55 protein-coding genes, 1 tRNA gene, 1 other RNA gene and 1 pseudogene (1 of these 58 running past the window's edge) are annotated in these 57,671 nt (G+C 42.8%); 47 read left to right on the forward strand and 11 right to left on the reverse strand.

Features of this window, described 5'->3' with window-relative positions:
* The first annotated feature begins 15 nt into the window (after positions 1-15).
* A tRNA-Pro gene (locus tag ABID27_RS09235) sits at positions 16-89 on the forward strand.
* A 41-nt stretch (positions 90-130) separates the two neighbouring features.
* On the opposite strand, the gene ABID27_RS09240 is transcribed toward ABID27_RS09235, so the two are convergent.
* Positions 131-1,388 (reverse strand): ISL3 family transposase gene (locus tag ABID27_RS09240; protein ID WP_354281723.1). Its coding sequence is split into 2 segments (ribosomal slippage): positions 131-337 and positions 339-1,388, totalling 1,257 coding nucleotides; the frame shifts between segments, so codons are not numbered across the junction.
* A gap of 186 nt (positions 1,389-1,574) precedes the next feature.
* On the opposite strand from ABID27_RS09240, the gene recG reads away from it, so the two are divergent.
* Positions 1,575-3,593: an ATP-dependent DNA helicase RecG gene (recG, locus tag ABID27_RS09245; RefSeq protein WP_354281725.1), complete on the forward strand. Its 2,019-nt coding sequence runs from the start codon at positions 1,575-1,577 to the stop codon at positions 3,591-3,593.
* Positions 3,594-3,783: 190 nt separating this feature from the next.
* On the opposite strand, the gene ABID27_RS09250 is transcribed toward recG, so the two are convergent.
* On the reverse strand, positions 3,784-4,746 hold the full coding sequence (locus ABID27_RS09250; protein WP_253366140.1) for an asparaginase: 963 nt from the start codon (positions 4,744-4,746) through the stop codon (positions 3,784-3,786).
* 66 nt (positions 4,747-4,812) lie between these two features.
* Here ABID27_RS09250 and ABID27_RS09255 point away from each other — a divergent pair.
* Positions 4,813-6,172: pseudogene (locus ABID27_RS09255) on the forward strand (Cof-type HAD-IIB family hydrolase).
* A 207-nt stretch (positions 6,173-6,379) separates the two neighbouring features.
* Here ABID27_RS09255 and ABID27_RS09260 read toward each other — a convergent pair.
* Positions 6,380-6,832 (reverse strand): universal stress protein, encoded by a 453-nt coding sequence (locus ABID27_RS09260; RefSeq protein ID WP_253366132.1) that lies wholly within the window; start codon positions 6,830-6,832, stop codon positions 6,380-6,382.
* A gap of 123 nt (positions 6,833-6,955) precedes the next feature.
* Between ABID27_RS09260 and ABID27_RS09265 the strand changes: the two genes are divergently transcribed.
* The 7 genes from ABID27_RS09265 to gatB all read left to right on the forward strand — a co-directional run bounded on the left by ABID27_RS09265 (position 6,956) and on the right by gatB (position 14,076).
* Positions 6,956-8,170 carry a pyridoxal phosphate-dependent aminotransferase gene (locus ABID27_RS09265; protein ID WP_354281727.1) on the forward strand — a complete coding sequence of 405 codons (1,215 nt, stop codon included), beginning with the start codon at positions 6,956-6,958 and terminating at the stop codon, positions 8,168-8,170.
* Positions 8,171-8,300: 130 nt separating this feature from the next.
* Complete coding sequence (gene codY / locus ABID27_RS09270) at positions 8,301-9,089, forward strand: GTP-sensing pleiotropic transcriptional regulator CodY (RefSeq protein ID WP_253366128.1); 789 nt, start codon at positions 8,301-8,303, stop codon at positions 9,087-9,089.
* Positions 9,090-9,095: 6 nt separating this feature from the next.
* Entirely contained in the window at positions 9,096-9,647 is a 552-nt protein-coding gene (locus ABID27_RS09275; protein WP_354281730.1) for a cysteine hydrolase family protein, read from the forward strand.
* A gap of 114 nt (positions 9,648-9,761) precedes the next feature.
* Entirely contained in the window at positions 9,762-10,838 is a 1,077-nt protein-coding gene (locus ABID27_RS09280; protein ID WP_354281732.1) for an endonuclease/exonuclease/phosphatase family protein, read from the forward strand.
* Positions 10,839-10,868: 30 nt separating this feature from the next.
* On the forward strand, positions 10,869-11,171 hold the full coding sequence (gene gatC / locus ABID27_RS09285; protein WP_253366122.1) for an Asp-tRNA(Asn)/Glu-tRNA(Gln) amidotransferase subunit GatC: 303 nt from the start codon (positions 10,869-10,871) through the stop codon (positions 11,169-11,171).
* On the forward strand, positions 11,171-12,637 hold the full coding sequence (gatA, locus tag ABID27_RS09290; protein WP_354281734.1) for an Asp-tRNA(Asn)/Glu-tRNA(Gln) amidotransferase subunit GatA: 1,467 nt from the start codon (positions 11,171-11,173) through the stop codon (positions 12,635-12,637). Before gatC ends, gatA begins: the two co-directional genes overlap by 1 nt.
* Positions 12,637-14,076, forward strand: coding sequence for an Asp-tRNA(Asn)/Glu-tRNA(Gln) amidotransferase subunit GatB (gatB, locus tag ABID27_RS09295; protein ID WP_354281736.1), 1,440 nt, complete (start codon positions 12,637-12,639; stop codon positions 14,074-14,076). The genes gatA and gatB overlap by 1 nt, the downstream gene beginning before the upstream one ends.
* A gap of 150 nt (positions 14,077-14,226) precedes the next feature.
* Here gatB and ABID27_RS09300 read toward each other — a convergent pair whose 3' ends face one another.
* A complete protein-coding gene (locus ABID27_RS09300; RefSeq protein ID WP_354281738.1) occupies positions 14,227-15,222 on the reverse strand; it encodes a LacI family DNA-binding transcriptional regulator in 996 nt (331 codons plus the stop codon).
* 125 nt (positions 15,223-15,347) lie between these two features.
* On the opposite strand from ABID27_RS09300, the gene ABID27_RS09305 reads away from it, so the two are divergent.
* From ABID27_RS09305 to ABID27_RS09325, 5 genes are all read left to right on the forward strand, one after another.
* Positions 15,348-16,520, forward strand: a complete 1,173-nt coding sequence (locus ABID27_RS09305) for a galactokinase (protein ID WP_354281740.1) — start codon at positions 15,348-15,350, stop codon at positions 16,518-16,520.
* Between the two features lie 12 nt (positions 16,521-16,532).
* Positions 16,533-18,011, forward strand: a complete 1,479-nt coding sequence (galT, locus tag ABID27_RS09310; RefSeq protein WP_354281742.1) for a UDP-glucose--hexose-1-phosphate uridylyltransferase — start codon at positions 16,533-16,535, stop codon at positions 18,009-18,011.
* Positions 18,012-18,231: 220 nt separating this feature from the next.
* Positions 18,232-18,969 carry a trehalose operon repressor gene (gene treR / locus ABID27_RS09315; RefSeq protein ID WP_354281744.1) on the forward strand — a complete coding sequence of 246 codons (738 nt, stop codon included), beginning with the start codon at positions 18,232-18,234 and terminating at the stop codon, positions 18,967-18,969.
* On the forward strand, positions 18,953-19,876 hold the full coding sequence (locus ABID27_RS09320) for a DMT family transporter (RefSeq protein WP_354281746.1): 924 nt from the start codon (positions 18,953-18,955) through the stop codon (positions 19,874-19,876). Before treR ends, ABID27_RS09320 begins: the two co-directional genes overlap by 17 nt.
* Complete coding sequence (locus ABID27_RS09325) at positions 19,869-20,504, forward strand: copper homeostasis protein CutC (RefSeq protein ID WP_253366106.1); 636 nt, start codon at positions 19,869-19,871, stop codon at positions 20,502-20,504. The genes ABID27_RS09320 and ABID27_RS09325 overlap by 8 nt, the downstream gene beginning before the upstream one ends.
* 11 nt (positions 20,505-20,515) lie before the next feature.
* Here the strand turns inward: ABID27_RS09325 and ABID27_RS09330 are convergent, their stop codons facing one another.
* Positions 20,516-21,184, reverse strand: a complete 669-nt coding sequence (locus tag ABID27_RS09330; protein WP_354281748.1) for a trimeric intracellular cation channel family protein — start codon at positions 21,182-21,184, stop codon at positions 20,516-20,518.
* Between the two features lie 232 nt (positions 21,185-21,416).
* Between ABID27_RS09330 and ABID27_RS09335 the strand changes: the two genes are divergently transcribed.
* The 10 genes from ABID27_RS09335 (at position 21,417) to ABID27_RS09380 (ending at position 32,731) form a co-directional block, all read left to right on the forward strand.
* A complete protein-coding gene (locus tag ABID27_RS09335; protein WP_253366102.1) occupies positions 21,417-22,385 on the forward strand; it encodes a thiamine pyrophosphate-dependent dehydrogenase E1 component subunit alpha in 969 nt (322 codons plus the stop codon).
* 319 nt (positions 22,386-22,704) lie between these two features.
* Positions 22,705-23,700, forward strand: coding sequence for an alpha-ketoacid dehydrogenase subunit beta (locus ABID27_RS09340; RefSeq protein WP_253366100.1), 996 nt, complete (start codon positions 22,705-22,707; stop codon positions 23,698-23,700).
* A gap of 132 nt (positions 23,701-23,832) precedes the next feature.
* The gene (locus ABID27_RS09345) at positions 23,833-25,221 is read left to right on the forward strand and encodes a dihydrolipoamide acetyltransferase (RefSeq protein ID WP_354281751.1); all 1,389 of its coding nucleotides are present in this window, start codon (positions 23,833-23,835) and stop codon (positions 25,219-25,221) included.
* 149 nt (positions 25,222-25,370) lie between these two features.
* Positions 25,371-27,125 (forward strand): dihydrolipoyl dehydrogenase, encoded by a 1,755-nt coding sequence (gene lpdA / locus ABID27_RS09350; protein ID WP_253366096.1) that lies wholly within the window; start codon positions 25,371-25,373, stop codon positions 27,123-27,125.
* A 147-nt stretch (positions 27,126-27,272) separates the two neighbouring features.
* The gene (locus ABID27_RS09355) at positions 27,273-28,235 is read left to right on the forward strand and encodes an iron chelate uptake ABC transporter family permease subunit (protein ID WP_354281753.1); all 963 of its coding nucleotides are present in this window, start codon (positions 27,273-27,275) and stop codon (positions 28,233-28,235) included.
* Complete coding sequence (locus ABID27_RS09360) at positions 28,222-29,193, forward strand: iron chelate uptake ABC transporter family permease subunit (RefSeq protein WP_354281755.1); 972 nt, start codon at positions 28,222-28,224, stop codon at positions 29,191-29,193. The genes ABID27_RS09355 and ABID27_RS09360 overlap by 14 nt, the downstream gene beginning before the upstream one ends.
* On the forward strand, positions 29,189-29,941 hold the full coding sequence (locus ABID27_RS09365; RefSeq protein WP_354281800.1) for an iron ABC transporter ATP-binding protein: 753 nt from the start codon (positions 29,189-29,191) through the stop codon (positions 29,939-29,941). Before ABID27_RS09360 ends, ABID27_RS09365 begins: the two co-directional genes overlap by 5 nt.
* Positions 29,942-29,955: 14 nt before the next feature.
* On the forward strand, positions 29,956-30,936 hold the full coding sequence (locus ABID27_RS09370) for a siderophore ABC transporter substrate-binding protein (RefSeq protein WP_354281757.1): 981 nt from the start codon (positions 29,956-29,958) through the stop codon (positions 30,934-30,936).
* 147 nt (positions 30,937-31,083) lie between these two features.
* On the forward strand, positions 31,084-32,073 hold the full coding sequence (lplA, locus tag ABID27_RS09375; protein ID WP_253366085.1) for a lipoate--protein ligase: 990 nt from the start codon (positions 31,084-31,086) through the stop codon (positions 32,071-32,073).
* Positions 32,074-32,182: 109 nt separating this feature from the next.
* On the forward strand, positions 32,183-32,731 hold the full coding sequence (locus ABID27_RS09380) for an ECF-type riboflavin transporter substrate-binding protein (protein ID WP_354281759.1): 549 nt from the start codon (positions 32,183-32,185) through the stop codon (positions 32,729-32,731).
* Between the two features lie 17 nt (positions 32,732-32,748).
* Here ABID27_RS09380 and ABID27_RS09385 read toward each other — a convergent pair whose 3' ends face one another.
* Positions 32,749-33,345 carry a hypothetical protein gene (locus ABID27_RS09385; RefSeq protein ID WP_354281761.1) on the reverse strand — a complete coding sequence of 199 codons (597 nt, stop codon included), beginning with the start codon at positions 33,343-33,345 and terminating at the stop codon, positions 32,749-32,751.
* Positions 33,335-34,663, reverse strand: a complete 1,329-nt coding sequence (locus ABID27_RS09390; protein WP_354281763.1) for a DUF3114 domain-containing protein — start codon at positions 34,661-34,663, stop codon at positions 33,335-33,337. The genes ABID27_RS09385 and ABID27_RS09390 overlap by 11 nt, the downstream gene beginning before the upstream one ends.
* Positions 34,664-34,770: 107 nt before the next feature.
* Between ABID27_RS09390 and trhO the strand changes: the two genes are divergently transcribed.
* From trhO to ABID27_RS09425, 7 genes are all read left to right on the forward strand, one after another.
* A complete protein-coding gene (gene trhO, locus ABID27_RS09395) occupies positions 34,771-35,757 on the forward strand; it encodes an oxygen-dependent tRNA uridine(34) hydroxylase TrhO (RefSeq protein WP_354281765.1) in 987 nt (328 codons plus the stop codon).
* A gap of 52 nt (positions 35,758-35,809) precedes the next feature.
* The gene (locus tag ABID27_RS09400; RefSeq protein ID WP_354281767.1) at positions 35,810-36,460 is read left to right on the forward strand and encodes a uridine kinase family protein; all 651 of its coding nucleotides are present in this window, start codon (positions 35,810-35,812) and stop codon (positions 36,458-36,460) included.
* A gap of 47 nt (positions 36,461-36,507) precedes the next feature.
* Positions 36,508-38,178 (forward strand): ABC transporter ATP-binding protein, encoded by a 1,671-nt coding sequence (locus tag ABID27_RS09405; protein WP_354281769.1) that lies wholly within the window; start codon positions 36,508-36,510, stop codon positions 38,176-38,178.
* Positions 38,175-39,017 (forward strand): energy-coupling factor transporter transmembrane component T family protein, encoded by an 843-nt coding sequence (locus ABID27_RS09410; RefSeq protein ID WP_354281771.1) that lies wholly within the window; start codon positions 38,175-38,177, stop codon positions 39,015-39,017. The genes ABID27_RS09405 and ABID27_RS09410 overlap by 4 nt, the downstream gene beginning before the upstream one ends.
* A 225-nt stretch (positions 39,018-39,242) precedes the next feature.
* Positions 39,243-39,446 (forward strand): YSIRK-type signal peptide-containing protein, encoded by a 204-nt coding sequence (locus tag ABID27_RS09415; RefSeq protein WP_253366068.1) that lies wholly within the window; start codon positions 39,243-39,245, stop codon positions 39,444-39,446.
* Positions 39,447-39,470: 24 nt separating this feature from the next.
* A complete protein-coding gene (locus ABID27_RS09420; protein ID WP_253366066.1) occupies positions 39,471-40,169 on the forward strand; it encodes a hypothetical protein in 699 nt (232 codons plus the stop codon).
* Complete coding sequence (locus ABID27_RS09425) at positions 40,153-40,458, forward strand: hypothetical protein (RefSeq protein ID WP_253366065.1); 306 nt, start codon at positions 40,153-40,155, stop codon at positions 40,456-40,458. The genes ABID27_RS09420 and ABID27_RS09425 overlap by 17 nt, the downstream gene beginning before the upstream one ends.
* A gap of 94 nt (positions 40,459-40,552) precedes the next feature.
* Here ABID27_RS09425 and rsmG read toward each other — a convergent pair whose 3' ends face one another.
* From rsmG to recU, 3 genes are all read right to left on the reverse strand, one after another.
* Positions 40,553-41,266 carry a 16S rRNA (guanine(527)-N(7))-methyltransferase RsmG gene (gene rsmG, locus ABID27_RS09430; protein WP_253366063.1) on the reverse strand — a complete coding sequence of 238 codons (714 nt, stop codon included), beginning with the start codon at positions 41,264-41,266 and terminating at the stop codon, positions 40,553-40,555.
* Between the two features lie 67 nt (positions 41,267-41,333).
* Positions 41,334-43,514 carry a penicillin-binding protein PBP1A gene (pbp1a, locus tag ABID27_RS09435; RefSeq protein WP_253366061.1) on the reverse strand — a complete coding sequence of 727 codons (2,181 nt, stop codon included), beginning with the start codon at positions 43,512-43,514 and terminating at the stop codon, positions 41,334-41,336.
* Entirely contained in the window at positions 43,507-44,115 is a 609-nt protein-coding gene (recU, locus tag ABID27_RS09440) for a Holliday junction resolvase RecU (protein WP_354281776.1), read from the reverse strand. The genes pbp1a and recU overlap by 8 nt, the downstream gene beginning before the upstream one ends.
* A 71-nt stretch (positions 44,116-44,186) precedes the next feature.
* On the opposite strand from recU, the gene ABID27_RS09445 reads away from it, so the two are divergent.
* From ABID27_RS09445 to ABID27_RS09465, 5 genes are all read left to right on the forward strand, one after another.
* On the forward strand, positions 44,187-44,720 hold the full coding sequence (locus ABID27_RS09445; protein WP_253366059.1) for an SLOG family protein: 534 nt from the start codon (positions 44,187-44,189) through the stop codon (positions 44,718-44,720).
* A gap of 73 nt (positions 44,721-44,793) precedes the next feature.
* Positions 44,794-45,123 carry a cell division regulator GpsB gene (gpsB, locus tag ABID27_RS09450; RefSeq protein ID WP_253366058.1) on the forward strand — a complete coding sequence of 110 codons (330 nt, stop codon included), beginning with the start codon at positions 44,794-44,796 and terminating at the stop codon, positions 45,121-45,123.
* 11 nt (positions 45,124-45,134) lie between these two features.
* Positions 45,135-45,508: RNase P RNA component class B (rnpB, locus tag ABID27_RS09455), an RNA gene on the forward strand.
* Positions 45,509-45,644: 136 nt separating this feature from the next.
* Positions 45,645-46,808, forward strand: coding sequence for a THUMP domain-containing class I SAM-dependent RNA methyltransferase (locus tag ABID27_RS09460; protein WP_354281779.1), 1,164 nt, complete (start codon positions 45,645-45,647; stop codon positions 46,806-46,808).
* A gap of 11 nt (positions 46,809-46,819) precedes the next feature.
* Entirely contained in the window at positions 46,820-48,232 is a 1,413-nt protein-coding gene (locus ABID27_RS09465) for a cell division site-positioning protein MapZ family protein (protein WP_253366056.1), read from the forward strand.
* A gap of 79 nt (positions 48,233-48,311) precedes the next feature.
* Here ABID27_RS09465 and ABID27_RS09470 read toward each other — a convergent pair whose 3' ends face one another.
* On the reverse strand, positions 48,312-48,794 hold the full coding sequence (locus ABID27_RS09470; RefSeq protein ID WP_253366054.1) for an S-ribosylhomocysteine lyase: 483 nt from the start codon (positions 48,792-48,794) through the stop codon (positions 48,312-48,314).
* Between the two features lie 161 nt (positions 48,795-48,955).
* Between ABID27_RS09470 and ABID27_RS09475 the strand changes: the two genes are divergently transcribed.
* From ABID27_RS09475 to rsmB, 10 genes are all read left to right on the forward strand, one after another.
* Positions 48,956-50,569: a ribonuclease Y gene (locus ABID27_RS09475; RefSeq protein ID WP_435533077.1), complete on the forward strand. Its 1,614-nt coding sequence runs from the start codon at positions 48,956-48,958 to the stop codon at positions 50,567-50,569.
* 184 nt (positions 50,570-50,753) lie between these two features.
* A complete protein-coding gene (locus ABID27_RS09480; protein ID WP_253366052.1) occupies positions 50,754-50,957 on the forward strand; it encodes a cold-shock protein in 204 nt (67 codons plus the stop codon).
* 174 nt (positions 50,958-51,131) lie between these two features.
* The gene (gene gmk, locus ABID27_RS09485; protein ID WP_354281804.1) at positions 51,132-51,758 is read left to right on the forward strand and encodes a guanylate kinase; all 627 of its coding nucleotides are present in this window, start codon (positions 51,132-51,134) and stop codon (positions 51,756-51,758) included.
* 25 nt (positions 51,759-51,783) lie between these two features.
* Positions 51,784-52,098, forward strand: a complete 315-nt coding sequence (gene rpoZ / locus ABID27_RS09490; protein ID WP_354281782.1) for a DNA-directed RNA polymerase subunit omega — start codon at positions 51,784-51,786, stop codon at positions 52,096-52,098.
* Positions 52,099-52,166: 68 nt separating this feature from the next.
* Positions 52,167-54,548 carry a primosomal protein N' gene (locus ABID27_RS09495; protein ID WP_354281784.1) on the forward strand — a complete coding sequence of 794 codons (2,382 nt, stop codon included), beginning with the start codon at positions 52,167-52,169 and terminating at the stop codon, positions 54,546-54,548.
* A gap of 28 nt (positions 54,549-54,576) precedes the next feature.
* Positions 54,577-54,819, forward strand: coding sequence for a GNAT family acetyltransferase (locus ABID27_RS09500; protein ID WP_354281786.1), 243 nt, complete (start codon positions 54,577-54,579; stop codon positions 54,817-54,819).
* A gap of 23 nt (positions 54,820-54,842) precedes the next feature.
* Positions 54,843-55,082 carry a GNAT family N-acetyltransferase gene (locus ABID27_RS09505; protein WP_354281806.1) on the forward strand — a complete coding sequence of 80 codons (240 nt, stop codon included), beginning with the start codon at positions 54,843-54,845 and terminating at the stop codon, positions 55,080-55,082.
* Positions 55,083-55,103: 21 nt separating this feature from the next.
* Positions 55,104-55,592, forward strand: a complete 489-nt coding sequence (locus ABID27_RS09510) for an AAA family ATPase (protein ID WP_354281788.1) — start codon at positions 55,104-55,106, stop codon at positions 55,590-55,592.
* Between the two features lie 241 nt (positions 55,593-55,833).
* Positions 55,834-56,769 (forward strand): methionyl-tRNA formyltransferase, encoded by a 936-nt coding sequence (gene fmt / locus ABID27_RS09515; protein WP_253366042.1) that lies wholly within the window; start codon positions 55,834-55,836, stop codon positions 56,767-56,769.
* Positions 56,759-57,671, forward strand: partial view of a 16S rRNA (cytosine(967)-C(5))-methyltransferase RsmB gene (gene rsmB / locus ABID27_RS09520; RefSeq protein WP_253366040.1) — the 5' portion only. The gene runs 401 nt beyond the window's last position; only the first 913 of its 1,314 coding nucleotides appear in the window; the start codon lies at positions 56,759-56,761; its stop codon lies beyond the right edge, outside the window. The genes fmt and rsmB overlap by 11 nt, the downstream gene beginning before the upstream one ends.

Consider the following 57,671-nt stretch of genomic DNA (forward strand, 5'->3'; position numbering starts at 1 on the left):
TATTTTTAATCATATCGGGAAGTAGCTCAGCTTGGTAGAGTACTTGGTTTGGGACCAAGGGGTCGCAGGTTCGAATCCTGTCTTCCCGATTTGTAAGGACTCATTGTCAACTGTAGTGGGTGACTACTAATTAACATCTAGAGAGAATCACATTGTTTCTCTCTTTTTTGATGTTTAAAGCGATGATGATTTTAGTTTTAAAGTTCTTAAAATTTCTGAAACCAAAAGCTTTTCGTTTAATATCTTTAATTAACTTATTAGTTGCTTCTAATTTGGCATTTGAATATGGCAATTCCAATGCGTTTTTGATGTAGACTTTATAACGGATGAAGGTTTTTAAATCCCCTGTCAAAGTAAGTATTCGCTAGGGATTTGTTCTCTTCAATTAAATCAAAGAAATGAACCGTATTCTTCTCTTGAAAGTGAAAAAGTAACAGTTGATATAAATTGTAGTAAAAGCGGAGTTCATCTGAAAATTGTAAAGCCTTCTCAACGAATTCTTTAGGTGCCCTAGTTTCCCTAAGAGTCCGCGAGTAGAAAGTTTTATCGGATAGTTTACGACTATCCTTATGCAATATTCTCCAGTGATTGTTCATGATTCGGTAAGGAAGTGATTGCTTGTCAAATTGCTTCATAATAGCGATACGAGTTGCCATCATGGCCCGGTTGAGATGTTGAATGATATGAAAACGATCCAGAACAATCTTTGCATTAGGGAATAGTTGTTTGAGAATTGGGATATAGGAACCGGACATATCAACAGTCACAACTTTAACCCTTTCACATATCTTTCTAGAATACTTGTAGAAATAGTTTTTGATGGTAGTTTGTCTGTTGTTTTCAAGGATAGTCACTATGTTTTTTGTTTGATAATCTTGAGCGATAAAGGCTAATTTCCCTTTGTTTCTAGAGAATTCATCAATGGATAAGATTTTAGGTAGTTTATCAAATGACTCTTTGAAGGTAAACTGTGCTAACTTTCTTTGAACAGTTGAAACAGAAACGTGAGTAAGCTCGGCGATATCGGTATTAGTTAATTTATCAGTATGAGCCTCAGTGATTTTCTTCCAAACAGTCTCAGAAATTTGATGGTTTTTCTGTACAAGAGAGGTTTCGGCTACAGTGATTCTCTTACAAACTTTACATTGGAAACGACGTTTTTTAAGTTTAACAAGTGTTGGTAAACTTCGCATGTCTAGAATAGGAATAGTAGATACTCTTTGAAAGTCATACTTAATTCTCTTCCCCTTACAGTTAGGGCAGGGACTAGGCTTATAACCTAGTGTTGCATTGACACAAATGTGAGTCTTATATTCTATTATTGATTCAATGGCTATATTTTTATCTTTAATTCCAAGCAGTTCTGTGTTATTATGAATATGTTCCATATGACTCTTTCTAATGATAGTTTGGTCGCTTTTCATTATAAGTCATGTGGGATTTTTTGTATATTCAAAAAAGCTCCATAATCTCAATAGTGGATTTGCCCACTACAGAAATTATAGAGCCTTTGTAAGACAACCTAGGATTGTCTTTTTGTTTTGTTAAAATTAGGAATTTGGTATACTATTCTTATGAAAAAATTAAGTGATTCCTTGAGTGTTTTACCTGGAGTTGGGCCTAAATCAGCTGAAAAATTTTTGAAAATTGGTCTTGAGACTGTTGAAGATATACTGATTTATTATCCTTTTCGCTATGAGGATTTTCAGGAAAAGTCTATTTTTGACTTGTCTGATGGGGAAAAGGTTTTGTTAACTGGTGAGGTCGTTACTCCGGCTAACGTGCAATATTATGGATATAAGAGAAATCGTTTGCGATTTTCAATAAAAAAAGATGAAGTAGTCGTCTCCGTTTCTTTTTTTAATCAGCCATATTTAGCAGAGAAGGTTGAAATAGGGACAAGCATCGCTATTTGGGGCAAATGGGATAAGGCTAAAGCGACCTTAACGGGAATGAAAATTCTTTCTCAGTCAGTGGATGATTTGCAACCAGTTTATCATGTGGCTCAGGGTGTGACGCAAAAGAGCGTCGAAAAGTTAGTAAAGTCAGCCTTTGACTTGGGATATTTGGAATTGTTGACGGAGAATTTACCAGTCGCGATTTTAGAAAAGTATCGGTTGATGCCAAGAAAAGAAGCTGTTTATGCTATGCATTTTCCTAAGGATTTATCTGACTATAAACAGGCTTTGCGTCGTGTTAAATTTGAAGAATTGTTCTATTTTCAGATGAATCTTCAAGATGTTAAGTCGAGGAATCGCTTGGCTAGGGATGGTGCTATAATCCAGTATGATGATAAGTTGGTTGAGAATGAGATACAGAGACTTCCTTTTAAATTGACAGAAGCACAGCAATTGGCTTTGTCTGAAATTTTATCAGATATGAATTCGAGTGCGCATATGAATCGTCTTCTGCAAGGAGATGTGGGATCCGGGAAGACGGTTGTAGCGGGACTAGCTATGTTTGCATCTTATACGGCTGGTTTTCAGTCAGCGCTTATGGTTCCTACGGAAATATTGGCGGAGCAGCATTGTGAATCGCTGCGGGAATTGTTCCCAGATTTGTCCATTGTTTTATTGACTGGTGGAATGAAGGCGGCTCCTCGAAAGGCTGCTTTGGCTGCTATTGCTTCGGGGGAAGTAGATTTGATTGTGGGGACTCATGCGCTGATTCAAGATGGGGTGGAATTTCATAATTTGGGGCTGGTTATAACAGATGAACAGCATCGATTTGGGGTCAATCAGAGGAGAGAATTGCGTGAAAAAGGAGAGAATCCAGATGTCTTGATGATGACTGCGACGCCTATCCCTAGGACATTGGCCATTACAGCTTTTGGGGAGATGGATGTGTCGGTCATCAATCAACTTCCTGCGGGGCGCAAGCCGATTGTGACACGTTGGGTTAAGCATGAGCAGATGTCAACTGTTTTAGAGTGGCTGAATAAGGAGGTTGCACGTGGTGCTCAGGTATATGTTATTTCTCCGTTAATTGAGGAATCAGAAAGTTTGGATCTTAAAAATGCGATAGCTTTAGAAGAAGAGTTGGCGACTTATTTTACTGGGCGGTCACAGGTTTCACTTTTGCATGGTAAGATGAAGGCAGACGAAAAAGAAGCGGTTATGCAGGATTTCAAGGAGAAACGAACGGATATCTTGGTTTCTACAACGGTGATTGAAGTTGGGGTCAATGTCCCTAATGCGACGGTGATGATGATTATGGATGCGGATCGATTTGGCTTGAGTCAGCTGCACCAGTTACGCGGTCGTGTCGGTCGGGGCCACAAGCAGTCCTATGCAATTTTGGTAGCTAATCCCAAGACAGAGTCTGGTAAGCAACGTATGAAAATTATGATGGAGACGACAGATGGTTTTGTCTTGGCCGAGGAAGATTTGAAAATGCGAGGTTCTGGAGAGATCTTTGGAACCAAGCAATCTGGTATTCCAGAATTTAAGGTGGCAAATTTAGTAGATGATTTTGCGATTTTGGAAGAGGCTAGAAGGACCGCAGCAGCGATTACATCAGAAAAAAACTGGCGCCACAATCCTGACTGGGCTTTTCTAGTAGAAAACTTGAAGGAAAAAGAAGAATTAGATTAAGTTTTGTTTTAGAAAAAATTTCGTTTTCTTTAAGTTTGAGATTGTAGAATGGTTTCAATCAAAGAAAGGAAGTTTAATTATGAAGATTTCAATCCAATATAGTACACAACTCTCTACTGTAATCGTGAAGGAAAATCAGTATCCTACAAAAATAGAAGAAAACCAGTCCTCAAATGAGACTGGTTCTTTTTTATCCTTGGATATAATCGGCGAGTTCTTGGCCTGCTAGACCCTCATTCAAGGCAATCAAGAGTTTGATTCGGGCTTTAGTAGCATTTAATTCTTTGACAAAAAGGACGCCCTTTTCTTGAAGTTGCACTCCTCCGCCCTGGTAAGCATAGACAGGTTCAGCAATGCCGTTGAAGCAACGGGAGACGAGCACGAGAGGAATACCAGCTTCTAGAAAACGGTCAAGTGATGGCAAAATGGTTAAGGGAAGATTTCCCGCACCTAAGGCTTCAATGACTAGTCCTGAGATGGCTTCGAGGTTTAAGCTGTCGAGTAGGAGTGGTTCCATGTCTGTGTAAGCCTTGATAATTGGGACAGTTCCTTGGACTGTTTGCAAATCAAAACGAACTCTTGGGTCGGTTGTTTTGAAGTAGAGAATTTCTCTTTTGGTTACTAGTCCAAGTGGCCCATGAGTTGGAGTTTGGAAGGTTGAGACATTGGTGGTATGGGTTTTTGTGACATACTTTGCTGCGTGAATTTCATCGTTCATAACGACTAAGACACCTTTGTCTGCAGATTGAGAATCTGATGCGACCCGTAGGGCGCTGAGATAATTGTAAACGCCATCGCTTCCCAATTCATTTGAAGAACGCATGGCTCCAGTGAGAACAATGGGTTTTTGAGGGATAGCCATGGTGTCTAAAAAGTAGGCAGTTTCTTCCAGTGTATCTGTACCATGTGTAATCACAAATCCATCAAAATTTTCCTGCTCGGTCTTGATTTTTTTGTAGAGTTGTAGGATATGCTGGAGAGTCATATGCGGGCTGGGAATATTGAAAAAGTCAAGTGAGGTTACTTCAATATGAGGCAAGGGGCTATTGATTTGCGTCATTGGGTTGATGTGGCTGGAGGTTACTGCACCGGATGCGTCGGCTTGCATGGAGATGGTACCGCCAGTGTGAAGTACGAGTATTTTTTTCATAATTTTTTCAGTTTCTTTCAAAATATGCTATACTAATTGTATCATAAATGGGGAAAGATGGTGGTTTGTTTGGCGATAAAAGCGGTATTTTTTGATATTGATGGTACCTTGCTGACAGACCATCGTGTGGTTCATCAGACGACGATTGCAGCAATTAATCAATTGAAAAAACAAGGGATTTTGGTCGGTCTAGCGACCGGACGAGATCCGCGATTTGTCTTGAAATATATGGCTTCTTTGAGTATTGATTTTGTGGTAGCTTATAACGGGCAATATATTTTTTCTCGTGATGGGGTGATTTTTGCTAAGGAGTTGCAGCGTGTAGATATGGAAAATCTGATTGCTTACGCTCAGCGGCACAAGCAGGATGTTACTTTGGGAACTGCAACGGGATTTGTAGGAAGTAGCATCATGAACATGGGAATGGGAGACCTGTCTTATCGGATTACCCGTTTGATTCCGTCTTGGTTGACACGCATGGTCAATCTTATCTTAAATCGTTGGGTTCGCAAATTGGCGCCTCAAAAATCAGAGAATTTAATGGGGTTATTGCAGCAGCCGATTTATCAAATGGTTGTTTTGGCGACGGAATTTGAAACCAAGAAAATGCAAAAGGCATTTCCGAACTTAGAATTTACACGGTCTAGTCACTATGCTGCAGATATTATTAGCAAATATTCTTCTAAGTTGGCTGGGATTGCGCGTTTGGGAGAAAGCTACGACTTTTCTTTATCGGAAGTGATGGCTTTTGGAGATGCCAACAACGATATTGATATGCTACGTGGGGTTGGTTTTTCGGTTGCCATGGGAAATGCATCGCGAAAGGTCAAGCTGGCAGCAACTTATGTAACAGAAAGTAACAACCGTGATGGGATTTTTCAAGCTTTAGCAGCGGCAGGCTTGGTCAGTGAGGACGAACATGTTTCAGAGTAAGGATGAGAAATTTAATCAAGTCAAGGCTTTTCATGCAGTCATGGACGGTCAGACGCAAGAGGTGGCGCATGCTTTTGATGCACAAACTGCAGCACATCGAGCGGATTTTAAATTGGAAGAACTGGTGGAGTTTTTACGTGCTAGTGTAGACAGCGAGGAGGCATTTGATGAGGCTGTAGCTAATCTGCACTTGGCCTTGGATAAGGCTGTTGAGAAGGTCAAAGGAAAGATTGCCCCGCAGCATTCCTTGGTTGGGCAGGTTGACGCCTTGATAGATATTCTCTATTTTACTTATGGTTCCTTTGCCTTGATGGGAGTGGATCCACAGCCGATTTTTGAGATTGTACATGCGGCTAATATGGGGAAAATCTTTCCAGATGGACAGGCGCATTTTGACCCAGTTACCCATAAAATTTTGAAACCAGCTGATTGGGAAGAAAAATTTGCTCCTGAGCCAGCTATTTTGAAGGAATTAGAAAAGCAACTTTCGAGATGAAAAAAGAACCTAGGACTCTTGTCCTAGGTTCTTTTTTTGTAATTTTAGCAATTTGACGCAGGGGTTGACTGAATGTTCTTATTCCTTGTTGTGCAAGTAATTAGTCAACCGTGCGGTGGTGGGATTAGAAGGTTTGGGAGACCTTTTAATCTGGAAGTCGACAAAATTGATTTCTATGAAATCACGATTGTTGTCCCACTCTCTTTCTTATAAACTTTTATCGCCATCGCGTACAATGAGGATATCAATTGGTGCGTGACGCATGATGTATTCGGATGAGGAACCGATGAGGATGCGTTCGAAGGCGTTGAGTCCTGTTGCCCCAAGTAGCATGAGGTCGGCACCTGTTTGTTGAGGAATGTCTTCGGCTAGTAGCACTTTTGGGTTACCAAATTCGATGATGATAGAGACATCTTCGACCCCAGCTTCAGTAGCAGTTGCTTGGTATTCAGCTAACAATTCCTTGGCTTCGGCTTCTAATGTTTCATAGACAGAGGCATCAAAGGCGGCTACATTATGAAGAGCGCGTGTATCAATAACATGAGCGATAACGAGACGAGCTTGATTGCGCTTTGCGACATGGATGGCTTTGTGGAGGGCAAGTTCTGCACCAACAGATCCATCAACGGCAACTAAAATAGTGTGATAAGATTGGGTCATAAGTCTTCACTCCTTTCACTTATGTCTATATTGTAAGCCTTTTCAGCAAAAAAGTAAACTCTTTCTTGTTATTTTCTGGTAATTAGGCTAAAATAATAGCAATAGAAAGTCGAGGTAATCTCCATGAGAGAAATTAATAAGTCAATGAAATTGGAAGATGTGGCCTACGATATTCGTGGACCAGTTTTGGATGAAGCCAATCGGATGCGAGCCAATGGCGAGAAAATTTTGCGTTTGAATACTGGTAATCCAGCTGAATTCGGTTTTACTGCGCCAGATGAAGTCATCCGTGATTTGATTACCAATGCGCGACATAGTGAAGGGTATTCGGATTCCAAAGGGATTTTTTCTGCTAGAAAAGCCATTATGCAGTATTGTCAACTCAAGGAATTTCCTGATGTAGATGTGGATGATATTTACCTTGGAAATGGTGTTTCAGAGCTAATTTCGATGTCTATGCAAGCCTTGCTTGATAACGGCGATGAAGTCTTGGTGCCTATGCCAGATTATCCCTTGTGGACGGCTTGTATTAGCCTTGGTGGTGGACATGCGGTGCACTATCTCTGTGATGAAGAGGCTAACTGGTATCCAGATATTGATGATATTAAGTCGAAAATTACACCGAATACCAAGGCGATTGTCATTATCAATCCCAATAATCCAACAGGAGCCTTGTATCCAAAGGAAATCTTAGAAGAAATTGTGGAGATTGCCCGTCAAAATGACTTGATTATCTTTGCGGATGAAATCTATGACCGCTTGGTAATGGATGGTGGAGAGCACATTGCCATTGCTAGTTTGGCACCGGATGTCTTCTGTGTGTCTATGAATGGTCTGTCAAAATCACATCGTGTTGCTGGTTTCCGTGTTGGTTGGATGGTCTTGTCTGGTCCTAAAAAACATGTCCAGGGCTATATCGAAGGACTGAATATGTTGTCTAACATGCGACTTTGCTCAAATGTTTTGTCACAGCATATTGTACAAACGTCTTTAGGTGGTGTTCAGTCTATTGATAAATTATTACTACCGGGTGGTCGTATCTACGAGCAACGGAATTTCATTTATGAAGCGATCAATAACATTCCAGGTTTGTCAGCTGTTAAACCGCAGGCTGGATTGTATATTTTCCCAAAAATCGATCGCAATATGTATGCCATAGATGATGATGAGAAATTTGTCTTGAATTTCCTAAAACAGGAAAAAATCATGTTGGTGCACGGTCGTGGATTTAACTGGAAAGACCCAGATCACTTCCGAGTTGTCTATCTTCCACGTGTAGAAGAATTGTCAGAAGTGCAAGAAAAGATGACGCGTTTCTTGCAACAATATCGTCGCTAAAGCAACTCTCCTTTAGGAGAGTTTTTTTAATTGTCTGCATAAATAAAACAATACTTAATTTTCTGATAATTGTTGAAATTCAATTTGTTTTTTGTTATACTGGAAACAATTATAGTATAACGAGGAAATTATGGTTACATTACTTGAAAAAACACGCAACATTACCTCTATTTTGAAACGCTCAGAGGAAAAATTAGCAGAGGAATTACCTTACAATGCGATTGCGAGCCAGTTGGCAGATATCATTGACTGTAATTCCTGTATCGTGAATTCAGCTGGTTTGGTGTTGGGTTATAGTTTGAAATATGAGTTCAACAATGATCGAACAGAGTCTTATTTCCAGAACAAGCATTTTCCAGATGAGTTTGTCAATGCAGCAGCAGCTGTGTATGACACAGAAGCAAATTTGCCGATTGAGAGCGACTTGACAGCCTTTCCGATTGAGGCGCGTGAAGTCTATCCAAACAGTGTGACAACACTTGCTCCTATTCATGTGACAGGAATCCGTTTTGGTTCATTGTTGATTTGGCGCAATGATGGTCAATTTAGCGAAGATGACTTGATTTTGGTGGAAATTGCAGCAACTGTAGTTGGTATTCAATTGTTGAACTTCCAACGGGAAGAAGATGAGAAAAATATTCGTCGTCGTGCAGCTGTTAACATGGCGGTTAATACACTTTCTTATTCTGAAATGAAGGCTGTTTCAGCGATTTTGGGCGAGTTGAATGGCAATGAAGGTCAGTTGACAGCTTCAGTGATTGCAGACCGAATCGGGATTACACGTTCCGTGATTGTCAATGCACTTCGTAAACTTGAAAGTGCAGGGATTATTGAAAGCCGTTCATTGGGGATGAAGGGGACTTATCTTAAGGTCTTGATTCCAGCTATTTTTGATGAGATTAAGAAACGAGATTATTAGAAAAGCATGACAAAAGCACTGATTTCAATTGATTATACTCTTGATTTTGTGGCAGATGATGGGAAGCTGACGGCTGGTTTGCCAGCCCAAGCTATTTCTCAGACTATTGCTCAGGTGACACAGGAAGCTTTTGAGCGAGGGGACTACATCTTTTTTGCCATTGATGGTCATGATGAGGGGGATATTTTTCATCCGGAAACCAAGCTATTTCCACCGCACAACTTGATGGGGACCAGTGGTCGCCAGTTGTACGGGGGCTTGGCAGATTTTTATGCGCAACATGGTCAGGATGAGAAAGTGTTTTGGCTGGACAAACGTCATTATTCTGCTTTTTCAGGAACGGATTTGGATATTCGTTTACGAGAGCGGGGTGTCCGTACAGTTATTTTGACAGGAGTGCTGACAGATATTTGTGTGTTGCATACCGCAATTGATGCCTACAATCTAGGTTATCAGATTGAGGTGGTTGCATCGGCGACGGCGAGTCTGACTGAAGAAAATCATCTCTGGGCTCTGGCCCATTTTCAACATGTCCTAGGAGCTAAGATTATCGAATAGAGAGAACCGAGTCTGTACTCGGTTTTTTACATTTTTTCATCGGATAGTTCTGTCATTCAACTAGCTGATTTTATGGTATAATAATAGAGATTGTATGAAAGGAAGGAGGCTTCTGTGAAAGGAATTGTTAGGTGGCTGAGAAACCTGATTTTTGTACTTTTACTGCTCGTTGGCTCTTACATAGCCTATGTATTTCTAGATTACCATAGAATTCCTGATCATCAAGCCTTGCAAATTGTGCAAAAAGGGAAGGATAGTGAATTAGAGGCGGAGAAAGATTACTCTATCATGACCTACAATGTTGGGTTTGGAGCTTATTTGCCTGATTTTTCTTTTTTTATGGATGGTGGCAAATCTTCCTGGGCTAAAAGTGAGACTAGTGTGCAGCAGACTTTGGATGCGATTGGGGAAATGGTGTCCAAGGAAAATCCTGATTTTTCACTTTTTCAGGAAGTTGATTTAGCTGGTACGCGGTCCTACAATGTCAATCAATACGGTCTTTTGCAAGAACACTTGAAAAAGCAAAGTTCAACTTTTGCAGTAAATTATGATTCCAGTTTTCTCTTTTATCCCCTAGGGCAACCTCATGGTAAAAATCGGTCTGGTTTGGCGACTTTTGCCAAGACAGGTATCAAGTCTGCTCAAAGACGGAGTTTGCCCATTAGCAATGGATTTAGTAAGTTTTTTGACTTGGATCGTGCCTATAGTGTCCAGCGGTTTGCGGTGGAAAATGACAAGGAATTGGTCCTCATCAATGTCCATCTGTCTGCCTATAGTCAGGATAAAAATGTACGAAACGGTCAGATGAAAATGCTGACGGATGAGATGGAATCAGCTTATGCCAAGGGAGATTATATCATCGTAGGTGGTGACTTGAACCATGATTTGGAGGCGGCAGAGGGAGAAAATCCTGGTGGGCGTTCTTGGACGGTTGCCTTTCCTAGAAAGGCCTTGGGAGAACATTTTTCTCTAGCAATGGATGGGCTGACGGACGCGCAGCGCTTGTCACTGGGGCATTCGGCACGTGATGCCAATGAAGCCTATCAAGTCGGCCGGACATTTACAGTAACAGTGGATGGCTTTATCATCTCAGACAATGTGGCGGTAACGGATTACCATTTGTTAAAAACAGGTTATGCCTACTCGGATCATGATCCTGTTGAGATGCGTTTTTATTTGAAAAAAGATTAACCTAGTCAGTAGGATTGAAAGGAATATAAAATGAAAATTTCTGAAGAAGAAGTTCGTCATGTAGCGAACTTATCAAAATTAGCATTTTCAGATCAGGAAACGACTGAATTTGCAACGACCCTATCGAAAATTGTCGACATGGTTGAATTGTTGAATGAAGTGGATACGACTGGAGTTCCTGTGACTTCAACCATGGCAGATCGCAAGACAGTTGTGCGTGCAGATGTGGCGGAAGCAGGAACAAATCGTGAAGAGCTCTTTAAAAATGTGCCTGAAAAAGAAAATAACTTTATCAAGGTACCGGCCATTTTGGAAGATGGAGGAGATGCCTAATGTCTTTAAATCATAAAACTATCTCAGAACTGCACGAACTTTTGGTTTCTAAAGAAATTTCTGCGGTTGAGTTAACCCAAGAAACACTTTCAGATATTAAAAAACGTGAGGAAGCTATTGGTTCTTTCGTTACTATTGCAGAAGAAACTGCCTTAGCGCAAGCTGCGGCTTTGGACGAAAAAGGAATCGATGCCGACAATGTCATGGCAGGAATTCCGCTTGCGGTCAAAGATAATATCTCGACGAAAGGAATTTTGACAACAGCAGCCTCAAAAATGCTCTACAACTACGAGCCAATCTTTGATGCAACAGCCGTTGCCAATGCCTATACAAAGGACATGATTGTCATCGGAAAGACCAACATGGACGAGTTTGCCATGGGTAGTTCTGGTGAAACTTCTTACTTTGGTACTACGAAAAATGCTTGGGATCAAACCAAGGTTCCTGGTGGGTCATCCAGTGGTTCAGCTGCAGCTGTTGCGTCTGGTCAAGTTCGTTTGTCACTGGGTTCAGATACGGGCGGTTCTATCCGTCAACCAGCAGCCTTTAATGGTATCGTTGGTCTCAAACCAACTTACGGCACAGTTTCTCGTTTTGGCTTGATTGCTTTTGGTTCGTCTCTTGACCAGATTGGTCCATTTGCTCCAACGGTTGAAGAAAATGCGCAACTGCTCAATGTGATTGCTGGAAAAGATGCCAAGGATGCGACTTCGGCTCCTCTTGAAATTGCGGATTACACGTCAAAAATTGGTCAAGATATCAAAGGAATGAAAATCGCTCTTCCCAAAGAATATTTGGGAGAGGGTATTGATCCAAAAATCAAGGAAAATATCCTAGCAGCGGCCAAGCATTTTGAAAAACTAGGAGCTGTGGTTGAAGAAGTTAGCCTGCCACATAGCAAGTATGGCGTTGCGGTTTACTACATCATCGCCTCATCTGAAGCTTCCTCTAACTTGCAACGCTTTGACGGTATCCGCTATGGTTTCCGTGCTGAGGATGCGACGAATCTAGAAGAAATCTACGTTAATACGCGTAGCCAAGGTTTTGGTGAAGAGGTCAAACGCCGTATCATGCTTGGAACCTTCAGCTTGTCATCTGGTTACTACGATGCTTACTTCAAGAAAGCTGGTCAGGTGCGTACCCTCATTATTCAAGATTTTGAGAAGATCTTCGCGGACTATGACTTGATTTTGGGACCAACAGCACCGACAGTTGCCTTTGACTTAGATAGCCTGACTCACGATCCTGTTGCCATGTACTTGGCGGATCTCTTGACCATTCCAGTCAATTTGGCGGGTCTTCCCGGTATTTCCTTGCCATCAGGATTTGTGGATGGCTTGCCAGTTGGCTTGCAGTTGATTGGTCCAAAATACTCAGAAGAGATCATTTATCAAGCAGCGGCAGCATTTGAAGCCACAACAGATTACCATAAGCAACAACCGATTATTTTTGGAGGTGCTAACTAATGAACTTTGAAACCATTATTGGACTTGAAGTCCACGTTGAATTAAACACCAATTCGAAAATTTTCTCACCAACGCCAGCTCATTTCAGTGATGACCCAAATAGCAACACAAACGTTGTTGACTGGTCATTCCCGGGTGTTTTGCCTGTGATGAACAAGGGTGTTATTGATGCAGGAATTAAGGCTGCGCTTGCTCTGAATATGGATATTCACAAGCACATGCACTTTGACCGCAAAAACTATTTCTACCCAGATAATCCCAAAGCTTACCAAATTTCTCAATTTGATGAGCCGATTGGTTACGATGGCTGGATTGACATCACGCTTGAAGATGGTTCGACTAAAAAAATCCGCATTGAGCGTGCCCATTTGGAAGAAGATGCGGGTAAAAATACTCACAGTACAGACGGTTATTCCTATGTTGACCTCAACCGTCAAGGTGTGCCATTGATTGAAATTGTATCTGAAGCAGATATGCGTAGTCCAGAAGAGGCCTATGCCTACCTGACGTCTCTTAAAGAAATCATCCAGTACACAGGCATCTCTGATGTGAAGATGGAAGAGGGATCTATGCGTGTGGATGCGAATATTTCTCTTCGTCCTTACGGTCAAGAAGCCTTTGGTACCAAGACAGAGTTGAAAAATCTCAACTCATTTAGCAATGTCCGCAAAGGTCTCGAGTTTGAAGTGGAGCGCCAAGCGAAAATCCTTCGTAGTGGTGGACAAATTCAACAAGAAACGCGTCGTTACGATGAAGCCAATAAGGGAACTATCCTCATGCGTGTCAAAGAAGGGGCAGCTGACTACCGTTACTTCCCAGAGCCTGACCTACCGCTTTATGTGATTGACGATGCTTGGATTGAGGACATGCGTCAGGAATTACCAGAATTTCCAAAAGCACGTCGTGCGCGCTATGTGGCAGACCTCGGCCTGTCAGCCTATGATGCAGGTCAATTGACAGCGACCAAGAACTTGTCAGACTTTTTTGAAAAAGCAGTGGCACTTGGTGGCGATGCCAAACTCGTATCTAACTGGCTCCAAGGTGAGGTTGCTCAGTATCTCAATGCGGAGTCAACTAGTCTTGAAAACATCGCCCTAACACCAGAAAACTTGGTGGAAATGATTGCCATTATCCAAGACGGTACCATCTCTTCTAAGATTGCCAAGAAAGTCTTCGTTCACTTGGCGAAAAACGGTGGTTCTGCGCGTGAGTACGTGGAAAAAGCAGGACTTGTTCAAGTCTCTGACCCAGCGGTCCTTATCCCAATTATCCACCAAGTCTTTGCAGACAATGAGGCAGCTGTTGCCGACTTCAAGTCAGGTAAACGCAACGCCGACAAGGCCTTTACAGGCTTCCTCATGAAAGCCACAAAAGGACAAGCCAACCCTCAAGTCGCACAACAATTGTTGGCACAAGAATTGGCTAAACTATTGGATTAAACAAACAATGATAAAAAGAGTGATTGAGCTAGATTTATGTAACTCGAATCACTCTTTTTAGTTATTTCTAATTATATATTCTTCAAATGACTTGTTCGAAAACCGGACAAGCTATTTTTATGTTTGCCTGACTGTTAGGTTAGGTGCTATTTATTTACTGGTCCCACGCAGCGTTAGTTTGGTTGCTAGCTGGATCATACGAGGAATGGTAGGGCTATCTGCGGATAAGATAGCATCTAGACTGGTTAGGGCGCTAGCACCCATTTCCTCCGTAAAAACGGTCACACAGGACAGAGCAGGATAAACTTGCTTGGCAACGGCTGTATCATTGAAAGCGATGAGGCTAACTTGCTCAGGGACTTGGATACCTGCTTCCTGGAGGGCCCGAAGGGCACCGATGGCCATGGTATCGCTAGCAATGAAAAAGGCTTGTGGAAGTTGGCTTTTTTTTAGGGCTTGGGTCATGAGTTGGTAGCCGCTATCGCTGGTAAATTGCCCGATGAAGACATGTTCGGGCTTGTAGAGTTTTTTGCTGGTCAGGTAGGATTGAAAAGTTTCAAAACGCGGGTCGAGCAGGGGCTGGGACTTGTCCTCTGTCCATTCTTGTCCAATGAGCAGTCCAATCTCTGTCTGTCCCTGTTGGATAAAATAATCAAGGACATTGCGCGTGGTATGCTGAAAGTCAGTCGTAATACAGGTGTGCCCATTGTTCAAGGTATCACTATCGACGAAGACCAGATGCGGTGAGATACTTTCAAAAATAGCAATTTGGTGCGGACTGTATTTTCCGATAGCAATGATGCCGTCGACCCCATGGGCATCGCTCAGCGGATGGTCATGAAAAATTCGGACTAAATCATAGCCCAGTTCCAAAGCACGCCGTTCAATGCCAATCCGAATGGAATAATAATAAAGGTCGTTGAGCTCTTCATTTTGCGTGTACCATTGAATGATGGCAATTTTTTTCCGATGTGGATAGGCGAGGATATTTTTCTTGTGGCGGGTATAGCCAAGCTGGTCGGCTATTTGGAAAATTCGCTCGCGAGTAGGAGCACTGACGGACATGCTTTCGTCCTTATTGAGTACGCGCGATACGGTAGCAATGGAGACGCCGGCTAATGTTGCGATTTCTTTGATAGTGGCCATATTGTTTTCCTTTTTTATCTAGTAAAACTAGTATAGCATAGTTGGTAAAACTTTAGTAAAAATATTGACAAGAATACTAGAAAAAAATACAATGAAATAAAAACGGTTACAAAAAGGAGAAGTCCATGAATACAACAGAATTGAATCAAGTATTTCAAGCAATTTTTGCTGAACAAGCAGATGCAACTTTTTTCTCACCAGGTCGGATCAATCTGATTGGAGAACATACGGACTATAACGGCGGGCATGTTTTTCCAGCGGCCATTACGCTAGGGACCTATGGTGCGGCTCGTAAGCGTGATGATCGGACTCTTCGTTTTTACTCAGGAAATTTTGAAGACCTAGGTGTCATTGACGTTTCTCTAGATGAATTGGTGTATAAGAAGGAAGATAACTGGGCTAACTATGCGAAAGGTGTCTTGAAATTCTTGCAGGAAGCAGGTCATGTGATTGACAAAGGGATGGATATCTATATCTTTGGGAATATTCCAAATGGTTCTGGTCTGTCGTCATCGGCTTCCTTGGAGTTGCTGATTGGGCTTATAGCAGAAGAGTTGTTTGACTTGAAGCTGGACCGTCTGGACTTGGTCAAAATCGGCAAGCAAACGGAAAATCATTTTATCGGAGTAAATTCTGGTATTATGGACCAATTTGCTATCGGGATGGGTGCGGACAAGCAGGCCATTTACCTAGATACCAATACTTTGGAATATGAGCTGGTTCCGCTTGATTTGGGCGACAATGTCATCGTCATCATGAATACAAATAAGCGTCGTGAATTGGCGGATTCCAAGTACAATGAACGCCGTGCGGAATGCGAAAAAGCAGTTGAGGAGTTAAATGCGGTCTTGGATATTGAGACTCTGGGTCAACTAGATGCGCAGGACTTTGACGAATACGCTTATCTCATCAAGGATGAAAATCGTCTCAAACGCGCCCGCCATGCAGTTCTTGAAAACCAACGGACACTTCAAGCCAAAGCAGCCTTGTTGGCTGGAGAGTTAGAGAAATTTGGCCGTTTGGTCAATGCCTCTCATGTTTCCTTGGAGCATGATTATGAAGTGACAGGTTTGGAGCTAGATACCCTAGCTCATACCGCTTGGGAGCAAGAAGGTGTATTGGGAGCTCGCATGACAGGAGCAGGATTTGGCGGTTGTGGCATTGCCATCGTTGCCAAAGACAAGGTGGACAATTTCATCGAGCAAGTTGGTCAGAAGTACAGCCAAGTGGTCGGTTATACTCCAAGTTTTTATATCGCTGAAATCGCAGCAGGTTCACGTGTTCTTTCACGAAACTAGATAGGAAATCAGATGACAGAGACACTTATTGGAAAATTTATTGAGCAGATTATCGAGCATAGTGACTTTACAGAGCTGGATAGTATTTACCTGAAAAATCGAGTCATGGCTCTGGTCGGTGAAGAGGGGGTAGAGTGTCAGACACAGGCTACAAGCCTCATTGACCTCAAGGATGAACTCTTAACTCTTGCTGTTAAAAATGGGAAATCGGGCGAGCTACTAGAAGAACAGGATATCGTCGGAGCTCAGCTCATGGATTTTGTGACACCAAGTCCTAGTCAGGTCAATCAGCGTTTTTGGGATACCTACCAAGCTCATCCTGAGCAGGCCATTGCTGACTTTTATGCCCTCAGCAAACGCAATGACTATGTCAAGGTCAAGGCCATTGAGCGCAATATCTATTTTCCAGCGGAGACAGAGTATGGTGACTTGGAGATTACCATCAACCTATCCAAGCCCGAAAAGGATCCCAAAGCCATTGCAGCAGCCAAGTTGGCCAAGTCGTCTAGCTATCCTGCCTGCCAGCTTTGTATGGAAAATGAAGGCTACCAAGGTCGTATCAATCATCCAGCACGTGCCAATCATCGTGTCATTCGTTATCAGATGGAAGGGGAAACATGGGGCTTTCAATATTCACCCTATGCCTACTTTAATGAGCATTGTATCTTCTTTTACGGTCAGCATGAGCCGATGCAGATTAGTCCAGTGACTTTCAAGCGTCTCTTGGACATCGTTGAGCAGTTTCCAGGTTATTTTGCGGGTTCCAATGCCGACTTGCCGATTGTCGGTGGATCGATTTTGACACATGAGCATTACCAAGGAGGACGGCATACCTTTGCCATGGAAAAGGCAGAGCTGGACAGAGAGTTTACCTTTGCAGGATTTGAGCAAGTGCGAGCAGGGATTGTTAAATGGCCCATGTCTGTCTTACGCCTGACCAGTGTTTCTAAGCAGGACTTGCTGGGCTTGTCAGAAAAAATTCTGACGGCGTGGCAGACTTACTCAGACCCAGCAGTCGGTATTTTAGCGTACTCAAACGGACAAGTACATCATACCATCACCCCGATTGCTCGTCGAAAGGGAGACTTGTTTGAATTAGACTTGGTTTTGAGAGACAATCAAACTTCGGAAGAATTTCCAGATGGTATTTATCATCCCCACCAAGATGTTCAGCACATCAAGAAAGAAAATATCGGGCTGATTGAGGTGATGGGGCTGGCTATTTTACCGCCTCGTCTTAAGGATGAATTGGCTGTTGTGGCAGATTATTTGCTAGGCAAGGTGGATGCTGTGGCAGATTATCATCAAGAATGGGCTGATGATCTCAAAGCAGCTCATCCAGAAGTAACGGAAGCGACGGTTGCTAGTACCGTTCAGACAGCAGTGGGGCAGGTATTTAGTCGTGTGCTAGAGGATGCGGGTGTCTATAAACGAACAGAAGAAGGGCAAGCCGCCTTCATGCGTTTTGTAGATAGCATTGGTCTTGTTTGATGAGGTAGAAAAAGAACCTAGGGCGTCTGTCCTAGGTTCTCTACTGTTGCAATTTAGGTAGAACTGTTGGTTGACTGAAATGCTAACCCGTTCATTTTAGGAAAAACGTAAAAAAGTGAACAAACCGAAATTCATTGTTCGGAAAGTCTGAATAATTCCCTTTTAAGATGGAAAATTTGTTATAATAGAGACTGCAAATAAAGAAAAGTTAGAAGAAAAAATGAGAAAATATCAGGAAATTTTCAATGATTTGAAAGAAAAAATTATCCAACACGTTTATCCAGTAAACAGTTTATTGCCGACGGAAGAACGGTTGCAAGAGCAATACCAAGCCAGTCGGGCAACCATTCGCAAATCCTTGGAGATGCTGACCGAGCAGGGATTTATCCGACGCCAACAAGGACGTGGCACTCTAGTTATCCAAAGTGAACAGTTGAACTTTCCGCTTTCTGGTCTCAACAGTTACCGCGAAGTGAGTACCAGTATGAATCTCAATGTACATACTCAAATGATTTCGTTGGAAAAGAAAAAGGTGACATCTTCCTTGGCCAAGCAGTCTGGTTTTAGAACAGGTCAAGAGGTTTGGAAGATTATTCGTATTCGGTACTTGGAAGGCAAACCTGCTATCGTGGATACGGATTATTTCCGGACGGACTTGGTGCCAGAAATGCCTCGAGAAGCTGTTGAAGACTCGATTTATGCTTATGTTGAAGAAGAATTGGGACTGTCTATTGCTTATGCTCGCAAAGAAATTACAGTTGAGCATACGAGTCTTCAAGAAAAAATTTGGTTGGATACGCGAGATGAGAGTTTGGTCTTGATAAAATCAGAAGTCTTTTTAGAAGATGGACCGCAATTTCAATATACGGAAAGCCGACACCGCTTGGATAAGTTCAAATTTATCGATTATGCCCGTCGGAAGAGGTTAAAGAGGGATGCGAATGAAGGAGACAACTAAAGGAACAATCTATACCTTGATTGCCGGTACGGCTTGGGGGATTTCAGGGGTAAGCGGTCAAGTGCTGATTGCAAATGGGATCAGTGTCATTCAGATTACCAGTCTACGTTTGCTGATTGCGGGTTTGTTTTTGTTAGTATTGGCACAAATGACCGCTCCAGACAATCTAAAACGAACCCTTCGTGACAAGCGTGCCTTGCTTCATATTTTTATCTTTGGTATGCTGGGAATGGCGTTCAACCAACTGGCCTATCTGGTTGCCATCCAGCACACGAATGCAGGAACGGCAACGGTTCTCCAGTACCTTTGTCCAGTCTTGGTACTGGCTTATACCTGTCTTCACAATCGACAACGGCCGACACTGGTGGAGGTACTGGCTATTTTATTAGCAATTGGTGGTACGGTCTTGATTGCGACTCACGGGCAAGTAACGAGTCTGGCGGTAACTCCACTGGGGTTATTCTGGGGAATCTTCTCCGCTCTGACCTATGCCATTTATATTATTTTGCCAGTTCGCTTGATTCGCGAATTTGGCAGTTTGACCGTCATGGGACTTGGAATGTTATCTGGTGGATTGGTGATGACATTTGGCTTTCAAACTTGGAATTACAGCCTGCCTTTGACGACAAGTAATCTTTTGGCCCTAGTAGGGATAGTCGGTATTGGAACCATTTTTGCCTACACAGTTTTCTTGGAAGGTGTGAGTAAGGTTGGCTCTGCAAAAGGAAGTCTACTCGCTTCTATTGAGCCAGTAGCATCGGTTTTCTTTTCAGTCTTACTGGTCCATGAACTGTTTTATCCCATGGATTTAGTGGGAATGTTATTGATTTTACTCGCCGTTATGGGAATATCCACCAAGGATTTTCTCTTGCAAAAACGGCAGGTGAACGGAGAGAGAAATGATTAAAGAATTTTGTGCGGAAAATCATACAGATATAGCTGCAGCCATTGCTGCTGGGGCTAAGCGGATTGAATTGTGTGATAATTTGGCTGTCGGGGGAACGACTCCCAGCCCTGGGGTCGTGTCTTATGTCTGTCGCTTGGGGGAAGCGCATCAGGTGTCGGTTATGACCATGATTCGGCCCAGAGGTGGGAATTTTGTCTATACCAAAGACGAAATAGGCATCATGATGGAAGATATTGCCATGGCGCGTGCTTGTGGTACGGATGGTGTCGTTTTTGGTGCTTTAAGGCCTGATCATCAGCTGGATAAAAGTAGCATGGAAGCCCTGATTGAGGCTTCTGAAGGTCTCGAAATCGTCTGCCACATGGCATTTGATTTGCTGACGCCAGCGGACCAATTGGAGGCCATTGATTGGTTAGCTAGCCGAGGCGTGACCCGGATTTTGACCCATGGCGGTCCGGCGGGTACTCGCATTGAGGACAACTTCCATTGGTTGGCGCAATTGGTCAATCATGCACAAGGGAACATTGCTATTCTAGCTGGCGGCGGAGTGAGTTTAGAAAACTACCAAGAAGTCATGGCAAAAACGGGCGTGGCAGAAGTGCACGGCACAAAGATTTGTAAACTATAAAAGTCTCTAAGTTATTTCTTAGAGACTTTTTCTTTCAATGACATATTAGGTAGGTTAACGTGGTATTTGATGACGAGGAGACGGATGACCAGCGCAATGGTGAAGAGGGCTATGTAGACAGGGATTCGTGGCAAATGAAAGTCCAAAACCAAAATATGATAGGCGATACCAGCAAAGAATGCAAGAACTGCGTAGACATCTTCCTTGAGGACGATAGGTGTTTCATTGACCAAGAGATCGCGTAAAATACCGCCACCGACACCTGTTAAAGTGGCAAGGATGCCGGAAGTCATAAAGTTTAAGTGCAATTCAACGCCTGCGCTTGCACCAATGAGGGCAAAAATGGCTAAGCCGATGGCATCGAAAACCAGATTGGTAATAGCTAGAAAACGATACATCTGCTGATGTTGTAATTTGTCGGTTTTTCTCGTGATGACAAAGAGATACATAATCAAGGCCACGGCAATGGCAAGATAGATAGAAGTTGGATCTGTTAGCGCAGCGGGAATGCGAGCAGTCATCATATCGCGAATGATTCCGCCGCCGACAGCGGTTAAAATTCCTAGAAGTGTAATACCGAAAATATCTAGATTTTTATTGAAGCCCTTGACCACGCCAGAGACGGCGAAGGCGATGGTGCCGATGTAGTTACAAATTAAAAGAAACAATTCAAATTCCATGTCATCCTCCCTGTGACATATTAACATAAAATGAAAGGCTTTTCAAGATGGCGTGAAAGTTTGTGAAGAAGATAACTTAGCACTAATTGATAGGCAAGCTTAATAGAGTGAAAAGTCAGCTGGGGCAAGGTTTTTTAGAATTTTTGGACAAGAAATGTTCAGACCAATTATTTGCTATTTGTGAATCTTTGGTCTATCATAGTACAGAAAGAGAAATACATTGGAGGAAAATATGGTATCTATTTCAAAAGAGCAACACTTGGATATGTTTTTGAAAATGCAACAAATCCGCGATGTTGATATGAAACTTAATAAATTGGTTCGTCGTGGCTTTGTCCAAGGGATGACTCACTTCTCAGTTGGTGAAGAGGCAGCTTCAGTTGGTGCAATCGCTGACTTGACAGACCAAGATATTATCTTCTCAAACCACCGTGGTCATGGTCAGACAATCGCTAAAGGAATTGACATCAACGCGATGATGGCTGAGCTTGCTGGTAAAGCAACTGGTTCATCAAAAGGTCGTGGTGGGTCTATGCACTTGGCCAACCTTGAAAAAGGAAACTACGGAACAAATGGTATTGTTGGTGGTGGTTATGCCCTCGCAGTTGGTGCAGCCCTTACTCAGCAATACACTGGCACAAACAACATTGTTATCGCCTTTTCAGGTGACTCTGCAACCAACGAAGGTTCATTCCACGAATCTGTAAACTTGGCTGCTGTTTGGAATTTACCAGTTATTTTCTTCATCATCAATAACCGTTACGGTATCTCAACAGATATTAGCTACTCAACAAAAATTCCTCACCTTTACACTCGTGCAGATGCTTACGGCATTCCAGGTCACTATGTTGAAGACGGAAATGACGTTGTTGCCGTTTATGAAAAAATGCATGAAGTGATTGAGTATGTTCGTGCTGGCAATGGTCCTGCTATCGTTGAGGTAGAATCATACCGTTGGTTTGGTCACTCAACAGCGGATGCTGGTGTGTACCGTACAAAAGAAGAAGTGGACAGCTGGAAAGCCAAAGATCCACTTAAAAAATACCGCGCTTACTTGACTGAAAACAAGATCGTTACAGCTGCAGAGTTGGATGCGATTGAAGCACAAGTCGCTGAAGAAGTTGAAGCATCAGTGAAATTTGCTCAAGAAAGCCCAGATCCAGACATCTCAGTAGCTTACGAAGACGTATTTGTAGATTAAGATGTGAAGACGTTAAAAGCACACAGTAAAAATAGGCGGCCAAGCAGAAGTTTATCAAAACTTCGTTGCGAGACCCCCGCAATGACAACTAGGTAAAAGCCAAGTCATGAAACGTAGGCTTTTGCCAGATGTCAACTGCGTTAGAACTAAGAGGGTAGATTTTACCCAGTGCTTAGTCTGAACTCGATTGAATAAAACAATCAACGCAGGAATCACTCCGGCGGATGCCATTGGTTGACCTGCCTACTTGCGACTACAATTTCGTATTTTATAGGATGACAAATCTAAAATCGGTATTTTATTATAGGAGAATAGTTAAATGACTGAAACAAAAGTAATGGCCTTGCGTGAAGCCATCAATCTTGCTCAGAGCGAGGAAATGCGTAAGGATGAAACAGTATTCTTGATGGGTGAAGATGTCGGTATCTACGGTGGTGACTTCGGTACTTCTGTTGGTATGTTGGCAGAATTTGGCGAAAAACGCGTTCGCGACACTCCTATCTCTGAAGCGGCTATCGCTGGTTCAGCAGTTGGTGCAGCCCAAACAGGTCTTCGTCCAATCGTAGACTTGACATTCATGGATTTCGTTACGATTGCACTTGATGCCATTGTTAACCAAGCTGCCAAAACAAACTATATGTTTGGTGGTGGTTTGAAAACACCAGTAACTTTCCGTGTTGCATCAGGTTCAGGTATCGGATCAGCAGCTCAACACTCACAATCACTTGAAGCGTGGTTGACACATATTCCAGGTATCAAGGTCGTTGCACCTGGTACAGTAAATGATGCAAAAGGTCTCTTGAAATCTTCAATCCAAGACAATAACCCAGTTATTTTCTTGGAACCAAAAGCGCTTTATGGTAAAAAAGAAGAAGTCAACCAAGACCCAGACTTCTACATCCCACTTGGTAAAGGGGAAATCAAGCGCGAAGGTACAGACGTAACCATCGTATCATACGGTCGTATGTTGGAACGCGTCTTGCAAGCAGCTGAAGAAGTTGCTGCAGAAGGTATCAGCGTTGAAGTGGTGGACCCACGTACCTTGATTCCGCTTGATAAAGAAATCATCATCAACTCTGTTAAGAAAACTGGTAAAGTTATCTTGGTTAATGATGCCTACAAAACAGGTGGATTTATCGGCGAAATCGCATCAATCATCACTGAAAGTGAAGCATTTGATTACTTGGATGCACCAGTTGTTCGTATCGCATCTGATGATGTCCCTGTTCCTTATGCCAATATCCTTGAAAATGCAGTCTTGCCAAACGTAGAAAAAATCAAAGCTGCAATCTACAAACAAGTGAACCGTGGCTAATTGATAGCCGCCCAAAAACATGCGAGAGCTTGTTCAGTAGCAATCGTCATCGTTTTTAAAAGGTTATCCGTTTCAATCTGGCAGGGCGTCAATCCTGCTAGATTTTACATGTTTTAGAAAGAAGGAAAATTCATGGCAGTAGAAATCATCATGCCAAAGCTCGGTGTTGATATGCAAGAAGGCGAAATTATCGAGTGGAAAAAACAAGAAGGCGATGTTGTCAATGAAGGCGACGTTATCTTGGAAATGATGTCTGACAAAACCAGCATGGAATTGGAAGCTGAAGAGTCAGGTGTCTTGATTAAAATCGTTCGCGGCAATGGCGAAGTTGTGCCTGTTACCGAAGTTATTGGTTACATCGGTGCAGAAGGTGAAACAGTTGATGTGGCTGCAGCAGCAAGTCCAGCACCAGCAGCGGCTCCTGTTCAAGAAGCAGCACCTGCGCCAGTTGCTCCAGTAGCAGCTGAAGTAAAACCAGCCGTAGCACCTCAAGGTGGTGGAAAAGTTCGCGCAACACCAGCAGCTCGCAAAGCGGCAAAAGACTTGGGTCTTGACCTAGGAAGCGTTCCAGGAACAGGTGCCAATGGTCGTGTGCACAAGGTTGACGTAGAAGACTTCAAGAATGCACAACCAAAAGCAACACCACTTGCTCGTAAAATGGCTGCAGATAACGGAATTGACTTGGCTGCTATTGCAGGGACAGGTCATTCTGGTAAGGTTACTAAGGAAGATATCCTTGCTCACCTTGCAGCGCAAGCTCCAGCACAAACGGAAGCAGCAGCTAAGACAGCTGAAAAACCTGCTAAAGAATTGCCAGAAGGCGTGGAAATCATCAAGATGTCTGCTATGCGTAAGGCAATTTCAAAAGGAATGGTCAACTCTTACCTTACAGCTCCAACCTTTACGCTCAACTACGATATTGACATGACAAACCTCATGGCACTTCGTAAACAAATTCTTGAGCCAATCATGAACAAAACAGGTCTCAAAGTAACCTTTACAGACTTGATTGGACTTGCTGTTACACGTACATTGATGAAAGAAGAACACCGTTACATGAACGCTTCACTTATCAATGACGCACAAGAAATCGAATTGCACAAATTTGTCAACCTTGGTATCGCCGTAGGTCTTGATGAAGGACTTGTCGTACCAGTTGTTCACGGTGCAGATAAGATGAGCTTGTCAGACTTCGTGGTTGCTTCAAAAGATGTTATCAAAAAAGCACAATCAGGTAAGTTGAAAGGTGCTGAAATGTCTGGTTCAACCTTCTCTATCACAAACTTGGGAATGTTTGGTACTAAGACATTCAACCCAATCATCAACCAACCAAACTCAGCAATTTTGGGTGTAGCTTCAACTGTTCAAACACCAGTTGTGGTTGACGGAGAAGTGAAAATTCGCCCAATCATGGCACTTTGCTTGACCATTGACCACCGTATCATCGACGGTATGAACGGTGCCAAATTCATGGTGGATCTCAAAAACTTACTTGAAAATCCATTAGAATTGCTTATCTGAGTGAAATAATTTATATAAATAAGCGAACAAAGTGAGCAAATCAGATTCTTGTCGCTGTGTCTCAAAAATAAGTCATAGAACCAAAGGTTCGCTGACGTCCCCACCACCTTAGACAAGAATCAAAAAGAGTTTTGAAAGGAAAAATTAACATGGCTGTAGAAATTATTATGCCTAAACTTGGCGTTGACATGCAAGAAGGCGAAATCATCGAGTGGAAAAAACAAGAAGGTGATGTTGTCAACGAAGGCGACGTTATCTTGGAAATGATGTCTGATAAGACAAGCATGGAATTGGAAGCAGAAGACTCAGGTGTCTTGCTTAAAATCGTTCGCGGTAACGGCGAAGTTGTTCCTGTCACAGAAGTGATTGGTTACATCGGTGCAGAAGGCGAAGTGGTCGGCGAATCAGCTGCACCAGCTGCTGCTCAAGTAACTCAAGCAACTGCTGACTTGAAAGCTGCTGGACTTGAAGTTCCATCTACACCAGCTGCAGCGGCACAAGCTCCAAAAGCAGACTTGGCTGCAAATGAATACGACATGATTGTTGTCGGTGGTGGTCCTGCTGGTTACTACGCTGCCATTAAAGGTGCTCAACTTGGTGGTAAAGTTGCTATTGTTGAAAAATCTGAATTTGGTGGTACCTGCTTGAATGTGGGTTGTATCCCAACAAAAACTTACCTTAAAAATGCTGAAATCCTAGACGGTATCAAACATGCGGCAGGTCGCGGGATCAACTTGGCATCGACAAACTACACTATCGATATGGATAAAACTGTTGACTTCAAAAACACTGTTGTTAAGACTTTGACAGGCGGTGTTCAAGGTCTCCTTAAAGCCAATAAAGTCACTATCTTCAATGGTCTTGGTCAAGTAAATCCTGACAAGACTGTAACCATCGGTTCTGAAACAATCAAAGGTCGTAGCGTAATTCTTGCAACAGGCTCAAAAGTTTCTCGCATCAACATCCCAGGTATCGAGTCTAAACTTGTCTTGACATCAGATGATATCCTTGATCTTCGTGAAATGCCAAAATCACTTGCTGTTATGGGTGGTGGTGTCGTTGGTATCGAGCTTGGTCTTGTCTGGGCATCATACGGTGTTGACGTAACGGTTATCGAAATGGCTGACCGCATCATCCCTGCAATGGATAAAGAAGTGTCACTTGAACTTCAAAAAATCCTTGCTAAGAAAGGTATGAAGATCAAAACATCAGTTGGTGTTTCTGAAATCGTTGAAGCAAACAACCAATTGACATTGAAACTCAACAACGGCGAAGAAGTTGTAGCTGAAAAAGCCCTTCTTTCAATCGGTCGTGTACCACAAATGAATGGACTTGAAAATCTGAACCTTGAAATGGACCGCAACCGTATCAAGGTTAACGAATACCAAGAAACATCAATCCCAGGTATTTACGCACCAGGTGATGTCAACGGTACGAAAATGCTTGCCCACGCAGCTTACCGTATGGGTGAAGTTGCTGCTGAAAATGCCATGAAAGGCAACCACCGCAAGGCTAACCTTGAATTCACTCCGGCTGCTGTTTACACACACCCTGAAGTGGCTATGGTTGGTTTGACAGAAGAACAAGCGCGTGAACAATACGGCAATATCCTTATCGGTAAAAACAGCTTTACTGGTAACGGTCGTGCCATTGCTTCAAACGAAGCACAAGGTTTTGTAAAAGTTATCGCTGATGCTAAATACCACGAAATTCTTGGTGTACACATCATTGGTCCAGCTGCTGCTGAAATGATTAACGAAGCTGCAACTATCATGGAAAATGAATTGACAGTTGATGAATTGCTCTTGTCAATCCACGGACACCCAACGTTCTCTGAAGTGATGTACGAAGCATTTGCTGACGTATTGGGTGAAGCCATCCACAACCCACCAAAACGTAAATAATCTATTTGTTAAAAGAAGCCTTAGGGCTTCTTTTTTGTTTTAATTTTAGCTAAATAGTCTGATAATTTTAATATAATATTGACTTTTGAAATCGCTTTTGTTAAAGTAAATATAGTTCATGAACAAAATGTTTGAAAGGAGGAAGTGGTGAGAAAGGATAGATGGTTGTTCATTTTGCTCGGTGGGTTGCTGTTGCTTTCCTTGAGTGTCGGATCGAGCTCGGCCTTTTCTTGGGTCGGTCTTTTTAGTGGGGATAAGGGGGCGCTGAGAGTTTTCTTAGAGGCAAGGCTTCCTAGGACAATCTCCATCGTCCTATCCGCAGGCTCGGTCAGTTTATCGGGACTCTTGATGCAGACCATCACACAAAACCGATATGCAGGGCCGTCTACCACGGGAACGGTAGAAGCTGCACAGCTGGGAATGTTGGTCTCTCTCTTCTTCTTTCCCCAGGCTAATTTATTTCAAAAAATGACCTTTGCCTTTGTGGCAACAATGGGGGCAAGTCTGCTCTTTTTGACCTTTGTCCGTAAGTGTTCTTTTCATGAAAAATGGATGCTGCCTCTGGTTGGAATCCTGTTTGGTGGGATCATTGGGGCGATTGCAGAGATGATTGCCTATCGTTTTCAATTGGTTCAATCCATGTCTTCCTGGACACAAGGTTCGTATACCATGATTCAGCGCAATCAGTTTGAGTGGCTCTTTTTGACGATAGTAGTCTGCGTGGGGATCTGGTTCTTTACAGAGAGTTTTTCTCTGATGGCACTTGGAGAGTCCGCTAGTCGTAGTTTGGGCTTGCCCTTTCAGAAAATGGAGCAAATTGCTCTCTTTTTAGTTGCTCTATCGACGGCTGTGACGATGATTACAGTGGGAGGCTTGCCATTTTTGGGAATCATCATACCGAATCTTGTCCGTCAGCGCTATGGGGATTATTTTAGAAAAATCAGAGGAAAAGTGTTCCTTGTCGGTGTCTTGCTGGTCTTGTGCTGCGATATTGTGGCGCGTCTGGTTGTCTGGCCTTACGAGCTCTCAATTTCAGTCGTCCTTGGTGTCTTGGGTTCTGTCTTTCTAATCCGGGTTCTTTGGAAGGAGGAGAAGCATGCAGCAGCTTAAAGTCAGAACCAAGTTCATTCTGGGAATGTTGATGTTAGTAGTCGTTGTAGGTCTACTGCTGTACTTTTTACCCAAGTCAGCAGGGATGTCGGCCTATATTTTCCAGTTGCGATTGAAAAAAATCTTGGTCTATCTAGTGGTAGCTATAGCGGCAAGTTTTGCGACGATTAGCTTTCAGACGGTAACGGGAAATCGATTTTTAACACCTGCGGTTTTGGGATTGGAGAGTTTGTACGTCTTTATCCAGTCGACCTATCTCTTCTTTTTTTGGAGATGGGCCAATCAACACCAACCATCAGTTCAGGTTGAATTTCTCATTGTTCTAGGTCTCTTATTGCTTTTTTTCGGAGCCTTACAGCCTCTGTTGAAGCAATTGTTATCCAGAGGATTCGGAACGATTTTACTCATCTGTATGTCATTGGGTACACTTTTGCGCAGTCTATCAACCTTTATGCAAATTCTCATGGATCCAAATGAATACGATAAGTTGCAAGGCAAGTTATTTGCGTCCTTCCAGCATGCACATCAAGATGTGTTGGTGTTAGTTGGACTGGCGACTCTTATCTTGACTTATTATCTCTATCGTCTTTATCCAGTTTTAGATGTCTTACACCTGGGTAAGGAGCAGGCATTGTCTCTTGGTGTGGATGTGGAAGCAGTACAGAGACGTATTTTGTGGGCGGTTGTTATCCTGACTGCTAGCACGACGGCTATGGTTGGACCGCTTTCTTTCTTTGGGTTTATAGTTGCCAATCTTACCTACCGCCTTGTCAAACAATACCAACACCACTATCTTTTTTTGGTAGCGACTTGTCTTGGATTTGTTTCTTTGGTGTATGGGCAAATGTTGGTAGAGCGATTTTTCCAATATGCCGTGACAATCAGTATGATATTGGAGCTGTTTGGTGGGAGTTTCTTCCTCTATCTAGTGTATAAGGAGCGTTTGAGATATGATTAAGGTGGAGCAAGTAAGCAAAACTTACGGTCAAGCTCCTGTCCTACAAGTGGACGATTTACAGGTATTTCCGAAGCGATTCACAGCTTTTATTGGGCCAAATGGTGCTGGGAAGTCAACTCTTCTTAGTCTCATGAGCCGGCTGATGAAAAAAGAAGAGGGCTGTCTGTATATCAAAGGACAGGAAATTGATAGTTGGGGTTTCAGAGAATTTGCACAAGAATTAGCCATTTTGAAGCAGCAGATTCATTGCCAATCTAAGCTAACTGTTGAAGAATTGGTTTCTTTTGGACGATTTCCTTACAGTCAGGGTCGTTTGAAAGAGGAGGATTTTGAAAAAATTCAAGCAGCAATAGCCCATATGGGCTTGGACGAATTTCGTGATCGCTATGTTGACCAGTTGTCGGGAGGACAGTTGCAGCGGGTCTTTATTGCCATGGTATTGGCTCAAGATACAGATATTATCTTGCTCGATGAGCCGCTCAATAATCTAGATATGAAGCAAGGTATTCTGATGATGCGTACCTTACGTGACTTGGTAGATAAGATGGGGAAGACGGTTGTTGTCGTTATCCATGACATCAATGTCGCGAGCCAATTTGTTGACCACATGGTCGCTTTCAAAGATGGTCAGGTCTTTTGCCAAGGTAGTCCTAGCCATGTTATGAAAAAAGAAGTCCTAGAGGAAATCTATGACATTAACTTAGAACTGGCCATTATCAATGGCCGGTCGATTTGTTTATATCAATAAGAAATGGAGAAAAAATGAAAAAGAAATTAGCAACAGTAGTAAAAGTTATCTTGATGAGTGTGCTTACAGTAGGTCTTGTGGCTTGTGCAAGCAAAAAAACAGCTGAAAAAGAAAAGCCAGCAGCACAGGAAATCACATTGACCGATGCAAGTGGTCAAGTGACATTGAAGGCAAATCCGAAAAAAATTGTTGTCTTGGATAATGGTGTTGCGGACAGCATTCGTGCACTGGGCTTTGAAGACACAATTGTTGGGATGCCTAAAGACACCTTGCCAGCCTACTTAAAAGATTTTAAAAATAAAAAATCAATCACGAATGTCGGTAACTTAAAAGAAGTAAACATGGAAACTCTTGCTGAATTGGCGCCAGATTTGATTATTGCTTCCGGCCGTACAGCGGATAAGGTGGCAGAATTCAAGAAGATTGCTCCAACGATTTACTTTGCAACCGATAAGGACAAACCTTGGGCATCTATCAAGGGAAATATCCAAGAATTGGCCAAATTATTCGGTGAAAAAGGTCAAGAAAAAGCTAAAAAATCACTCGCAAAATTGGATAAAAAAGTAGAAAAAGTTGCCAAAGCAAACCAAGAAAGCCAAAAGAAAGCTTTGACAGTTCTCTTGAACGAAGGAGCTATCGCAGCTATTCCTGCAACAGGTCGCTACGGCCTTCTCTATAAGGACCTAGGCTTCAAAGCGACAGAGATGGTAGTAGAAGACGCAGCGAAAGCTGGGAAACACGGGGCGATGATTTCATTTGAAGGTATCCATCAATTGAACCCAGATTTAATCTTTGTAGTTGACCGTAGCTTGGCTATCGGTGGCGATCATTCTAAAAATGAATCTGCGTTGAAAAATGACTTGGTTCAAGCAACAAATGCAGGTAAAAACAAAGGAATTGTTTCATTAACAGCAGACCTATGGTACTTATCAGGAGGTGGCTTGGAGTCAACTGAGCTGATGATTGATGAAGTCGCAGCCTATGCTGGAAAATAAAAAGAATCCAGAAGTCAAAACTTCTGGTCTCTTTCATTTCTACACGAACATTCAAGGAGACAAATTTTCGGTTCATATCTTCCGAAATCAAGTTTTTTTCTGTTATAATAATCCTGTAAATGCTAACAAGATGAAGAGGAGTTTCACATGAAATACATCGTCAACCAATCAAATGATCCAGCTTACAATATTGCCTTGGAGGCTTATGCCTTTCGTGAATTGAAAGAGTTGGATGAAATTTTCATTCTTTGGATCAATGAGCCAGCCATCATCGTTGGGAAACACCAAAATACCATTCAAGAAATCAATAAGGAATTTACAGATGCTCATGGCATTCATGTCGTGCGTCGTCTGTCAGGTGGTGGGGCGGTTTACCATGACCTTAACAACCTCAACTACACCATCATTTCCAATAAAGCAGATGAGGGAGCTTTTGACTTTAAAACTTTCTCAAAACCTGTGATTGATACACTAGCAAAATTGGGCGTCAAGGCTGAATTTACAGGACGTAACGACCTTGAAATTGACGGGCAAAAATTTGCAGGAAATGCCCAAGCTTATTTCAACGGACGCATGATGCACCACGGTTGCTTGCTCTTTGATGTGGATATGTCTGTCCTTGGGCAAGCCCTTAAAGTTTCAAAAGATAAAATCGAGTCCAAAGGTGTTAAATCTGTTCGTGCGCGTGTGACTAATATTGTAGATCACTTGGAAGACAAGATCACGGTACAAGAGTTTAGCGATGCCATTCTAAACCAGATGAAGGAAGAATATCCTGATATGGAAGAATACGTCCTCAATGAAACAGAATTGGCTGCTATCCAAAACTTGCGTGACCAGCAATTTGCAAACTGGGACTGGACATACGGAAAAGCACCTGAATACACAGTTGAGCGTGCGGTACGTTACCCAGCTGGTAAAATCACTTCTTATATCCAAACAGAAAAATCTCTTATCGCTTCCATTAAAATCTACGGGGACTTCTTTGGGATTGAAGACGTAGCAGACATCGAAGAATTATTAGTCGGTACTCGCTACGAATACCAAGATGTCTTGGAAAATCTCAAAACCATTGACACAACTCGCTATTTCTCACGAATGACAGTGGAAGAAGTTGCCAAAGCCATCGTTGCCTAGTGATAGGAAAATCTAAAATCTACAATAAAAATCATCTATTAGTCAAATAGGTGATTTTTCGTTATAATAGAGGAGTTCTTTGGACAAATAGGACTATTTAGGAGATATCATGAAACAACATTCAATCAAAACAGTTGTCGCAACAGGGATCGGAGCAGCTTTATTCGTTGTGATTGGTCTAGTTGTCAACATTCCAACCTTTGTACCCAATACAAATATCCAACTCCAATACGCAGTGCAGTCACTCTTTTCAGTCATTTTTGGCCCTGTTGTTAGCTTTTTAATTGGTTTTATCGGGCATACTGTCAAAGATTCTGTCAGCTACAGCCCATGGTGGTCATGGATTTTGGCTTCAGGTTTGCTAGGATTCTTGATCGGATTATTGAAAAAACGTCTGCGCGTGGAGGAAGGTATCTTTACCTCTAAGGACATTCTGTTATTTAATGGAACGCAGATTATTGCCAATGTAATTTCTTGGGGACTTGTGGCGCCCTTACTGGATATTATTATCTACCAAGAGCCAGCAAATAAAAGCTTTACCCAAGGCTTGATTGCAGGGATTGCCAATGCTGTAACAATTGGTGTTGCAGGGACACTTTTGGTAAAATTCTACGCGAACTCACGGACACAGGCAGGCAGCCTATCCATTGATAAATAAGAAAGGGACTAGTTTAACTAGTCCTTTTTTTCTACTTTTTTGTAGTTACTGAGTAATTCTGTGACAGATTTTGCGAGTTTTGTAGAAGATGGTGCAAGGTCGAAACCGTCGTCATCTCCAGTTTGAACTTGGTAGCTTCCCTCTTTTTTGACGAGTTGAGGTTGGTCTTCGTAGTCGTCTGTCAATGCAGTTTCCTTTAGTTGGAAATATTGTTTTTTCTTGACATCGGCAAGGGTTTCAAATGCAATGCTGATTTCTTTTGTGGGTTTGAGATAGATATCGTCCCCCTCTCGCTTGTAGTCTCCTTGATAGTAGTAGAGAGTTGGGTAGACCTCTTCCGGATAGTTTTCTTCTTGGATTTCCTCTAACTCCTCTTCGCTTTCATAATCCGTGTCATCTACTAAGTAGATATAGTGACGGTCGTCGATGAGGCTGAGTTCACCGTACATTTCGTAGGTTTTTCCGATTTTTATTTCCTTGACTAGAGGTTCGTCGGTTTGCTGAGAGGTTGGTGCTTGTCGAGAAAGAGCGTAGCCAATCACCATGCCCATTCCTGTGACTAGTAAGAGTCCAAGGGGCAGGTAAATCGTTTTTTTTCTGAATTTAGTGTTCATTTTTCTTGGTCTCCTCTACCAGTTTTTGAAATAGTTGAATGCTATTTTTGACACGATCAGCAGCAGATTGTTTTGCGATGGCAAAGTTTCCGTCAGGATTGAAATAGGAATTTTCCCATTTTTGCCGTTGAGTAGCTGCTTTGGGGTCTTTTAAGCGATTTGGTGTCCAAAAATGAAGGCCTGTTTTTTTAGAAAAGTTTTTCCGAAATTCCGGGTCGTGGATGCGGATGGGTTTGACATCTAAGGTGCGGTGCAGGGCGTTATTTTCATTTGCATAGTTGTAGCTTGCCCCGTTGATGACTCCGTTTTCGGTAATCTTTTCGGCATCCACTTCATTGAGGAAATTTCCTGCCTCATCCAAGATAAATTCGCTATAGAAATCCATGACGATTTTGAAATTCACTTGGTTGATATTGTCGGGGCGATGGACAGTGACAATGCCTGTACCATCTACTGTCACGGCGATTTTGTTATGAAGTCGTGCAGATTCGCCGTAATTATAATCGTAGTAGTAATCGGACTCAACGATTCCGGTTTGCTCGAGGAAGGAATTCATCTCATCCATGTCTTTCATGTAGACAGCTAGAGCTTGGGCATCGGTCATTCCTTTTTTCTTGTAGTTGGTTCGCACCCATTGGGCTTGTTGAGAAGAGATGACATAGCGGAATTGATGAACCTTTCGTGCCAAAATGTCGGACTCATCAGAGAGACTGTTTTTAGGAAATGCGACTTGTACTGTTTTGGAAAAATATTTCCAAAAGTTATCGTCTGGTTCGAGTTGAGTGTCGAACTTGGCAATCAATTGCTGTGTTTGGCTTGGTTGACCAGACAAGTCCTCCGGCATTCTAACGATGTCCATGGTTTTCTCTAATAAAAATCGGGCAACTTTACGAGACTTTTTATAAGGTGAATGCGTCCAGAGGTCTGAAAAGGCTGTGGAGCCAAAAATCTTGGTTTCGGCAAACCGCTGGTCCAGATAGGCGAAGATATCCTTGTCTGATGTTTGACGTTCCATTTGATAGAGGTAGCCCTTCCAGATGGCCTTGTTTGACCAGCCGTCCTTTTGCAGTTGCTGAATTTGTTGAGTTAACTTGGCCTTGACGTTTTCTTGTTGGTCGTCAGATAACAGATCTTTGTGGATAGTCACATAGACCTGTGGTGCTTTTGCCAATGCCTTTTTGGGCTTATCATTGCGGATGTATTTAAAAGGAGAAGCTGACTGGTCAGCCTTTAGTTCCGTTCGGTAGAAGAAGTAACCAGCCCAGACTCCCAATCCAAAAATGACGATACTGATGAGTAAAATCCATTCTTTTTTCATACTTTTAGTATAGCATAGTGACTTGATTTTCAGTCAAATTATTTCCTATCTCTTGTCAAAATCGGTACAATAGAAAGGTAACATTAAAAGATTGAGAGAAATTAGAAATGTCTAACGATATTCGTGTATTGCTTTATTATAAATATGTTCCCATTGAAAACGCACAAGAATATGCTCAAGAGCACTTGGATTTTTGTAAATCAATCGGACTCAAAGGTCGTATCTTGATTGCAGATGAGGGGATTAACGGTACCGTTTCTGGTGACTACGAAACAACTCAAAAGTATATGGACTGGGTTCACAGCGATGAGCGCTTTGCAGACCTTTGGTTCAAGTTTGACGAAGAGCCACGCGATGCCTTCAAGAAAATGTTTGTTCGCTACAAAAAGGAAATTGTTCACCTTGGTTTAGAAGACAATGATTTTGATAGCGACATCAACCCGCTTGAAACAACGGGTGAGTACCTCAACCCGCAACAATTTAAAGCTGCCTTGTTGGACGAGAATACAGTTGTTCTTGACACGCGTAATGATTACGAGTACGACCTTGGTCACTTCCGTGGTGCTATCCGCCCTGACATTCGTAACTTCCGTGAATTGCCACAATGGGTGCGTGATAACAAAGAAAAATTCATGGAAAAACGTGTCGTTGTCTACTGTACAGGTGGCGTACGTTGTGAAAAATTCTCTGGATGGATGGTTCGCGAAGGCTTTAAAGATGTCGGCCAGCTTCACGGCGGTATCGTGACTTACGGAAAAGACCCTGAAGTGATGGGCGAACTCTGGGATGGTGCTATGTATGTATTTGATGAGCGTATCTCTGTGCCAATCAACCGCGTCAATCCAACAGTCATCGGACGCGACCATATTACTGGCGAGGAATGCGAACGTTATGTAAATTGTGCAAACCCATACTGTAACGAACAAGTCTTCATGTCTGAAGAAACAGAACATGCCTACGTTCGTGGTTGTTCAGCAGCATGTCGTGCGCATGAGCGCAACCGCTATGTTGAAGAAAACGGCTTGTCTCGCGAAGAATGGGCAGCTCGTTTGGAAGTCATCGGTGAAGAATTACCAGAAGTCGTTGGTGCTTAAAAAATCAAAGCAAATCAGCCTGTCTGATTTGTTTTTTTGTTATACTATAGGTATGAATAAAGAAGAATTAATGGAAGCCATCGGGCGGTTTTTCGACCAAAAATCATCGGTTACCATTCGGATTTGCGGGCATGGAGCGTCTGGGAAGTCGACCTTAGCGGCTGACTTAGCACAGTATTTAGGAAAAGAAGAGGTCAATGTCCTGGCTGGAGACCTCTATGTTATTCCGGGGCAGATTAGCGACCAGGCTTTCCTACGTTATGAGATGGAGGGGCAAGCGGTAGAAGCCTCCATCACAGCCTGTCATCCCGTTCGACATGAATTGATCAGTCTTAAACGGGATATTTCAGCCCTATCAAGAGGAATGGACCTCTTGACACCGGACATGCCGTGGCAAAAAGAGGAAATCCTCAAAGGACAAAAGCCCATTACGATTGTAGAAGGCATGTCACCAACTTTTCTGGAAAAGGACTTGTTTGACCTGTCCATCTACATCTATACTGATGCAGAGACCGAGTTGGCAAGAAGGCTGGTGCGTGATGTGGCAGAACGAGGCCGGATTCCCGATTTTGTCCAGAAAAATGCAGATCGCAGAAGAAGGCAATATCAGCTTTACATGGAACCCTATAAGAATGAATTTGATATTCTCATTAATGATTCGCAGGGCCAATTTCTCATCGAGGCGAATTCCTTTAGAAATTAAGGAATCCTAGCCTTTTTTATTACCCCTTTTTACGCTATAATAGTAACATGAAAAAAATCATTGAATGCAAGGATTTTACCTTTCAATACCTGACGCAACAAGAGCCGACCTTGAAAGATGTAAATCTGGAAATTTATCAAGGGGAAAAAGTCTTAATTCTGGGGCCATCTGGCTCAGGCAAGTCGACCTTAGGCCAATGTCTGAATGGACTCATTCCCAACACCTATAAAGGAAAAGCAAGTGGGCAATTTCTGATGAATGGACAAGACGCTTTTAGCATGTCTATCTATGAAAAGTCATTGCTGGTGTCAACTGTTTTACAGGACACAGATGGTCAATTTATCGGCCTATCCGTGGAAGAAGATTTGGCCTTCTCCTTAGAAAATGATATGGTAGCCCTCCCTGAGATGCAGTCTCGTGTATCGGACTGGGCTGACCGCTTGAATTTGCAGAACTTGATTGGCCATCGGCCACAGGATTTATCTGGTGGACAGAAGCAACGTGTTAGTTTGGCGGGTGTCTTGATCGATGAAAGTCCAATTTTACTTTTTGACGAACCCTTGGCTAATCTAGACCCGCAAGCGGGGCAAGATACGATTGATTTGATTGACCGTTTGCATCGGGAAGAAGGTGCGACCACCATCATTATCGAGCACCGATTGGAAGATGTTTTACACCGCTCTGTTGACCGAATCGTCTTGATGAATGAAGGACGCATTGTCTTCAATGGTAGTCCTGACGACTTGCTTGCAACGACTCTACTAGCTGAAAATGGTATCCGTGAGCCGCTCTATATCTCAACTTTGCGGACTTTGGGCTACCCGATTGAAACCTCAAAACATCTCAGTCAACTAGAAAAGTTAGACCTAACCTCGCTCCAGCATCCCTCATTACCATTTGTGGACATTCATGAGAGCGATGGTCCACTCTTGTTAGAAGCCATTGTTCTGTCCTATGCCTATGATCAGGGAGCAGCCTTAGAGCAGATTAGTTTTGAACTTCGCAAAGGAGAACGCCTTGCAATCGTTGGGAAAAATGGTGCAGGCAAGTCTACGCTTGCCAAGGTACTTTGTGGATTTTTAGAAGCGCAAGGCCAATTGAAGTGGCAAGGTCAGTCTATCTCGAATGACTCCGTCAAGGAACGAGCAGAACGAATTGGCTATGTCCTGCAAAATCCAAATCAGATGCTTAGCCAGACCATGCTGTTTGACGAGGTGGCGATGGGCTTACGACTCCGTCATGTTTCCGAAGAAGAAGTGACAGAGCGCGTCCATGCGGTACTGAAAACGTGCGGCCTTTATGCCTATCGGAATTGGCCCATCACAGCCCTGTCCTATGGACAGAAAAAACGCGTTACGATTGCCTCTATCCTGGTGTTGAATCCAGAAATTATCCTTCTAGATGAGCCGACGGCGGGTCAAGATAAGCGAAATTACACTGAAATCATGGAATTTCTCACTGAGCTCAACCGACAAGGACATACCATCATTATGATTACGCATGACATGCAGCTCATGTTGGATTATTCGGATAGGGCTTTGGTGATGGTGGACGGACAGATTATCGAAGACGCGAGTCCTGCTGAGATCCTGAGTGATCCGCTATTGATTCGGCAGGCTAATCTAAAAGAAACCAGCATTTTTACCCTGGCTGAGCGCTTGGGAGTGGACCCGTTACAGTTGACATATCTGTATATGCAGGAAGGAGGTAATCAATGAGCCAACAACGATTGATTGGTTACCAAAAAGGAGACAGTTTTATCCACCGTTTATCGGCTGTAACCAAGCTACTCACCTTTCTGATTGTCTCTATTTTGGTCATGGTGACCTATGATACGAGACTGATATTTGGATTGGGAATTCTGTCCTTGTGTTTATTTAAATGGTCGCGGATTCGCCTCAAAGATGTGTCCTTTGTGCTCATCTTGGCAATTGTATTTGCCCTCTTGAATGTCGTCATGGTCTATTTCTTTGCGCCAGAATACGGAGTGGACCTCTACGGTCAGCGGACAGTTCTATGGCAAGGAATCAGGCACTACACCCTAACGAGTCAGGAATTGTTTTACTTAGCAAATCTTGCCCTCAAGTATTTTTCAACGGTGCCACTTGCTCTGATCTTTTTGATGACAACCCATCCGAGCCAATTTGCCTCCAGTCTCAATCGGATTGGGGTCTCTTATCGGATTGCCTATGCTGTCAGCTTAACGATGCGCTACATTCCTGATATCCAGGAGGAATTCTACACGATTCGCCTTTCTCAAGAAGCGCGTGGTCTAGAATTGTCGAAAAAGGCGCCCCTCTTGCAGCGGATAAAAGGAAATCTCGTCCTCATCACACCTCTGATTTTCTCATCGCTTGAACGCATTGATACCGTTTCAACGGCTATGGAACTGCGTCGCTTCGGGAAAAATAAAAAGCGGACTTGGTACAGTTACCAACAGATGAATAAGGTCGATTACCTGATTCTATTGTTTCTAGTTGCACTCATCTGCCTGACAGTTGGCCTACTTATCCACAATCACGGTCGATTTTACAATCCATGGGCTGCCAGTCTCTAAGATAAATGAAACAACAAACTTTCCTTGGAAAGTTTGTTGTTTTGTATGTCACCGATGATTAGTTTTACGCTTCGGAAAAATTTATATGAGCATATACAAAGTAACCCTCAAGACATGCAATAGATTACAATTATATTTTAATTAGTTTAATGATTTTATAAATTAATTATTATAAAATATTTGAAAAATAATATATTTGGTTATTTAGGGCCAAGAGGGGGATATATGAGAAAAAGAAGACGTAAAAAGACTCTTTTCAACATACAACAACACTTTGGTATTCGCAAGTTTGCGATAGGTGCAGCATCTGTACTGATTGGTTTAGGCCTAGTTGGCGCTAAACAGGTGAATACAGTATTGGCCAATGCTCCAAAATCAAACTCATCATTTATCTCAGCAGCAGTAGATACGGAGGAACGAAAACGCTAATTAAGAATTATCGGTGCAAAAGACTTGGCAGGAGGAATTCTAGATGTTATAAATATCATTGATGAAGCAGAACGCAGCCGTCAATTGGGTATTATTGCTAAAACAAAAGAAGCAGTAGCGCCCAAAGAAGGTCCAGCTACCTCAGATCTTGCAGGTGGTATCTCAGCTGCCTCAGATAATATTGATGAAGCAGAGTGCAACCGTCAACTTGAAGCTATCGCAAATAATAAAATTGAAACATTGAAAAATGATTCAACAGGTATCGCAATCTCAGGTAGCCACAAAGCATTGAACGGAGCAGAAAGAATTGAAATCGTCCGTCAGGCAGATGCAATTACTCCAGCCCTTCAAGGGAAAGAGTACGACTTGTACGACATCAACTTGTATAATGCTGCAGGAGAAAAAGTACAGATTACGGCTCCTGTGACAGTGACTATTCCAACTACTAAGCAAGCGACTGCTGTTTATTATGTATTGTTGGATGCGGCAGAAAATTTGGCTATTTCTAACGCGACAGCAACATCTGTATCATTTGAAGTAAGCCACTTTAGTGAATACGCTGTTGTCTACGGTGAAGCAAAACTAGATGTTGCCCCTATTTTGTCAAAAGTAGAAAGTGTAGTAACAGGTAAAAAAGTAGAAATTTCAGCTTCTACTATGCCAGAAACTGAAAAAGAAGCGAAGGAAGCAGACGTAGCTCACATTAGTGCAGAAAGTAACTGAGATAATCAATGCAGCTCAAAATATGGAAGAAGCACACGCTTCAGCAGATAAAGCGTGTGCTGCAATCGGTGCTATCACAGTAAGCCAACCGCAAGTAGCACCACAAGAAGTTGTTGAAACAAAAACAGAACCAACTCAAGTAACCGCAACACCAGCGGTTGAAGTGACTGAGAAAAAAGTTCTCCCACAAGCAGGTGAGACGAAATCACCAGTATTGTACGGACTTGATATCCTTCTTGCTTTGGTAAGCTTAGTAGGAGCTATCGTAACAGGTCGCAAAAGAAGCTAATTTACCTTAACGAAGTCATTTGTTTGGTCAAAGCAGAAAAATCCCTCTTAGAGGGATTTTTTAGTACCAAAAAAGACTGAAATCAAGGTTCAGTCTATAAAGGTCGTTTATTTGGCAAACCAGCTTTACGCGGGTATTTGTTGGGTGTTTCTTTCTTTTTATCAACGATAGTCAGGTTGCGCGGGTCGCCATTTGGCAGGTTGTAATCCACATTTTCTAACACCTTGGCAAAAAGGAGAGTAAGAGCGTTTTTGGCCTCAAGCAATTCATCACCGGCGTTAGAAGCTTTTAGAGCGATGAGGCGACCGTTGACCTTGAGGTAGGGAATGGTCAGCTCCGACAGGACCTGCATGCGGGCAACGGCGCGAGCAGTAACCATGTCAAATTGTGCGCGAAAAAGCTTATCTTGGGCGAAATCCTCCGCCCGTCCGTGGTAGAAATGTACCTTATCTAAACCAAGTTCCTCGGCCAATAAGTTTAAAAAGTTGATGCGTTTATTGAGGGAATCAATAATCGTCACATCAAGGTTTGGATAGATGATTTTCATGGGAAGACTAGGAAATCCAGCCCCTGCCCCGATATCGAGCAGACGAATGTCTTCATTTTTGATATGCCCTTGCAAAATCGGTGCGATAGAATCATAGAAGTGCTTGAGATAGACTTCTTCCAAATCTGTAATGGCTGTCAAGTTTATTTTTTGATTCCACTCGACCAAAAGCTCAAAATAACGATGAAATTGCTGCTTTTGCTGGTCGGTTAAGGAGATATTTGCTGCTTCTAATGCGGTGTAAAATTCTTCTGGTTTCATATACCTATCTTATCACAAAGAGGAGAAAATGAAAAACATAGAATCCAACTGGCTTCTATGTTTTCTATTATTGACCACTCGTTGCTTGAGAACTTGCTGAGCTGGTGCTCGTTGTTTCGGTAGTAGAGGCAGTGGTTGTAGCAGATGATTCTGTGCTGCTTACCTCGGTTATTGAAGTCGATGAACTTTGCTCAGTACTAGCTACACTTGAGCTAGCGGCAGTCGTATTGCCTTGGTAGTTGTAACTGTTTTTGTAGGAATTGTAGCTACCGGTCTTACCACGCATATAGAGATAAATGCCGGATTGGTAGAGGCCGTCTGGCATTTCCCAGTCAGTCGCAGTTTCTACGGGGTTCAGATAGCTCATCATATTGCGATAAACATCAGTAGCCACTAGCATACCATTGTCTAACACTGGTGTAGAACGATTGGTATATCCTGTCCAGACTGCCATAGCATACTTGGTAGAGAAACCAACGAAGTTTTCATCAGGGACCACCATGGTACTATAATTAGCGGCTTCATTCACTGCTAAAATTTTTGTGATTTCATCGTCTGAATAGTTAGAAGTACCTGTCTTACCGGCCATAGGAACTCCAGAAACAGCACCATTCAGACCATTTCCGTATGTCATAACTGATTTTAAGGTATCTGTCATGATGTAGGCTGTTTCCGCTGACATTACTTTCTTGCTGTCAGCAGCGTACTCTTTGACAGTATCGTCGCTAAAGACAATTTTATTCACATAATAAGGCTTATTGTAAGTTCCACCGTTAGCAAATGATGCGTAGGCAGCAGCCATTTTTTCAGTGCTAGCGCCGTATTTATTGGTGGCATCTGTTGTGTTACTTGAGATGGCATTTGAGTAGAGGAGGTCGGGGTAGTAGATTCCAACACTGTTAAGGAAGGAATTTGCTTTACCTAAACCAGTTGCTTCCAACATCTTAACCGCTGGGATATTTCGTGAATATTGGAGGGCAGTACGGAATGTAATATTGCCGTAGTAGCCATGATCCCAGTTGTAGACAGGAGTTGTTGAACCAGGATAATTATATGGTGCATCGGCAATCACATCTGCTGTGGAAGCCAGTACGCCATTTTCAAAGGCAGGAGCATAATCTGTAAGAGGCTTCATAGTCGAACCAAAGTCGCGGTTGGTTTCCACTGCTTGGTTGGTACCAAATGAAACATTGCTCGATTGATTTCGTGAACCAAGTTGGGCAACGACACGTCCGTTTGTGACATCGACAACTGTCGAAGCTACTTGGAGCGTATTGTCAGGGAAGTTGACATAGTCAACAGAATTATAGATATCCCACAATTGTTTTTGAGCAGCTGAGTCCACATTGGTATAAACGCTCATACCGGTTGTTAGTAGGTTGTAGCCTGTCTTTTCCTGAACTTCTTCGATAACTTCTTTAAGGTAATTGTCCAAGTAAGCTGGGTAGGCTGCTGTTGATGAGAGGGACTGAAGTCCGTCTGTTACAGGAGTAGCGGTTGCTTCCTTGTATTGTTTTTGGGTGATGTATTTTTTTTCTAACATCTGAGACAAGACAAGGTCACGACGGTGTTTGGCGGCTTCTGGCTGTGTATAAGGGTCGTACTGGTTCGGCGCTTGCGGCATTCCTGCTAACAGTGCCAATTGGGCAAGGGAGAGTTGGTTTAACTCTTTATCGTAGTAGGTATTAGCAGCGGTTTTCATACCGTAGTTACCATTCGACATGTAGACCTTGTTGACGTAATAGGTCATGATTTCTTGTTTGGTATTGCGGCGTTCCAACTGCATCGCCAGCCAGGCCTCTTGTATCTTACGCTTGATATTTTGGTCTTGAGTAGAAGTCGAGAAGTAGGTCAATTTAATTAATTGCTGATCGAGAGTAGACCCACCTTGAAGGCTGGAACCGTTCAGATTGTGAAGGAGGGCTCCAGCAATCCGGACCACATCTACACCACGGTGATTGAAGAAACGTTGGTCTTCGATAGACACAATCGCATTGACCAAGTCAGTCGGAATTTCAGATGTTTTGGCATTGGAACGTCTTTCTGAACCCAAGTCTGCGATGAGATTACCATCTTTGTCATAAACTTTACTAGAAGTAGTTGCCGTTAGGGCTTTTTCGGTCAAGGCTGGCGTCGAAGAAAGGTAGTAGGCAGCGAGCCCAGCACCAGCTAGAAAGGCGATTAAAAATCCAGTCAACAGCACATTAGCTGCAATCGTAAGGATTTTTTTAAGGTTCGTATTATTCAATGGATTCACCACCTAAAAGATTTTTTTCAACAATGTTGAGATAGGGAAGACTAGGAAAGGTCCCCATACTCAATGCAAAGCCATGCTGCCGGATATACTCAAGGGGCATGGACCGTCGTCCTTGGTCGATACGATAAAAATCAATCAAGGGTTTGGCAGGTAAAAGATAGGTCTCTTTCAGACTTGAAAAATGAAGGAGGACGAAGCAGATACCCTGTTGGTCGAGCACTTGTTGCATGTGTTCAATCTGGTGAGCATGGAAATTTTTCATGGGCATAGCTGTTTTTTGCCGAGTTTCCTTGGCTTCAAAATCAATATAATGTCCTTGAAAAACGCCAGAATAGTCCGTTGTGGAGGCTTGGCGGAAGTAGGCTTCTACAATCTTTGCCCGACTTCGCTTAGGATAGTCCACTTTCACAATTTGAACAGGCGTAGGCTTTTTATGAATAACAGCAATATTGTGAGCCAAGTAGTATTGGTTGCTATCGTTGATGGCTGCCTCAAAGGTCATTCCACGGTTGGCAAAGTCCACTTGTTTTTTCTTCGGAACATTCGGTGTTCGACTTTGTGATTTTCGAACACCATGTGGATAATTGACCATATGACTCCTTCTTGATACACTATTATCAGTATATTATATCATAAAATGAGAAGTAGGTTCAAGTAAAGCGTATGAAGACAGTGCTAGTTTCGGGTTACCGGCACACAGATTTGGGGATTTTTTCAGACAAGGACCAGCGGCTACCTATTATAAAAAAGGCGATTCGAGAAGACCTGATTCGTTTATTGGAAGATGGAGCAGAATGGTTTATTTTTACTGGGAACCTCGGTTTTGAGTATTGGACGCTAGAAGTCTTAAAAGAATTAAAATCAGAAGGATATGAGTGTCAACTTGCAACGATTTTTTGTTTTGAAAATCATGGAGAAAACTGGAATGAAGCCAATCAACTGAAACTGTCATCCTTTAAGGCAGTTGATTTCACAAAATTTGCCTTCCCCCACTATCAAAATCCAGGACAGTTTAGAGATTATAATCGTTTCTTGCTGGAAAATACAGAAGGTGCTTATTTATTTTACGATAATGAAAATGAAACAAATTTGAAATATTTGGTTCATGACATGGTAAAAAAAGACGGATATACTAGAAAAACGCTTACTTTTGACCGACTAAATGAAGTTGCCGAAAATTTTGAAGAAAATGAGTAATTTAGCTTGATTTTTACTTTGATTTTTTAATATAATAGAGGTAGCGACATTTTTATAGAACGAGGAGTGAGGAATGGCAAGTATTAAGTACACAACTAAAGACATTTTTGAGCAAGATTTCAAGTCAAGTTTCCGTGGTTACGACCAGGATGAGGTGAATGATTTCTTGGATGACATCATGAAAGACTATGATGCCTATGAAGCAATTATCAAAGAATTAAAAGGTGAAATTGCTCGTCTCAAAGCCGTTTCTGCAAATAGCTCACGTCCAAGTTCATCGGCTGTTGAAGCGACAGATACTTTGCGTACAGAACGCACATCATCTGCTACCAACTTTGACATTTTGCGTCGATTAAACCGATTGGAAAAAGAAGTCTTCGGCAAGCAAATCGCTCAAGACTAATATATCGTGCAATTTTTGGATAATCGCGTGATAGCAAACTATCATGAGGAAAGTCCATGCTAGCACTGGCTGTGATGCCGGTAGTGTTTGTGCTAGGCGAATGCATAAGCCTAGGGACGTCTTCGGGCGTTACGGCGATCGAAAGGACTAAGTCTTCGGATAAGTTTGAATAGGTCTGAAAGTGCCACAGTGACGGAGTTCTCAGGGAAACGTGAGAAGTGGAACGCGGTAAACCCCTCAAGCTAGCAACCCAAACTTTGGTAGGGGCATGGGAAAGACGGAAAAGCATTTTTATGGAACGAATTTCCTGACTGGAAACAGTAGACAGATGATTATCGAAGGTGGTAGTGCCTAGTACCACTGGAACAAAACATGGCTTATAGAAAATTGCATAATAGGTATAGTCTAGGACGAAAGTACCTAGACTTTCTGATTTTAGAGAAATATATCGGGGAGTGGCTGACGGTGTTTGATTTGATAAAAAATCGGCGAGTGGTCCTCCCTTTTGAAATAGAGGACATATGAAAAAACAATTTAATTTGATTGCGACAGCAGCTGCAGGTTTAGAGGCAGTTGTGGGACGCGAACTACGCAACTTGAACTATGATTGTCAGGTTGAAAATGGACGCGTTCGTTTCGTCGGAGACCAAGCCGCGATTATGGAGACCAATTTGTGGCTCCGCTCTGCAGACCGCATCAAGATTGTGGTAGGACAATTTCCTGCCCGCACTTTTGAGGAGCTCTTCCAAGGCGTCTTTGGGCTGGATTGGGAGAATTACTTGCCTTTAGGTTGTAAATTCCCGATTTCGAAAGCAAAATGTGTCAAGTCAAAATTACACAATGAGCCTTCTGTACAGGCTATTTCCAAAAAAGCAGTTGTTAAGAAGTTGCAAAAACATTTTTCGCGCCCGGAAGGTGTTCCTTTGCAAGAAGTCGGAGCAGAATTCAAGATTGAAGTTTCTATTTTAAAGGATATAGCAACTGTTTTGATTGATACGACAGGGTCAAGCCTCTTCAAGCGCGGCTATCGTGTGGAAAAAGGTGGTGCGCCGATCAAGGAAAATATGGCGGCAGCTATTTTGCTCTTGTCCAACTGGTACCCAGACAAACTCCTGATTGACCCAACCTGTGGTTCAGGAACTTTCTGTATTGAAGCCGCTATGCTTGCGCGCAATATGGCACCTGGTCTCAAGCGTTCATTTGCTTTTGAAGAGTGGAACTGGATGGACGCGGCCTTGATGGAGCAGAAGCGAAAAGAAGCCCAGGAAGCCATTAAGTCTGATTTCCAATTAGACATTTCAGGATTTGACATTGATGGCCGAATGGTTGAGATTGCTAAGAAAAATGCCTTTGCAGCTGGTGTGGAAAATGATATTACCTTCAAGCAGATGCGGTTGCAGGATTTGCACACGGATAAGGTCAACGGGGTTATTGTCTCCAATCCACCATACGGGGAACGGCTTTTGGACGACGAGGCAATTGTCAAGTTGTATCGCGAAATGGGGGATACCTTCGCACCGCTGAAAACCTGGTCTAAGTTTATTTTGACTAGTGACGAATTATTCGAGCAACGGTATGGCAGTCTAGCAGACAAGAAAAGAAAATTATATAACGGGACCTTGAAAGTGGACCTCTATCAATATTTTGGTCAACGTGTGAAACGAGCTCAACTCGAACAGGAATAGGAGGAAGCATTGTGGCAGAAAAAGACGAAGAAGTATTGGATTTTGAAAAAGCCAAGGAAATGACAGTTGGCGAAGCAGCGCGCAGACAAGAAGACTTGGAAGTGGGCATTTCGGAAGATGATAATATCTTGGATCGCTATATCAAAAAGCACCGCGAGGCAATTGAGGCGGACAAGTTTGAGACAAAAGTTCATATACCCATCATCAAGGAAGAAGACTTGACGGTAGGTGAAAAAATAGAAGAACTGGGTATCCATAAAGTTCAAGCCAAGGAAGACATTGACCTTCCTGTTGAAGAAAAGGTCGTTGAGGAAGCAATGGCTGTCATCGAGCCAGTCCCTGTTCTTGCTCCTAAACCAACTCCCACCCCAGTAGTCGATGAGGAATGGGAAGTGTCGACTGAGGAGGAGGCCCCTGCACCGGATTCTAAGAAAAAAATCTGGATTTGGGCTGCTTTAGTGGCTCTGTTTGTGGGAATTTTAGCCTCAGTATTTGTCTGGATGAATGGTAGTGACAAAAATACGAAGACGACCGTTTCTTCTTCGACCACAAGCCAATCTAGTACGACTAGTTCCAGCGCAGCAGATGTAGCTGTTACTAACTTTGAAAATCTCTATAAGACATTTTTCACTGACGCAAGCCTGAAAAACTTGAAAAATAGTCAATTTGGGAAATTAGCTGACTTGAAAGCCTTATTAGATAGGATTGATAACAAGTCAACAGCTTACAAAGACGCAAAAGCTAAGTATGATAACTTAGAAAAAGCCATCAAGGCTGTTCAAGCGCTCAATGGTCAGTTTGACAAGGCTGTCATCCAGGATGGTCAAGTGGATACCAGTGCGACTGTAAAAGAAGGGCAAAACCTAACTGCAGCGGCGACAGGACTGGAAAGTGTTGATGCAGCGATTGCTTCAGCAGTAAACTTTGGTCGTTCCCAACAGGCTAACGCCTCAGCAGCTAAATCAGCGGCAAGCACAGCACCAGCACCAGCTACTCCAGCAGAGACACCTTCTTCTGCACCATCAGCTACGACAACACCAGCACCGGCACCAGCTACTCCAGCAGGAACGACTTCGGCTGTTATTGCTGGGGACAATCCATTGTATGGTATCGCGATTCCAGCAGGAGTAACCTTGCAACGTGAATTGAGCCGTGTGCCTTATGATTGGGACAAAATCAACAACGATCCAACCAATGAAGCTTGGAATTTCAATGAAGGAGTTCTGGAAAAAATCATTGCAACCTCTCAAGCACGTGGCTACGTTTCTGGCAATCAATATATCCTTGAAAAGGTCAATATCATCAACGGCAAAGGCTACTATAACCTTTACAAACCAGATGGTACCTACCTCTTCTCCATCAATGCAAAAACTGGCTATTTCGTAGGAAATGGTTCTGGTCACGCGGATGCCTTGGATTTTTAATCAAAATTGAAAGAACCTAGGAAAAATCCTAGGTTCTTTTTGCAAACAAAAAAACGCTGACTTTCCAGCGTTTTGATTATTAGACAATGTGACGCTCAAAGGCATCGTCTGAGATACCTTGTGAGAGGATAAGTTTCGCCCATTCACGTGCAGAATGCAGACTGTGGTCCTTGTAATTGCCGCAAGACTCAATAGTCGTACCGGGTACATCGTCCCAAGTAACCGCCTCAGCAATCGCTTCTAAGCTCGATTTGATAACTTTGGCAATGTCGGTTGAACTGTGTTTACCCCACATAATCATGTGAAAACCTGTCCGGCAACCAAATGGTGAGCAGTCGATCATTCCATCAATGCGCTCACGAATCAATTTTGCCAAGAGGTGTTCAATGGTATGAAGACCGGCAGTATCCATGGAGTTGGCATTTGGTTGGATCAGGCGAATATCAAAGTTGGTAATCACATCGCCTTTGGGACCAAACTCCTCAGAAATCAAACGAACATAGGGTGCTTTTACAATAGTATGGTCAAGTTCAAAACTTTCTACGATAACTTCTTTAGACATCATTTCCTCCTAAGTATATATCGATTATACCACAAGTCGATTGAAATCGCTCTCTATTTTTCAAGGGAAAAGATAAATTCCATTTGTGAAATCGTTTGAAATATGATAGAATGTAGAAGGACTTTTTTGTAGAAAAGCCTATTAAAAAATTGAGGTGGAACATGAACATAGTAACCCTTGGATTGGGACTTGTTGCTGTTCTCGTCGGTTTAGTGATCGGATATATCACGGTTTCCCTAAAAATGAAATCTGCCAAAGAAACGGCAGAGTTGACACTTTTGAATGCTGAACAAGAAGCAAGCAATATCAGAGGAAAAGCGGAACAAGAGGCAGAAAGTATTGTAAAAACTGCTGAGCGTGACCGCCAATCTTTGAAAAAAGAAATGCTTTTAGAAGCGAAGGAAGAAGCACGTAAATATCGTGAAGAAATCGTGGAAGAATTTAAATCGGAACGTCAAGAATTGAAGCAAACGGAAGTCCGTTTGGCTGAACGTGCGACAAACTTGGACCGTAAAGATGATAATTTAACCACCAAAGAGAAGACTTTGGAGAAAAAAGAACAAAGTCTGACAGATCGCACTAAACACATTGATGAGCGCGAAGAACAAGTTGCCAAATTAGAAGAGCAAAAAGCTCAAGAACTTGAAAAAGTAGCTTCATTGAGTCAAGATGAAGCGCGCGACATTATCTTAGTGGAGACACGGGATAAATTAACCCACGAAATCGCGACACGCATCAAAGAAGCGGAACGCGAAATCAAAGAGCGTTCGGATAAGACTGCCAAGGAATTGTTGGCACAAGCCATGCAACGTATCTCTGGTGAGTATGTGGCAGAGCAGACCATTACCTCTGTTCATTTGCCAGATGACCAGATGAAGGGACGGATTATCGGACGCGAAGGTCGCAATATCCGTACCTTTGAAAGTTTGACCGGGATTGACGTCATCATTGATGATACGCCAGAAACGGTTATTCTATCAGGTTTTGATCCAATTCGTCGTGAAATTGCGCGGATGACCATGGAAGCTCTCTTACAGGATGGTCGTATTCACCCAGCTCGTATTGAAGAGTTGGTTGAGAAGCACCGTGTAGAGATGGACAATCGTATTCGTGAATATGGTGAGGTTGCTGCTTATGAAATCGGTGCACCAAACCTACACCCAGACTTGATTAAGATTATGGGACGTTTGCATTTCCGTACCTCTTATGGCCAAAATGTCCTTCGTCACTCCATTGAGGTAGCGAAACTCTCTGGAGTATTGGCTGCCGAACTTGGTGAGAATGTCAACTTGGCTCGTCGAGCTGGATTCCTTCATGATGTGGGGAAAGCCATTGATCGCGAAGTGGACGGAAGTCACGTCGAAATCGGTACTGAATTGGCTAAGAAATACAAGGAAAATCCTGTTGTAGTCAATACAATTGCCAGTCACCATGGTGATGTCGAAGCAGAAAGCACAATCGCAGTGATTGTTGCCGCAGCCGACGCCCTTAGCGCAGCTCGTCCGGGTTCACGTCGTGAATCTATGGAATCTTACATTAAACGTCTGCAAGATTTAGAAGAAATTGCTAACAGTTTTGACGGAATTAAGCAAGCTTACGCTATCCAAGCTGGTCGTGAAGTGCGCATCATCGTTCATCCAAATAAAATCAGTGATGATAAGGTGACAATCTTGGCACACGATGTACGTGAAAAAATTGAAAACAACTTGGATTATCCAGGAAATATCAAAATCACCGTCATCCGTGAAACACGAGCAACAGACATTGCAAAATAATCAAAAAAGAGATGCTGATTCGTCAGTATTTCTTTTTTATTAAAAAGTTTCTTCTTTTATATTGACTTATTGCCAATATACTGTTAAAGTTAGTCTTGTATTAAGTTTTTTGAGATATTTATTTGTTTTACCAGTAGTACCTCTTCAAAGTTTTTACAAAATAAATAAAAAGAGGTATCTCAAAATGGCACAAGGAACTGTAAAATGGTTTAACGCAGAAAAAGGCTTCGGCTTTATTTCAACAACTGAAGGACAAGATGTTTTTGCTCACTTCTCAGCAATCCAAGGTGATGGCTTTAAAACGTTAGAAGATGGACAAAAAGTTGAGTTTGATATCGAGCAAGGACAACGTGGTCCTCAAGCTGTGAATATCACAAAACTAGCATAATCAAAGTTGCGGCAATTGCTGCAACTTTTTTCTGTGAATAATGAAAACAACTTCGAAAACAACTTGAAATAAGGTGTGTGGTCATCAACTAGTAAATGAAAAAAATAGTGATGAACGCTTGAAATATCAGTACTTTTTTGCTAGACTAGAATGAAAGATTTAAAAGGAGATGTCATGACAGAGCGTGGGTTACTAATTGTATTTTCAGGACCGTCCGGTGTCGGCAAAGGCACAGTTCGCAAAGAAATTTTTTCAACGCCAGATCACAAGTCTGAGTATTCTGTATCAATGACAACACGTCCACAACGTCTAGGTGAAGTAGATGGTGTGGATTATTTCTTCCGTTCACGTGAAGAGTTCGAAGACTTGATACGCCAAGGGCAAATGCTAGAATACGCTGAGTACGTTGGAAATTACTATGGGACACCATTGACTTACGTAAACGAGACCTTGGATCGTGGAATTGATGTTTTCTTGGAAATTGAAGTGCAAGGTGCTCTTCAAGTGAAGCAAAAAGTGCCAGATGGTGTGTTTATCTTTTTGACACCACCAGATTTGGATGAATTAAAAGATCGCTTGGTTGGGCGTGGAACGGATAGCCAAGAAGTGATTGCCAAACGGATTGAACGTGCGAGAGAAGAAATTGCTCTCATGCGTGAGTATGATTATGCCGTTGTCAATGATCAAGTTCCGCTTGCAGCAGAGCGTGTCAAACGCATTATTGAAGCAGAGCATTTTCGTGTGGACCGCGTGATTGGTCGCTATGATGAAATGATGAATGAGCAGTTAACAGCTCGTTAAACTATTTAGAAAAGAGAACAGTATTATGATATTGAAACCTTCGATTGATACCTTGTTGGATAAGGTACCATCAAAGTATTCTTTGGTTATTTTGGAAGCAAAACGTGCTCATGAATTGGAAGCTGGTGCAAGAGCAACACAAGAATTTACATCTGTAAAATCAACTCTCCGTGCCTTGGAAGAAATCGAGTCAGGTAACGTAATTGTTCACCCAAATCCAGAGGAAAAACGTGAAGCAATGCGTCGCCAAGCAGAGGTAGAACGCCTTCGTTTGGAAGAAGAAGAACGTAAAATCAAAGCACAAATCGCTAAAGAAAAAGAAGACGGCGAAAAAATTTAAGGAATGGAAAACTCAGTTGGTCAGCCAGCTGGGTTTCTTTTCTAAAAAAATAGCTAGAAAGGAGAAATATGTTAGCAGAGGTTATTGTTGATGTCCCCCTGATGCAAACTGACCAGCCCTATTCTTACGAAATTCCAGAAGAATTTGCGCAGATGCTACAAGTTGGGATGCGGGTTCATGTTCCTTTTGGAAAGGGCAATCGCTTGATTCAAGGGCTTGTGGTTGGTTTTTCTGAAAGATCAGAGCAGACAGATTTGAAGGCTATTGTAGAGGTCTTGGATTTTTCTCCTGTGCTCAATCAGGAGCAGTTGTGGTTGGCTGAACAGATGCGAAAAACAGTCTTTGCCTATAAAATCACCATTCTGAAAGCCATGTTGCCCAATTTGCTCAATTCTTCTTATGACAAGATTTTGAGGCCGGCGGAAGGGTTGACTGCTGCAGATGAGGCGGAGTTTTTCCAAGGGCAGGCTCAGGTCCATTTCTCGACGTTGGATCCTCAAGTGCAGGGTCGGGCTATGCGTCTGGCGCAAGCTGGGAAAGTTACGGTTGAATACCTTGCTAAGGACAAGCAGCAGGTCAAGACTGAAAAATGGTACCGCGTCAATGCTGAAAAATTGGCTCAGTTTGAGTTTGGAAATCGTGCCAAAAAGCGGCTGGCCTTACGTGACCAATTGCTGGTGCAAGAAGGGGAGTATCCATTGGCTTCCTTGCGAGAAGAGTATTCAGCAGATATTCTCAAATTTTTCCGAGAAAATGACTTAATAAGCGTGTGGGAAAAAGAGGTTAGTCGAACCAAAGAGTATTTTTCTGGAATTGAAATCAGTCAGGCCTTGCAACTCAATCCGGAACAAGCCATTGCCGTCAAGGAAATTTTGTCTCAAGTTGGTCAGGAGAGCCAGACCTACTTGCTTGAAGGGGTGACAGGAAGTGGAAAGACGGAAGTGTATCTGCAAGTGATTGACCAAGTGCTACAGGCAGGCAAGGCGGCCATTATGCTAGTACCTGAAATTTCATTGACTCCTCAGATGACCAATCGCTTTATTGCGCGTTTTGGTCAGAAAGTGGCCATTTTACATTCGGGACTGTCGGATGGCGAAAAGTACGACGAGTGGCGGAAAATTCAGCGTGGAGATGCCCAGGTTGTCGTGGGTGCCCGTTCGGCCATTTTTGCGCCCTTGAAAAATGTGGGGGCCATCATTATTGATGAAGAGCATGAGTCAATCTACAAGCAGGATAGTAATCCGCGTTACCACGCTAGAGATGTGGCTAAGCTACGGGCTGACTATCACAAGGCCGTTTTGGTGCTGGGGTCTGCGACTCCTAGTTTGGAAAGTCGTGCTCGGGCTAGTCGTGGAGTTTATGGTTTCTTGACCTTGACTCAACGTGCCAATCCTAAGGCAAGTTTGCCGACGATTGAAGTGATTGATTTTAGAGACTATATTGGTCAGCAAGAGGCGGGAAATTTCACGCCGGTATTGGTGGATAAGATTCGAGAGCGGTTGGATAAAAAGGAGCAAGTTGTCTTGATGCTCAACCGTAGAGGTTACTCGTCCTTTGTCATGTGTCGGGATTGTGGTGCGGTTGACCAATGTCCAAATTGTGATATTTCACTGACCTTGCACATGGATACCAAGACCATAAATTGCCATTATTGTGGTTTTCAAAAGGCGATTCCGGCGACCTGTCCGTCTTGTGCTAGTCGCTCCATTCGCTACTATGGTACAGGAACTCAGAAAGCTATGGATGAATTGCAGACGCTCTTGCCGGATGCGAGAATTCTCAGGATGGATGTAGATACGACTCGGAAAAAAGGAGCTCACGAAGCCTTACTTCAGCAATTTGAAGCACAGGAGGCTGACATTCTCTTGGGAACGCAGATGATTGCTAAGGGTTTGGATTTCCCAAATGTTACATTGGTTGGGGTACTCAATGCAGATACAGCGCTGAATTTACCCGATTTCCGTTCGTCAGAGCGGACATTTCAACTGTTGACTCAAGTAGCTGGTCGGGCTGGTCGAGCAGACAAGGAAGGAGAAGTGGTTATCCAGACCTACAATCCAAATCACTACGCTATCTCCTTTGCTAAAAATCAAGATTATGAAGGTTTTTACACCTATGAAATGGGTATCCGTCGTAGCCTCGGCTACCCGCCCTATTATTTCACGATTGGCTTGACCCTGTCTCATAAGTCCGAAGAAGCGGTGGTGAAAAAATCCTATGAAATCGTCAGTCTCTTGCGCCAGCAGTTGTCGGATGGTATCCGGATATTGGGTCCGACGCCCAAACCCATTGCGCGGACGCACAATCTCTATCATTACCAAATTTTGCTCAAATACCGCAAGGAAGAAAATTTAGAGCAGGTCTTAAATCAGATTTTGGACTGGGGGCAGTTGGCGGACAACAAAGATTTGCGACTGGTCATTGATAATGAACCGCAGAATTTGATGTAGAGCCAAAACAGTTATTTTAAGGAAAAGTATGAAAATACAAATTGAACAATTATCCCGATCCTATCGTGTTAGAAGATTGACAGAACAGGATGTTGCGAGCATTCTTGAACTTGAGCGGGGGAATTCTTTATACTATCAGTACAGTCCGCCTGCGCCTAGTCAAGCAAGCGTGGTAGAGGATATGCAGGCTCTGCTAGTGGGGAAAACAATGGCAGATAAGTATTTTCTCGGATTTTTTCAAGGTCGGGCACTGGTGACAATCGTGACCTGATCGCACATTATCCACAAGAAGATATCGTATTTATTGGCTTTTTCATGGTAGACTGTCATCAATCTGGGAAAGGTATAGGTACTAACATTCTAAAGGAAATGTTGGTTGGATTGCGAAACAATGGTTTTTGTTATGCGAGGTTGGGGTATATGGCTGGAAATCAGCAAAGTCAAAACTTCTGGGAGAAATGTGGATTTGTAGAAACGGGTATTCAGATCAAGAATGACCAAGGAATCGTGATTGTTTTAAGCCGAGAGTTGTGAGGAGAGTAGGTGTTGATAACGATGAAAAAATGTCTATTTATCCGTGGCAATTCGGCTAGTGGCAAAACAACTTTGGCAAAGTTGATCCGAGATCAGGCGCCGTGTTCGGCATTTTTGATTTCTCAGGATACGGTTCGTAGGGAGATGCTGGCCTGCAAGGATGGACCGGCGACGCCTGCTCTAGCTATCCTGCAGGAAATGTTAGCGATTGGTCACAGTGAGTTTGAATTGGTTATTGTAGAGGGAATTTTACGAAGTGATTGGTATGCTCCTCTTTTTCAGCAGGCAAGAGACCTGTATCAAGAAAATGTACTAGCCTATTATTTTGACCTTTCTTTTGAGGAGACTCTACTGCGGCATGAGACCAAGCCACAGGCTCGAGAATATGGAGAAGATGTCTTGCGATCATGGTGGTTGGAAAAGGACTATTCTTCTTATTTGCGGGAAGAGTTGATTGATAGGACAAGTACTTTAGAAGAAATAGCTGAAATCATCTTAAGAAAATTGTGAGCAGAGAACCTGGGACTCAGTCCTGGGTTCTTGATTTTTTATAATTTTAACAGTTTGACATAAGGGGTGACTGAATATTCTGATTCTTTGCAAGGCAAGTATCGACAAAATCGATTTCTAAGAAATCACGATTGAGTCTCACTTTCTTTTTCGGTCTAACTTGCGGCCAGTTAATCTTCTTAAGAGTAAAATAAGCTAGAAAATGGTATAATGAAAGGATAGAAATGAAGCGAGGAAATACATGACCAAGGTAATTTTTATGGGAACGCCTCAATTTGCGGCGACAGTTTTAGAAGGAATTTTAACAGATACACGCTACCAAGTTCTAGCTGTTGTGACACAACCTGATAGAGCAGTTGGTCGGAAGAAAGTGTTGAAAATGACACCTGTCAAAGAAGTTGCGCTTGCCAATAATTTACCTGTCTTTCAGCCTGAAAAATTGTCTGGAAGCCAAGAAATGGCAGATATCATGGCTTTGGGAGCGGACGGGATTATTACGGCAGCTTTTGGTCAATTTTTACCGATAACATTATTGAATTCGGTTGATTTTGCAGTCAATGTTCATGCGTCACTTTTGCCAAAATACAGAGGTGGAGCGCCGATTCATTATGCTTTGATCAATGGTGACGAGCGCGCAGGTGTGACTTTGATGGAAATGGTCAAAGAAATGGATGCCGGTGATATGATTGCCAGTGACAGCATTGTTATTGAAGAAGCGGACAATGTCGGCACTCTTTTTGAAAAGTTGGCAGTGGTTGGTCGTGACTTGCTCTTGAATAAGTTACCAGATTACCTATCAGGGCAATTACAACCTACCCCACAAGATGCTAGTCAAGTCAGCTTCTCACCAAATATTCAACCAGAAGAAGAACGATTAGATTTAACAAAGACAGCTCGTCAGATCTTCAACCAAGTACGCGGTATGAGTCCTTGGCCAGTTGCCCACACTCTCTGGAAGGGTGAACGGTTCAAGGTCTATGAAGCGGTAGAAGTAGATGGCTCGGGTCTGCCAGGACAAGTAATCGCCCGCACTAAGAAAGACTTGGTTCTAGCCACTGGTCAGGGGGCTATTTCTCTTAAAACAGTGCAACCAGCAGGAAAGCCCAAGATGTCTGTAGCAGATTTCTTGAATGGAGCTGGACGTGATGTGCAGGTAGGAGAACAATTTGGTGAGTAAGAATAATCAAACCGCTCGCAGTTTGGCTCTGACTGTATTGACTCAAATTTTTGACGATGGAGCTTATAGCAATATTGCACTGAAGCAGGAACTGGACAAGTCTCCATTGACTAGTCAGGATAAGGGACTAGCAACGGAGTTGGTCTACGGTACTGTAGCACGAAAATTGACCTTGGAATGGTATTTGTCACACTATATTGCAGACAGGGATAAGCTGGACACCTGGGTTTATTATCTGCTGATGCTGAGCCTCTATCAGCTGCTTTATCTGGATAAAATACCGACTCACGCCTTGGTCAACGAAGCGGTAAATTTAGCCAAGCGTGGCAAGGGGACAGACAAGTTTGTCAATGCCATCTTGCGAAAAATAGTTTCTCAAGACTTACCAGAGATTGCGACCATCAAGCGAAAAAATAAACGTCTATCCATCCAGTATTCAGTTCCGATATGGCTGGTTAAACTCCTCTCAGAAGAGTACGGGGATGAGCGAGCAGAGAAGATTATGGCTAGCTTGTTCGAGCGAAACAAAGCCAGTGTCCGAGTTGTGAAGCAAGAGGAGCGACCTCGTTTGCAAGAAGAATTAGCTGCTGAGCTATCCCAGTTGTCACCAGTTAGTCTTGTTGCTCCAAGTGGACATTTTGCAGCCAGTGAAGCCTTTGCAAATGGAGAAATTACCATCCAGGATGAAACCAGTCAGCTGGTCGCCCCAACGTTGAAGTTGGAAGGGCAAGAGCACGTCTTAGATGCTTGTGCAGCTCCCGGTGGGAAGACCATGCACATAGCTTCTTATCTAACCACTGGGCAGGTGACCGCACTTGACCTCTACGACCATAAACTAGCTCTTATTGCAGAAAATGCTGAGCGCCTAGGGGTTGGAGATAAGGTCCTTATTCAAAAATTGG

This window comes from Streptococcus gallinaceus (assembly GCF_040545695.1).
In the GTDB taxonomy this organism is placed as follows: Bacteria; Bacillota; Bacilli; order Lactobacillales; family Streptococcaceae; genus Streptococcus; species Streptococcus gallinaceus.

What these genes read in the sequence shown, in the direction of transcription:
- recG (WP_354281725.1), top strand. Translation starts at nt 1,575, where the DNA reads ATGAAAAAATTAAGTGATTCCTTGAGTGTTTTACCTGGAGTTGGGCCT.
- ABID27_RS09260 (WP_253366132.1), bottom strand. Translation starts at nt 6,832, where the DNA reads ATGACCCAATCTTATCACACTATTTTAGTTGCCGTTGATGGATCTGTT.
- ABID27_RS09265 (WP_354281727.1), top strand. Translation starts at nt 6,956, where the DNA reads ATGAGAGAAATTAATAAGTCAATGAAATTGGAAGATGTGGCCTACGAT.
- codY (WP_253366128.1), top strand. Translation starts at nt 8,301, where the DNA reads ATGGTTACATTACTTGAAAAAACACGCAACATTACCTCTATTTTGAAA.
- ABID27_RS09275 (WP_354281730.1), top strand. Translation starts at nt 9,096, where the DNA reads ATGACAAAAGCACTGATTTCAATTGATTATACTCTTGATTTTGTGGCA.
- gatC (WP_253366122.1), top strand. Translation starts at nt 10,869, where the DNA reads ATGAAAATTTCTGAAGAAGAAGTTCGTCATGTAGCGAACTTATCAAAA.
- gatA (WP_354281734.1), top strand. Translation starts at nt 11,171, where the DNA reads ATGTCTTTAAATCATAAAACTATCTCAGAACTGCACGAACTTTTGGTT.
- gatB (WP_354281736.1), top strand. Translation starts at nt 12,637, where the DNA reads ATGAACTTTGAAACCATTATTGGACTTGAAGTCCACGTTGAATTAAAC.
- ABID27_RS09300 (WP_354281738.1), bottom strand. Translation starts at nt 15,222, where the DNA reads ATGGCCACTATCAAAGAAATCGCAACATTAGCCGGCGTCTCCATTGCT.
- ABID27_RS09305 (WP_354281740.1), top strand. Translation starts at nt 15,348, where the DNA reads ATGAATACAACAGAATTGAATCAAGTATTTCAAGCAATTTTTGCTGAA.
- galT (WP_354281742.1), top strand. Translation starts at nt 16,533, where the DNA reads ATGACAGAGACACTTATTGGAAAATTTATTGAGCAGATTATCGAGCAT.
- treR (WP_354281744.1), top strand. Translation starts at nt 18,232, where the DNA reads ATGAGAAAATATCAGGAAATTTTCAATGATTTGAAAGAAAAAATTATC.
- ABID27_RS09320 (WP_354281746.1), top strand. Translation starts at nt 18,953, where the DNA reads ATGAAGGAGACAACTAAAGGAACAATCTATACCTTGATTGCCGGTACG.
- ABID27_RS09325 (WP_253366106.1), top strand. Translation starts at nt 19,869, where the DNA reads ATGATTAAAGAATTTTGTGCGGAAAATCATACAGATATAGCTGCAGCC.
- ABID27_RS09330 (WP_354281748.1), bottom strand. Translation starts at nt 21,184, where the DNA reads ATGGAATTTGAATTGTTTCTTTTAATTTGTAACTACATCGGCACCATC.
- ABID27_RS09335 (WP_253366102.1), top strand. Translation starts at nt 21,417, where the DNA reads ATGGTATCTATTTCAAAAGAGCAACACTTGGATATGTTTTTGAAAATG.
- ABID27_RS09340 (WP_253366100.1), top strand. Translation starts at nt 22,705, where the DNA reads ATGACTGAAACAAAAGTAATGGCCTTGCGTGAAGCCATCAATCTTGCT.
- ABID27_RS09345 (WP_354281751.1), top strand. Translation starts at nt 23,833, where the DNA reads ATGGCAGTAGAAATCATCATGCCAAAGCTCGGTGTTGATATGCAAGAA.
- lpdA (WP_253366096.1), top strand. Translation starts at nt 25,371, where the DNA reads ATGGCTGTAGAAATTATTATGCCTAAACTTGGCGTTGACATGCAAGAA.
- ABID27_RS09360 (WP_354281755.1), top strand. Translation starts at nt 28,222, where the DNA reads ATGCAGCAGCTTAAAGTCAGAACCAAGTTCATTCTGGGAATGTTGATG.
- ABID27_RS09370 (WP_354281757.1), top strand. Translation starts at nt 29,956, where the DNA reads ATGAAAAAGAAATTAGCAACAGTAGTAAAAGTTATCTTGATGAGTGTG.
- lplA (WP_253366085.1), top strand. Translation starts at nt 31,084, where the DNA reads ATGAAATACATCGTCAACCAATCAAATGATCCAGCTTACAATATTGCC.
- ABID27_RS09380 (WP_354281759.1), top strand. Translation starts at nt 32,183, where the DNA reads ATGAAACAACATTCAATCAAAACAGTTGTCGCAACAGGGATCGGAGCA.
- ABID27_RS09385 (WP_354281761.1), bottom strand. Translation starts at nt 33,345, where the DNA reads ATGAACACTAAATTCAGAAAAAAAACGATTTACCTGCCCCTTGGACTC.
- ABID27_RS09390 (WP_354281763.1), bottom strand. Translation starts at nt 34,663, where the DNA reads ATGAAAAAAGAATGGATTTTACTCATCAGTATCGTCATTTTTGGATTG.
- trhO (WP_354281765.1), top strand. Translation starts at nt 34,771, where the DNA reads ATGTCTAACGATATTCGTGTATTGCTTTATTATAAATATGTTCCCATT.
- ABID27_RS09400 (WP_354281767.1), top strand. Translation starts at nt 35,810, where the DNA reads ATGAATAAAGAAGAATTAATGGAAGCCATCGGGCGGTTTTTCGACCAA.
- ABID27_RS09405 (WP_354281769.1), top strand. Translation starts at nt 36,508, where the DNA reads ATGAAAAAAATCATTGAATGCAAGGATTTTACCTTTCAATACCTGACG.
- ABID27_RS09410 (WP_354281771.1), top strand. Translation starts at nt 38,175, where the DNA reads ATGAGCCAACAACGATTGATTGGTTACCAAAAAGGAGACAGTTTTATC.
- ABID27_RS09415 (WP_253366068.1), top strand. Translation starts at nt 39,243, where the DNA reads ATGAGAAAAAGAAGACGTAAAAAGACTCTTTTCAACATACAACAACAC.
- rsmG (WP_253366063.1), bottom strand. Translation starts at nt 41,266, where the DNA reads ATGAAACCAGAAGAATTTTACACCGCATTAGAAGCAGCAAATATCTCC.
- recU (WP_354281776.1), bottom strand. Translation starts at nt 44,115, where the DNA reads ATGGTCAATTATCCACATGGTGTTCGAAAATCACAAAGTCGAACACCG.
- ABID27_RS09445 (WP_253366059.1), top strand. Translation starts at nt 44,187, where the DNA reads ATGAAGACAGTGCTAGTTTCGGGTTACCGGCACACAGATTTGGGGATT.
- gpsB (WP_253366058.1), top strand. Translation starts at nt 44,794, where the DNA reads ATGGCAAGTATTAAGTACACAACTAAAGACATTTTTGAGCAAGATTTC.
- ABID27_RS09460 (WP_354281779.1), top strand. Translation starts at nt 45,645, where the DNA reads ATGAAAAAACAATTTAATTTGATTGCGACAGCAGCTGCAGGTTTAGAG.
- ABID27_RS09470 (WP_253366054.1), bottom strand. Translation starts at nt 48,794, where the DNA reads ATGTCTAAAGAAGTTATCGTAGAAAGTTTTGAACTTGACCATACTATT.
- ABID27_RS09475 (WP_435533077.1), top strand. Translation starts at nt 48,956, where the DNA reads ATGAACATAGTAACCCTTGGATTGGGACTTGTTGCTGTTCTCGTCGGT.
- ABID27_RS09480 (WP_253366052.1), top strand. Translation starts at nt 50,754, where the DNA reads ATGGCACAAGGAACTGTAAAATGGTTTAACGCAGAAAAAGGCTTCGGC.
- gmk (WP_354281804.1), top strand. Translation starts at nt 51,132, where the DNA reads ATGACAGAGCGTGGGTTACTAATTGTATTTTCAGGACCGTCCGGTGTC.
- rpoZ (WP_354281782.1), top strand. Translation starts at nt 51,784, where the DNA reads ATGATATTGAAACCTTCGATTGATACCTTGTTGGATAAGGTACCATCA.
- ABID27_RS09495 (WP_354281784.1), top strand. Translation starts at nt 52,167, where the DNA reads ATGTTAGCAGAGGTTATTGTTGATGTCCCCCTGATGCAAACTGACCAG.
- ABID27_RS09500 (WP_354281786.1), top strand. Translation starts at nt 54,577, where the DNA reads ATGAAAATACAAATTGAACAATTATCCCGATCCTATCGTGTTAGAAGA.
- ABID27_RS09510 (WP_354281788.1), top strand. Translation starts at nt 55,104, where the DNA reads ATGAAAAAATGTCTATTTATCCGTGGCAATTCGGCTAGTGGCAAAACA.
- fmt (WP_253366042.1), top strand. Translation starts at nt 55,834, where the DNA reads ATGACCAAGGTAATTTTTATGGGAACGCCTCAATTTGCGGCGACAGTT.